The sequence below is a fragment of the Nitratidesulfovibrio sp. genome (genome assembly GCF_040373385.1).
Lineage (GTDB): Bacteria > Desulfobacterota > Desulfovibrionia > Desulfovibrionales > Desulfovibrionaceae > Cupidesulfovibrio.
Map to the genome: position 1 here is coordinate 113386 of NZ_JBDXXH010000008.1, position 57671 is coordinate 171056.

The 57671-nt window shown below is 68.1% G+C and carries 44 protein-coding genes (2 of these 44 only partly in view); 15 read left to right on the forward strand and 29 right to left on the reverse strand.

Going from position 1 to position 57671, the window contains the following annotated elements; translation table 11 throughout:
* Both ABWO17_RS13630 and ABWO17_RS13635 read left to right on the forward strand, forming a co-directional pair.
* Positions 1 to 677, forward strand: partial view of an efflux transporter outer membrane subunit gene (locus ABWO17_RS13630; protein ID WP_353119422.1) — the end only. 907 nt of this gene lie to the left of the window's left edge; 677 of the gene's 1584 nt are visible here — the last part of the coding sequence; its start codon lies off the left edge, out of view; it ends in the stop codon at positions 675 to 677.
* A gap of 269 nt (positions 678 to 946) precedes the next feature.
* Positions 947 to 1123, forward strand: a complete 177-nt coding sequence (locus tag ABWO17_RS13635) for a hypothetical protein (RefSeq protein ID WP_353119424.1) — start codon at positions 947 to 949, stop codon at positions 1121 to 1123.
* Between the two features lie 159 nt (positions 1124 to 1282).
* Here the strand turns inward: ABWO17_RS13635 and ABWO17_RS13640 are convergent, their stop codons facing one another.
* From ABWO17_RS13640 to ABWO17_RS13675, 8 genes are all read right to left on the reverse strand, one after another.
* Positions 1283 to 1807, reverse strand: coding sequence for a MarR family winged helix-turn-helix transcriptional regulator (locus tag ABWO17_RS13640; protein ID WP_353119426.1), 525 nt, complete (start codon positions 1805 to 1807; stop codon positions 1283 to 1285).
* A complete protein-coding gene (locus ABWO17_RS13645; RefSeq protein WP_353119428.1) occupies positions 1804 to 3381 on the reverse strand; it encodes an efflux transporter outer membrane subunit in 1578 nt (525 codons plus the stop codon). Before ABWO17_RS13645 ends, ABWO17_RS13640 begins: the two co-directional genes overlap by 4 nt.
* Positions 3365 to 6610, reverse strand: coding sequence for an efflux RND transporter permease subunit (locus ABWO17_RS13650; RefSeq protein ID WP_353119430.1), 3246 nt, complete (start codon positions 6608 to 6610; stop codon positions 3365 to 3367). The genes ABWO17_RS13645 and ABWO17_RS13650 overlap by 17 nt, the downstream gene beginning before the upstream one ends.
* Before the next feature lie 25 nt (positions 6611 to 6635).
* Entirely contained in the window at positions 6636 to 7919 is a 1284-nt protein-coding gene (locus ABWO17_RS13655) for an efflux RND transporter periplasmic adaptor subunit (protein WP_353119432.1), read from the reverse strand.
* 281 nt (positions 7920 to 8200) lie between these two features.
* Positions 8201 to 8971, reverse strand: coding sequence for a TetR/AcrR family transcriptional regulator (locus tag ABWO17_RS13660; protein ID WP_353119434.1), 771 nt, complete (start codon positions 8969 to 8971; stop codon positions 8201 to 8203).
* A 439-nt stretch (positions 8972 to 9410) separates the two neighbouring features.
* Positions 9411 to 10256, reverse strand: a complete 846-nt coding sequence (locus ABWO17_RS13665) for a DUF169 domain-containing protein (protein ID WP_353119436.1) — start codon at positions 10254 to 10256, stop codon at positions 9411 to 9413.
* A gap of 96 nt (positions 10257 to 10352) precedes the next feature.
* Entirely contained in the window at positions 10353 to 10805 is a 453-nt protein-coding gene (locus tag ABWO17_RS13670) for a MarR family winged helix-turn-helix transcriptional regulator (protein ID WP_353119438.1), read from the reverse strand.
* Between the two features lie 289 nt (positions 10806 to 11094).
* A complete protein-coding gene (locus ABWO17_RS13675; RefSeq protein ID WP_353119440.1) occupies positions 11095 to 11466 on the reverse strand; it encodes a TraR/DksA family transcriptional regulator in 372 nt (123 codons plus the stop codon).
* A gap of 425 nt (positions 11467 to 11891) precedes the next feature.
* Between ABWO17_RS13675 and ABWO17_RS13680 the strand changes: the two genes are divergently transcribed.
* The 3 genes from ABWO17_RS13680 to ABWO17_RS13690 all read left to right on the forward strand — a co-directional run bounded on the left by ABWO17_RS13680 (position 11892) and on the right by ABWO17_RS13690 (position 16175).
* Positions 11892 to 13910, forward strand: a complete 2019-nt coding sequence (locus tag ABWO17_RS13680; RefSeq protein WP_353119442.1) for a bifunctional lysophospholipid acyltransferase family protein/GNAT family N-acetyltransferase — start codon at positions 11892 to 11894, stop codon at positions 13908 to 13910.
* 315 nt (positions 13911 to 14225) lie between these two features.
* Positions 14226 to 14648 carry a 2-thiouracil desulfurase family protein gene (locus ABWO17_RS13685; protein WP_353119444.1) on the forward strand — a complete coding sequence of 141 codons (423 nt, stop codon included), beginning with the start codon at positions 14226 to 14228 and terminating at the stop codon, positions 14646 to 14648.
* A 1368-nt stretch (positions 14649 to 16016) separates the two neighbouring features.
* The gene (locus tag ABWO17_RS13690; RefSeq protein WP_007525600.1) at positions 16017 to 16175 is read left to right on the forward strand and encodes a hypothetical protein; all 159 of its coding nucleotides are present in this window, start codon (positions 16017 to 16019) and stop codon (positions 16173 to 16175) included.
* A 139-nt stretch (positions 16176 to 16314) separates the two neighbouring features.
* On the opposite strand, the gene ABWO17_RS13695 is transcribed toward ABWO17_RS13690, so the two are convergent.
* From ABWO17_RS13695 to ABWO17_RS13705, 3 genes are all read right to left on the reverse strand, one after another.
* The gene (locus ABWO17_RS13695) at positions 16315 to 17118 is read right to left on the reverse strand and encodes a DsbA family protein (RefSeq protein ID WP_353119447.1); all 804 of its coding nucleotides are present in this window, start codon (positions 17116 to 17118) and stop codon (positions 16315 to 16317) included.
* Positions 17119 to 17539: 421 nt separating this feature from the next.
* Positions 17540 to 17866, reverse strand: coding sequence for an AzlD domain-containing protein (locus ABWO17_RS13700; protein WP_353119449.1), 327 nt, complete (start codon positions 17864 to 17866; stop codon positions 17540 to 17542).
* A 24-nt stretch (positions 17867 to 17890) separates the two neighbouring features.
* Complete coding sequence (locus ABWO17_RS13705; protein WP_353119451.1) at positions 17891 to 18844, reverse strand: AzlC family ABC transporter permease; 954 nt, start codon at positions 18842 to 18844, stop codon at positions 17891 to 17893.
* Between the two features lie 161 nt (positions 18845 to 19005).
* On the opposite strand from ABWO17_RS13705, the gene ABWO17_RS13710 reads away from it, so the two are divergent.
* The 3 genes from ABWO17_RS13710 (at position 19006) to ABWO17_RS13720 (ending at position 23537) form a co-directional block, all read left to right on the forward strand.
* Positions 19006 to 20586, forward strand: coding sequence for an aminotransferase-like domain-containing protein (locus tag ABWO17_RS13710; RefSeq protein ID WP_353119453.1), 1581 nt, complete (start codon positions 19006 to 19008; stop codon positions 20584 to 20586).
* A gap of 656 nt (positions 20587 to 21242) precedes the next feature.
* Positions 21243 to 22748, forward strand: coding sequence for a VgrG-related protein (locus ABWO17_RS13715; RefSeq protein WP_353119455.1), 1506 nt, complete (start codon positions 21243 to 21245; stop codon positions 22746 to 22748).
* A gap of 432 nt (positions 22749 to 23180) precedes the next feature.
* Positions 23181 to 23537, forward strand: a complete 357-nt coding sequence (locus ABWO17_RS13720; protein ID WP_353119457.1) for a hypothetical protein — start codon at positions 23181 to 23183, stop codon at positions 23535 to 23537.
* 192 nt (positions 23538 to 23729) lie between these two features.
* On the opposite strand, the gene ABWO17_RS13725 is transcribed toward ABWO17_RS13720, so the two are convergent.
* The 6 genes from ABWO17_RS13725 to ABWO17_RS13750 form a co-directional block, all read right to left on the reverse strand.
* Positions 23730 to 24149: a hypothetical protein gene (locus ABWO17_RS13725; RefSeq protein ID WP_035067756.1), complete on the reverse strand. Its 420-nt coding sequence runs from the start codon at positions 24147 to 24149 to the stop codon at positions 23730 to 23732.
* Between the two features lie 453 nt (positions 24150 to 24602).
* A complete protein-coding gene (locus ABWO17_RS13730; protein ID WP_353119459.1) occupies positions 24603 to 26831 on the reverse strand; it encodes a hydantoinase/oxoprolinase N-terminal domain-containing protein in 2229 nt (742 codons plus the stop codon).
* 114 nt (positions 26832 to 26945) lie between these two features.
* Positions 26946 to 27311 (reverse strand): tRNA-binding protein, encoded by a 366-nt coding sequence (locus ABWO17_RS13735; RefSeq protein WP_353119461.1) that lies wholly within the window; start codon positions 27309 to 27311, stop codon positions 26946 to 26948.
* A 290-nt stretch (positions 27312 to 27601) separates the two neighbouring features.
* A complete protein-coding gene (locus tag ABWO17_RS13740; RefSeq protein WP_353119463.1) occupies positions 27602 to 28465 on the reverse strand; it encodes a methyltransferase domain-containing protein in 864 nt (287 codons plus the stop codon).
* 455 nt (positions 28466 to 28920) lie between these two features.
* Positions 28921 to 30114: an anaerobic nitric oxide reductase flavorubredoxin gene (locus tag ABWO17_RS13745; protein WP_353119465.1), complete on the reverse strand. Its 1194-nt coding sequence runs from the start codon at positions 30112 to 30114 to the stop codon at positions 28921 to 28923.
* Positions 30115 to 30667: 553 nt separating this feature from the next.
* Positions 30668 to 31279: an Hsp20/alpha crystallin family protein gene (locus ABWO17_RS13750; protein ID WP_353119467.1), complete on the reverse strand. Its 612-nt coding sequence runs from the start codon at positions 31277 to 31279 to the stop codon at positions 30668 to 30670.
* Between the two features lie 477 nt (positions 31280 to 31756).
* On the opposite strand from ABWO17_RS13750, the gene ABWO17_RS13755 reads away from it, so the two are divergent.
* The 3 genes from ABWO17_RS13755 to ABWO17_RS13765 all read left to right on the forward strand — a co-directional run bounded on the left by ABWO17_RS13755 (position 31757) and on the right by ABWO17_RS13765 (position 36533).
* The gene (locus ABWO17_RS13755) at positions 31757 to 33952 is read left to right on the forward strand and encodes a malate synthase G (protein WP_353119469.1); all 2196 of its coding nucleotides are present in this window, start codon (positions 31757 to 31759) and stop codon (positions 33950 to 33952) included.
* A gap of 209 nt (positions 33953 to 34161) precedes the next feature.
* Positions 34162 to 35460: a hypothetical protein gene (locus ABWO17_RS13760; RefSeq protein ID WP_353119471.1), complete on the forward strand. Its 1299-nt coding sequence runs from the start codon at positions 34162 to 34164 to the stop codon at positions 35458 to 35460.
* A 323-nt stretch (positions 35461 to 35783) separates the two neighbouring features.
* Positions 35784 to 36533: a type 1 glutamine amidotransferase domain-containing protein gene (locus ABWO17_RS13765; protein WP_353119473.1), complete on the forward strand. Its 750-nt coding sequence runs from the start codon at positions 35784 to 35786 to the stop codon at positions 36531 to 36533.
* Between the two features lie 258 nt (positions 36534 to 36791).
* Here the strand turns inward: ABWO17_RS13765 and ABWO17_RS13770 are convergent, their stop codons facing one another.
* The 8 genes from ABWO17_RS13770 to ABWO17_RS13805 all read right to left on the reverse strand — a co-directional run bounded on the left by ABWO17_RS13770 (position 36792) and on the right by ABWO17_RS13805 (position 47646).
* The gene (locus ABWO17_RS13770; RefSeq protein WP_353119475.1) at positions 36792 to 38345 is read right to left on the reverse strand and encodes a protein-tyrosine phosphatase family protein; all 1554 of its coding nucleotides are present in this window, start codon (positions 38343 to 38345) and stop codon (positions 36792 to 36794) included.
* On the reverse strand, positions 38342 to 40996 hold the full coding sequence (locus tag ABWO17_RS13775) for a PEP/pyruvate-binding domain-containing protein (RefSeq protein WP_353119477.1): 2655 nt from the start codon (positions 40994 to 40996) through the stop codon (positions 38342 to 38344). Before ABWO17_RS13775 ends, ABWO17_RS13770 begins: the two co-directional genes overlap by 4 nt.
* 138 nt (positions 40997 to 41134) lie before the next feature.
* Positions 41135 to 41494 carry a response regulator gene (locus ABWO17_RS13780; RefSeq protein ID WP_353119480.1) on the reverse strand — a complete coding sequence of 120 codons (360 nt, stop codon included), beginning with the start codon at positions 41492 to 41494 and terminating at the stop codon, positions 41135 to 41137.
* Between the two features lie 244 nt (positions 41495 to 41738).
* Positions 41739 to 43901, reverse strand: a complete 2163-nt coding sequence (locus ABWO17_RS13785) for an ATP-binding protein (protein ID WP_353119482.1) — start codon at positions 43899 to 43901, stop codon at positions 41739 to 41741.
* Positions 43898 to 44842 carry a phosphate/phosphite/phosphonate ABC transporter substrate-binding protein gene (locus tag ABWO17_RS13790; RefSeq protein ID WP_353119484.1) on the reverse strand — a complete coding sequence of 315 codons (945 nt, stop codon included), beginning with the start codon at positions 44840 to 44842 and terminating at the stop codon, positions 43898 to 43900. Before ABWO17_RS13790 ends, ABWO17_RS13785 begins: the two co-directional genes overlap by 4 nt.
* Positions 44843 to 44868: 26 nt before the next feature.
* The gene (locus tag ABWO17_RS13795) at positions 44869 to 45543 is read right to left on the reverse strand and encodes a hypothetical protein (protein WP_353119486.1); all 675 of its coding nucleotides are present in this window, start codon (positions 45541 to 45543) and stop codon (positions 44869 to 44871) included.
* A gap of 87 nt (positions 45544 to 45630) precedes the next feature.
* Positions 45631 to 46773: a sulfite exporter TauE/SafE family protein gene (locus ABWO17_RS13800; RefSeq protein WP_353119488.1), complete on the reverse strand. Its 1143-nt coding sequence runs from the start codon at positions 46771 to 46773 to the stop codon at positions 45631 to 45633.
* A gap of 96 nt (positions 46774 to 46869) precedes the next feature.
* A complete protein-coding gene (locus tag ABWO17_RS13805; protein ID WP_035067782.1) occupies positions 46870 to 47646 on the reverse strand; it encodes a DUF169 domain-containing protein in 777 nt (258 codons plus the stop codon).
* Between the two features lie 823 nt (positions 47647 to 48469).
* Between ABWO17_RS13805 and ABWO17_RS13810 the strand changes: the two genes are divergently transcribed.
* Both ABWO17_RS13810 and ABWO17_RS13815 read left to right on the forward strand, forming a co-directional pair.
* Positions 48470 to 49564: a permease gene (locus ABWO17_RS13810; protein WP_353119490.1), complete on the forward strand. Its 1095-nt coding sequence runs from the start codon at positions 48470 to 48472 to the stop codon at positions 49562 to 49564.
* Positions 49561 to 50796 (forward strand): hypothetical protein, encoded by a 1236-nt coding sequence (locus ABWO17_RS13815; protein ID WP_353119492.1) that lies wholly within the window; start codon positions 49561 to 49563, stop codon positions 50794 to 50796. The genes ABWO17_RS13810 and ABWO17_RS13815 overlap by 4 nt, the downstream gene beginning before the upstream one ends.
* Before the next feature lie 184 nt (positions 50797 to 50980).
* Here ABWO17_RS13815 and ABWO17_RS13820 read toward each other — a convergent pair whose 3' ends face one another.
* Positions 50981 to 53809, reverse strand: a complete 2829-nt coding sequence (locus ABWO17_RS13820) for an FAD-binding and (Fe-S)-binding domain-containing protein (protein WP_353119494.1) — start codon at positions 53807 to 53809, stop codon at positions 50981 to 50983.
* A 394-nt stretch (positions 53810 to 54203) separates the two neighbouring features.
* Between ABWO17_RS13820 and ABWO17_RS13825 the strand changes: the two genes are divergently transcribed.
* Positions 54204 to 54875 (forward strand): nucleotidyl transferase AbiEii/AbiGii toxin family protein, encoded by a 672-nt coding sequence (locus ABWO17_RS13825; protein WP_353119496.1) that lies wholly within the window; start codon positions 54204 to 54206, stop codon positions 54873 to 54875.
* Positions 54872 to 55180 carry a hypothetical protein gene (locus ABWO17_RS13830; protein ID WP_353119498.1) on the forward strand — a complete coding sequence of 103 codons (309 nt, stop codon included), beginning with the start codon at positions 54872 to 54874 and terminating at the stop codon, positions 55178 to 55180. The genes ABWO17_RS13825 and ABWO17_RS13830 overlap by 4 nt, the downstream gene beginning before the upstream one ends.
* Positions 55181 to 55274: 94 nt before the next feature.
* Here the strand turns inward: ABWO17_RS13830 and ABWO17_RS13835 are convergent, their stop codons facing one another.
* The 3 genes from ABWO17_RS13835 to ABWO17_RS13845 all read right to left on the reverse strand — a co-directional run.
* On the reverse strand, positions 55275 to 55568 hold the full coding sequence (locus tag ABWO17_RS13835; protein ID WP_353119500.1) for a type II toxin-antitoxin system RelE/ParE family toxin: 294 nt from the start codon (positions 55566 to 55568) through the stop codon (positions 55275 to 55277).
* Positions 55556 to 55837: a CopG family ribbon-helix-helix protein gene (locus ABWO17_RS13840; RefSeq protein WP_353119502.1), complete on the reverse strand. Its 282-nt coding sequence runs from the start codon at positions 55835 to 55837 to the stop codon at positions 55556 to 55558. The genes ABWO17_RS13835 and ABWO17_RS13840 overlap by 13 nt, the downstream gene beginning before the upstream one ends.
* Positions 55838 to 55933: 96 nt before the next feature.
* Positions 55934 to 57671, reverse strand: the final stretch of a protein-coding gene (locus ABWO17_RS13845) for a DEAD/DEAH box helicase (RefSeq protein WP_353119504.1). The gene runs 2036 nt beyond the window's last position; 1738 of the gene's 3774 nt are visible here — the last part of the coding sequence; the start codon falls outside the window, past its right edge — the gene reads right to left on this strand; its stop codon occupies positions 55934 to 55936.

Genomic DNA, 57671 nt, shown 5'->3' on the forward strand with positions numbered 1-57671 from the left:
TGGGCCTGCCCTCGGACCTCTTGCTGCGCCGTCCGGACATCCGCCGGGTAGAGCATGAACTGCATGCGGCCACGGCGGACATCGGCCAGCGCGAGGCGGACCTGTTCCCCAAGTTTTCGCTTACCGGCTCGTACGGGCTGAACAGCATCCATTTTTCGGACCTGTTCCGCGACGACAGCCGCGCCTGGACCATCATGCCCGGCGTGCGCTGGGCCATCTTCGAGGGTGGACGCACCCGAGCCGCCGTGGCCGCGCTGGAGGCCCGGCGCGAGGCCACCCTGGAGAGCTGGCGCAAGACCGTGCTGGTGGCCTTCGAAGAGGTGGAAACCTCGCTGGCCCGCTACGCCGAATCGTTCGTGGAGCGTGAACGGCTGTCCCGCTCGCTGGCTGCGCAGGCAGAGGCCACCCGGCTGGCCAAGGTGCGTTACGCGGAAGGCGTGGACGACCTGCTGACCGTGCTGGACGCCGAGCGTCGCCAACTGGAGGTGGAAGAGGCCCTGGCCCGCAGCCGCTCCGGCGTGCTGCTGCACCTGGTGTCGCTGTACAAGGCCCTGGGAGGCGGCTGGCCTGAAGGAAGCGCGGGGGGCGGTGCGGATGCGGCAATCGTTCCGGTTGTGGCCCCGGCGTCCGCCTCGTCGTCGACCCCGGCGGGAAGTGCGGCGTCCGGCGGGAAGTAAGGTGCCCGGCGGGAAGTAAGGCGTCCGGCGGGAAGTAAGGCGTCCGGTGGGAAGGGGGTACGCCGAAGGCGACACCCGCGCGTCAGACCTTGCGGCAGTAGCGCAGCCCACGGCGGCACGGACGCGACCATGCCCCAGGGGGCTTGCGCACCGGCACGCTCCGTGCCATGAGGGCGCACCGTCCGGTGCCGCAAGCTTCGGGTGCCCTGCCTTCGGCGCGCACCGGATTTTGGCAGCATCGGACATACGACCTTTCCAAAGGAGGCCCCATGCCCGTCATTCCCATGATTCTGACCGTGCTCGGCGCGTGGCTGTGGTATCAGGCGTTCGTGGCGTGGAAGCGCCACAAGGCCGGAGACCCCAAGGCCAAAACCGTGGCCATCGTCTGTGTGGTGGGCGCGGCGGTCGCCATGGTCGGCGGCGTGCTGGGCGGCCTGCCCAGGTAGGTACTGCCGTTCTCTCCCCCTGCCCCGCACGATGAAAAACGCGGCGTCTTCCTGCGAAGACGCCGCGTTGTCGTTGGTCTGCCGTTGCCTGGCCGGATTGGGGGCGGCCTAGACTGGACTAGACTGGATTGGACGGGTGCGGGGTGCCCCGCGTGTCCGTCAGTCCGTGGTATCGGGTCGGCAGGGTTCGCACCCCGCCGGATCGCCCCCGTTCTGGGTAGCCAGCCCGTTCAGTTTGTCCAGCAGGCGCAGCATCACCGCGTGGGCGATGACCACGTGCTCTTCGGGTATGCCGTCCATCAGTTCGTCCCGCAGGGCAAAGCCGATGTCCAGCATGGCGTCGTATACCGGGCGGGCCTGGTCGGTCAGGGCCACCAGTTTTACCCGGCGGTCGGTTTCCGACGGCTGGCGGCGCACCCAACCTTCCTTTTCCATGCGGTCCAGCAGCCGCACCAGGGTGGGGCCTTCCACGCCCAGCAGTTCGGCCACGCGGCCCTGCGGCAGCGTGCCGTGCTCGGACAGCAGCCAGATGACCACCCAGCTGGTGTCGGACAGCCCCATGGGGCGGAAGCGCCGGTCGAACTCTGCCCGCCAGGCGCGGGCCAGTTCTTTCACGGTGTGGCCGAAGCCGTGCGCGCCATGGCGCTCGGCGCGGTCCACACGGCAGCGGCGGCAGTCGCTCATTGCGCGGCCGCCACGGGCTTGTCGGCCCGGGGCGTGGCTTCGGGGGCCGCAGGGGCGTTTTCGGCCTGCGGCGCAATGCCCGCCCAGCCGCCGCCCAGGGCGCGGTACACATCCACCACCGCCGTCAGTTGGTCGCGCTGGGCGGATGCCAGCGAGACCTCTGCCTGGAACAGGCTGCGCTCGGCGTCCAGCACTTCAAGGTAGCTGGAATAGCCGTTGTCGTAGCGCAACCGGGCCAGGTGCAGCGAACGGCGCAACGCCTCCACCTGGGTGGTCTGGGCCTCCACCACGCCGCGCGCCTTGCGGTTGGCCACCAGGGCGTTCTGCGCTTCGCGGAAGGCGTCCTGCACGGCCTTTTCATACCCGGCCAGGGCGGCACGCTGGCGCGCTTCCGCAGCTTCCACCCCGGCCTTGACCCGGCCGAAGTCGAAGATGGGCATGGTCACGCTGCCCGCATAGTTCCAGGTACCCGACGGGCCGGTGAACAACCGGGTCAGGTCGCTGCTTTCGTAGCCCAAGAGGCCGGTAAGCGAGATGGACGGAAAGTACGCCGCCTTGGCTACGCCGATGCGCGCGCTGGCCGCCGCAAGCTGCTGCTCGGCCTGCACAAGGTCCGGCCGGCGTTCCAGCAGGGTCGAGGGCAGCCCGGCGGGTACGCTGGGCGGTACGGGCACGGCGTCCACGGCAAGGCCGCGTTCGGTGGTTCCGGTTACGATGTCACGCGGGCTTCTGCCGGTCAGCACGGCCAGTGCCGTTTCGGTGGCGGACACGCTGTTTTCCAGCGTGTGCACGCTGGACCGGGCGGACGCGGCTTCCGCTTCGGCCTGCCGGTAGTCCAGTTCGCTGGTCAGGCCCAATTGATGGCGCACCTTGCGCAGTTCCTGCGTGGATTCGCGCGAGGCCAGCGTGTTGCGGGCGATCTGGAGCTGCTGGTCGTAGGCGCGCAGGTCGAAGTAGGTGCGGGCCACTTCAGAGACCAGGGTCAGGCGCACGGTATCGCGCGCGGCCATGGTGGACAGCAGGTCGGCGCGCGCCGCCTCGCTGGCGCGGCGGTAGCGGCCCCACAGGTCCACCTCGTAGGACAGCGTGCCGCCCACGTTGTGCAGGTCCTGCACGCGGGTGGATTCATCGAACGAATTGAAGCTGTTCAGCGAATAGCGCTCGCGCTGCGATGCGCCCTGCGCGTCCAGCCGGGGCATCTGGTTGGCCCGGGCAAGGCCCAGTTGGGCGCGGGCCTCGTCCACGTTGGCGATGGCCTTGGCCAGGTCGCGGTTGTGGTCCAGCGCGGCGGCCACCATGGCATCCAGCGCCGGGTCGCCGAAGCCCTTCCACCAGCCGTCCTGCGTGGCGCCCGCATCAGCCGTGCCCGCGCGCCAGGCGTCGGGCAGGTCCATGGCGGGCCGGGCATGGTCGGGGCCAAGCGCGCAGCCAGTCAGCATGGCCGCCAGAAGTCCCGCCGCCAGCAGCAGCGGCAGTTTCCGCATTCCCTGCACCGGGCGGGCCGGGGCGGCCAACTGCCGCCCCTTGCCGTATGTGAAGCCCTGCAGGCCAGTCAGGCTATTCATGCTTGTCATGGCGCGTCTCCTTGTTGCAGGCGTCGTCACCCGCTCCAGCCTCGCCGTCCGGCGGCAGATCTTCGAAGGCCGAGTGGCGTTCTTCTTCGCAGTACTTGCCCACGGCCATGGTGCGCATGGCTTCCGTGCCGCGCATGCGTTCGCTTACGCCCATGATCAGCCGGTAGAACATGGGGATGAAGAAGGTGGCGATGAAGGTCGCCGCCAGCATCCCGCCGATGACGCCGGTGCCGATGGAATGGCGGCTGGCCGCGCCCGCGCCGGTGCTGATGGCCAACGGCACGCAGCCCAGCACGAAGGCCAGCGAGGTCATGATGATGGGGCGAAAGCGCAGGCGGGCGGCCTCGATGGCCGATTCCACCAGCGAAAGCCCCTCGTGCCGCTTGATCACCGCGAATTCCACGATGAGGATGGCGTTCTTGGCCGCAAGGCCGATGAGCGTGACCAGCGAGATCTGCAGGTACACGTCGTTGGCAAGGCCCCGCAGCCACACCGCGCAGATGGCCCCGAACAGGGCGAACGGCACGGCCATGATGACTGCCAGCGGCAGCGACCACTTTTCGTACTGCGCCGCCAGGATCAGGAAGACCATGACCAGGCCCAGCACGAACACCAGCGACGACGAGCCGCCGGTCTGCTTTTCCTGGTAGGCGGAACCGGACCAGGCCAGGGTGTATTCCGGCGACATGACCTCGGCCGCCACCTCTTCGATGGCCGCGATGGCCTGGCCGGAACTGTATCCGGCGGCGGGGCCGCCCACCACCTTGGCAGCGGGGAACACGTTGAAGCGTTCCACCACCTCGGGGCCGGTCACTTCCTGTACGTCCACCAGCGAGGTGAGGGGAATCATCTCGCCGGAGTTCGCACGCACGAACACGTTGGCCACGTCCGCAGGGCGGGCGCGGAAGTCGGCCTCGGACTGCATCTGCACCTTGAAGGTGCGGCCGAACTTGTTGAAGTCGTTGATGTAGCTGGCGCCAAAGGTGGCCTGCATGGTGTCGAAGATGGTGTTCACCGGCACGCCCAGGGCCTTCGCCTTGTTGCGGTCCAGGCTGATGAACAGCTGCGGCGCGTTGGCGCTGAAGGTGGTCTGCACGCCAACAAGTTCCGGGCGCTTGGCGGCGGCGGCGATGAGCTTGCCAACCACGCCTGCCAGGGCCTTGCTGTCCCCTTCGCCGCGGTTCTGCACGTAGAGTTCGAAACCGCCGGTGTTGCTCATGCCCGAGATGGGCGGCGGGTTGAAGGCCAGCACGATGCCTTCGGGCACGCCCATGCCCACGCCGAACACCTTGCGGGCGTAGTCGAACGACGACTGGCCTTCGCCCTTGCGCTCGTCCCACGGCTTCAGCGGCACGAACGACGTGACGAAGTTGGGCTTGGGCACCCCGGACAGCAGGTCGTAGCCGGTCAGGGTGATCAGGTTGGCCACGCGGGGGTCTTCCATGTGGCTCTTGTCCATCAGGTTGGCCACCACGCGGGTGCGTTGCAGGCTGGCGCCGTCGGGCAGGATGGACAGGCCGATGATGTAGCCCTGGTCTTCGTCCGGGGCAAGGCCGCTGGGAACCACCTGGAAGAAATGCCAGGTGGCGCCGCCAAGGCAGGCGAACAGCACCAGCGCGAGGCCCGTGCGGCGGATGAGGAAGGTCACCCCGCCGGTATAGCGGTGGGTGACGCGTTCGAACCAGGCGTTGAACCAGCGGAAGAACGCGGGCGGCTCATGATGGCCGGGCTTCAGCATCAGTGCGCACAGGGCCGGGGTCAGCGTCAGGGCCACAAGGCCGGAAATGACCACCGACACCGCGATGGTGATGGCGAACTGCTTGTACATCTGCCCGGCAAGGCCGCCCATGAAGGCCACGGGAACGAACACCGAGCACAGCACCAGCACGATGGCGATGACCGGTCCGGTCACTTCCTCCATGGCCTTGAGGGTGGCCTTGCGCGGCGTCAGCCGCTCGGAGGTCATGATGCGTTCCACGTTTTCCAGCACCACGATGGCGTCGTCCACCACGATGCCGATGGCCAGCACCAAGCCGAACAACGTCAGCGTGTTGATGGAGAAGCCCAGTGCGTACATGCCCGCGAAGGTGCCCACGATGGACACCGGCACCGCAAGGCAGGGAATGAGCGTGGCCCGCCAGTTCTGCAGGAACAGGAACACCACCAGGAACACCAGCACCATGGCTTCCACCAGGGTGTGCACCACCTCGTTGATGGAGATGCGCACGAACTTGGTGGTGTCGTAGGGGATGGAGTGGCTGATGCCGTCGGGGAAGCGCTGCGACAGCTCCTGCATCTTGGCGGCCACGCGGTCGGCCGTTTCCAGCGCGTTGGCGCCAGGCGTCAGGAACACGCCCACGGCAACGGAGGGCTTGCCGTTGAGCTGGGTGCTCATGTCGTAGTCCTTGGCACCCAGTTCCACGCGGGCCACATGCTTGAGCAGCAGGGTGGAGCCGTCCGGCTCTGCCCGCAGGATGATGTTCTCGAATTCCTCGGGGGTGGTCAGGCGCCCCTTGGTGGTGACCAGATAGTTCAGCTCCAGGGGACTGCTGGACGGTTCCTGGCCAATGCGCCCGGCGGCGAACTGGGCGTTCTGCTCGCGGATGGCCTGCGCCACGTCGCCGGGGGTCAGCTTGAGCTGGGCCAGCTTGTCCGGGTGCAGCCAGATGCGCATGGAATAGTCCTTGGCGCCGAAGATGGTGGCATCGCCAACGCCCGGAAGGCGCTTCAGCTCGTCCACCACGTTCACCAGGACGTAGTTGCTGATGTAGACCGAGTCGTACCGCCCGTCGGGCGAGAAGGTGTTCACCACCTGCAGGATGGAGGGCGACCGTTTGGTCACGGTGACGCCCTGGCGGCGCACTTCCTCGGGCAGGGAGGCAGTGGCGGCCTGCACGCGGTTGTTGACGTTGATGGTGGCCTGGTCGGGGTCGGTGCCCACGGCGAAGGACACGGAAATGGTCATCTGGCCGTTACCGGCACTGACCGAGTTCATGTACAGCATGCCGTCAACGCCGTTGATCTGCTGCTCCAGCGGCGAGGCCACCGTGGCCGCGATGACCTCGGGGCTGGCGCCGGGGTAGGTGGCGGAGACGATGACCTGCGGCGGCACGATTTCCGGGTACTGCGCGATGGGCAGCGTGCGCATGGCCATGAATCCCGCCAGCATGATCACGATGGAGATCACGCACGCGAAGATGGGGCGATGGATGAAGAAACGCGATATCATTGCGGAGTCCTGCTAAGGGCGCGGACTAGGAGCCCTGGTTTGCGGCCTTGGTCGCGTTTCCGGTGGGGGCCTGGCCTGACTGTCCCGACTGGCCCGATTGGCCGGATTGGGCTTCGCGGGGCTGGCCGATGGTCACGGGCTGGCCGGGGCGCACCTTCAGCAGGCCTTCGACCACGTAGCGTTCACCGGCGGCAAGGCCCTTTTCCACGATGTATTCGTTGCCGATGGGCAGACTGATTTCCACGGGGCGCGGCTGGGCGATGTCGCCTTCGCCGATCACCCACACCATGGGGCCCTGCTGGGTTTGCAGCACGGCGCGCTGGGGAATGGCCAGGGCGTTGTTGTACACGGCGCCGCTCATGATCACGCGCACGAACTGGCCGGGCAGCACTTCCGCCTCGGGGTTGGGGAATTCGGCGCGCACGCGGATGGTGCCGGTCAGCGGGTCCACCAGCGGGTCGATGAAGTTCACGGTGCCGGTGCGCTTGTAGGTGGAGCCGTCGATGAGGCGCACGATGACGGCGTACCCCTTCTTGGGCAAGGTGATCCTGCCTTCCTCGCGCATGCGGCGCAGGCGGAACAGATCCACGCTGGGGGTGGAAAAGTTCACGTACACCGGGTCCACCTTCGAGATGGTGGTCAGCAGGCTGCCATCGGCGGTGGTGGTGACCAGACTGCCTTCGGAGCGGGTTTCCTTGCTGGTCATGCCGGAGATGGGGGCCTCGACGCGGGTGTAGCCAAGGTTGATGCGCGCGGTTTTCACGCGGGCGCGCGCTTCTTCAAGCGCGGCCCTGGCCGAATCGAACTCGGCCACGGCGTCGTCGCGGTCCTTCTGGCTGACGGCGTTCTCGCGGTACAGGGGCAGCACGCGGTCGCGGTTGCTCTGCGCGCTTTGCAGGCGTGCGTCTGCCTGGGCCTGCTGTCCCAGGGCCTGATCCAGGTCGGCCTTGAACGGTTCGGGATCGATCTCGAACATCAGGTCGCCCTTCTTCACCGGGCGGCCTTCGGTGTAGGCGCGGCGCATCAGGATGCCGCCCACGCGGGCGCGCACCTCGACCTCGCGCGAGCCGGCCGTCTGCCCCACGTATTCGTAGGTCAGGGGCAGGTCGCGCGGCTGCACCTGCTGCACCACCACAAGGGGAGCGGGCATGGCCTTGGGCGCGGCGGATTCGTCCTTGCACCCGGCCAGCACGGTCGAAAGGGCCAGGACCAGGGCGAACAGCCCCACGTGCAGGGCGGGCAGGGGCCGTGCCACGGCGGTTGCTCCGGCGCGGGCGCGGCGGGAAGGAATGGGGAAGCGATACTGCATGGGGTGGTTCCTCCTCGGCGCGGCGCGGGGTGCGCGGGTGCGCCGACATGCGGGGCGGTTGGGTGTGTCTTTCGGAGTTCCGGCGGGCCGTACCCTTTTGCGTTGCGACGGTGCGGGCAGGGGGCGGGGGAAATCCGGTAGGGTGCTATTCTGTAGCGTGCTATCGAAGTGTCGCGTTCTACATGGGGCGACAGTGGCCGTCAACCCCACCTTTGGAGCTGTGCCGTGGCAGGTCTGCCGGGCGGCATGGGGTGTCTTTGCAGAAAACCGTGCGAACCGCGTCAGCCGTTGGGCGGACCGGTTGCCGTACATGTTGCCGGGCAGGCCGAACTGCCGGACATGGCCATGATGCCGCCCAGGGTGAAGCGGGTAACCCCTTCGGCGATGCGGTGCAGCACCTCGGGGGTCAGTTCCTCGTGCCCGTAGAAATGGACGATGGCGGCGCGCCCGCTGTAGTGGAACGAAATGTGTCCGAAAATGGCCAGCAGGCAGGTGCGCAGCACGTCCGGGTCGTCCGCCGCCGGGCCCAGCAGCCCGCGCAGGATGTCGGCCAGCAGGTCGTTGACCGGGGCGATGTGCTCGCGCAGCAGCCCGTCGCAGGCCGGGGTGGGGTCGATGAGTTCCAGGGACACCAGCTTGCCGTGCGCCTGGCTGGCCGGGTCGTCGCCGCCGCCAAGGATGCGTTGCACCAGCCCATGCACGAAGGCGCGCAGGCGTTCCTTTGGCGGGGAGCCGGGCGTTACCCCCACGTCCAGCGGAAAGGCTGCCTGGCAGGTGCGCATGTAGTGGTCAAGCATGGCGGCGTACAGCTTGTCCTTGCCGCCGAAATGGTAGTTCACGGCGGCCACGTTGGCTCCGGCCCGGCGGCAGATTTCGCGCACCGTGGCCGACATGTAGCCGTGCTCGGCAAAGACCTCCGCTGCGGCGGCCAGCAGCCGTTCGCGCGTGCACTGGTCCTGCCTGCCGGATTCGCCTGGCCTGTCCGGTTTGCCGGGCAGGCAGGAGCACTGGCGGGGAGCCTGCCGTTCGTTCATGCGGCCATGGTCGCTCATTGCTTGCTCCCTGTCGTTTCACTGCTTGCCAACATAGTTTCAAATTCAAAATTCAATCAATGTTTGAAGCGTGAATATGCCTCCGGTTTCTCCCTGTCAACCCTTGGCCTCCATGACTGGCCGAACGGACGGGATATGGCGGGTAGGGCCGGATTGGGGCAGGCGGGACGTGGAACGAGATGCCATAATGCCACGTTGCGGGCGGCGGTGCATGATTTTCCGGCCAGCATGATTGACCGGCTCAGCCGGGAGGGCGGTCGTGCGGCCTGTCTGGGCAATCCGTCTGGGCAACCCGTCAGTACGAGCCATTCGGGCAATGCCGTCCGTACCCAGCCGTGCGTGCCCGGCCGTGCGTGCGAACGATGCGGGCGGGATGCAGCGGCATTGCCGCATCCCTCCTCACCCGGGATCACCGGCGCCTCGCGCCAACATCGGCGAATCAGTCCGCCTCCCCCTCTCCCCAGGCGCGTCTGCTCTTGGCCACCTTCTTGCGCACCCCCTGCCACGTATGACGGGTGAGCGCGGAATGCTCCATGGCGTCCAGCATCTTGCGGTACATGGGCAGGGGCGCCGCAAAGCTCATCTCGTCGGGCTTCATGAACTTGCGGGCCGAAAGGTCGAACCCGCCAATCACCGCCCGTTCCTCGCCGCGCTGCCGGTAGGCCAGCGGCCATGCGACAAGGGCGCCGCACCCCGCGCTGAAGGGCGAGGCCACGGCGTTGTGGTTGCCCGTGGCGTAGCAGGCCAGCGAGAACAGGCCGTTGAGCACTTCAGGCCGGGCGAAGAAGGCCACCACCAGCGGCTCTTCGCCGTTGTCGAACTGGTGCAGCGGCTTGAGCACGCAGTATTTGGCCGAAGCCTCGGGGGGCATGGTGTCGTCCATGAAGGCGCGCATGGACGGGTGGTCGGGCAGGTAGTGCTCGCCTTCCATGGGGGTGCCGGGAATGCCCGTGGTCACGTAACAGATGTTGGTTTCCAGATACGGCCGGTACATGCCGGAGTAGAAGCCGCCGCCCATGCAGCCGCACGCCTCGTGGCTGATCCACGCCGCCTGTTTCTTCTTGCGGGCCAGCCACACGTTGCCCATGAGGCAGGAAAATTCATGGGCGAAGGCCTTGTGCCAGTCGATCTGCCCGGCGGCCTCGCGGTCGCGGGTAAATATTTCGCCGGGTTTGGGGCCAAAGCCGTTCGCGGGCTTTTCGTCGGCGTAGTGCACGCCGAAGGGTTCCTCGTCGTGTCCCAGCAGTTCCAGCAGGCGCCGGGTGCGGTCGATGACGGTCTGCATGGCGTCCTCCATGTTGTCGGGGAATGGTGAGGTCGTGCGGGGGGCGGGCGTGTCCCGTGGTGCCCCCGTTGCCGCGCGCTGGCCTGATGGACCGGCTCAGCGCTCGGTGGTGCGCAGGGTATCCTTTACCGTGGCCAGCACCCGCATGCAGGTGGCGTGGTCTTGCGGGCTGACGTCTTGCAACAGCAGGGCAAGGGCTTCTTCGGCCACGGCCCGGCTGCGCTCCTTCAGGTCGTTGCCAGCTTTCGTGGCAGTGACGACCCTGCGCCGGGCATCGTCCCGGTCAGGGCTGCGGGTGACAAGCCCCTTGTCTTCCATGGTGGCCAGCAGGCGGCTCATGCCCGTCTTGTCCATGCACAGTGAGTGGGCCAGTTCGTCCTGCCCGATGGTTTCCCGGTTCCAGACAAAGACCATGCCCCCCCACTGCTCGGCGGTCAGGTCGATGCCTGCCTGGGCCATGCGGCGGCGCAGGAAGGACGCCATGAGGCGGTTCGCCGTGAAGGTCATGAACCCGAGGGAGCCTTCCGGGTCGAAAAAAAAGTTGTTCATGTCAACCATCATGGAGAATATGGTTGTCCGTGTCAACTGTTTTCGCGGTTGCCAAGGCCGAGGTGGCGGGGGGCTGGAACGGTCGGGGCGTGCGTGATGACCCGCGCCGGAAGGCGCACGGGTGCCTGCCCCGCAGATGGGGGCAAGGGGGAGGGGCGGCGGCGTGGCCGCAGGCAACGGCAGACCCGCCGCGATGCAGGATCGGGCGTGCCCGTTGTCCGTGGGATGGCGGCGCGCGCCGTCCGGCTTGTCCGGCATCGGTCCGCCTGGGGTGGCGGCCCGACGGCGTCTAGTACGCCCCGGCGTGGGTGGTGGCGGCCACGGGGCGACCTGCCTGCGTTTCAAGCTCCGTCTGGCAGTGCACGCACAGGCGGGTGGTGGGGCGGGCCAGCAGGCGGGGCAGCGGGATGTCGTCGCCGCAGGCGTCGCACACGCCGTAGTCCTGGCTGTCCATGGCGCGCAGCACCCCTTCGATCTCGCGGATGCGCCGCCCGGCGCGGTCCAGAAGGGTCATGCTGAGGGCTAGTTCGCTGATGCGCGAGGCGAATTCGTTCTCGTCGGCGCAGGCTTCCACGCCGCCCTCCACCAGCATCTGGCGGCGCAGGTGGGTGAGCTCGGATTCAAGGCGGCGGCGGATTTCGACGTGTTGACGGTCGGTCATGGCGTGTTCCTTCCGTGCGCGGCGCCGGGCGTGCGGCCCGCGCGGTCTGCGGGGTGGCCCATGCGGTTCGGCCGACCCCGGTTTCCGGACACTGCCCCTTCTGCCCCAGGGACGGGATTGCTGGGCGACGGCGCGGCGACGGGCCATCGACAATCGGGTGACACCCGCGCCATCCATTCCCCGCCCTGTCCCCCTTCACACAATGTTCACCGACCGGTCATGGCTTCTCCACGTGGCGCGCCTATCCATGCATGCAACAGGACTCCATTTCGCGGAACAGGCACGCAGTCGCCACGGGACGGAAACCGCTCGCCACGCCACCCCCCGGTCGTCCGTCGTCAGCAGGCCTTCGGGCCGACATGCAGGCGGCGCCCGCTGCCCTCCGCGCCACCAGTCTCCGGCCAGCAGGCCGCCCAGGAGGACGCATGGACATGCTCCGCCCCCGCACCCCCGCAAACGCCGTCCCGCCCCCCCATATAATGGATACGCCGCCGGTCTCCTCGCTGGTGGCCGCCCCGGCCCGTACGGGGCTGGCCCCTGCGGACGCGGTCCTGGCGCATCCCGCGCATTCCCGCTCGCTGGTGCCCGCCGCCGCCCGCCGCATTCCCGCGCCGTTGCGCATTCCGCTGCTGCACCTTCTGGGCGTGGGGCGCATCGATTCGCTGTACCGGGCCATGCCGCAGGGCGGAACGCCGCTGGACTTCGCCCACCTGGCCCTGGACGTGCTGGGCGTGTCCGTGCGGGCAGAGGGCGAGGGCTTCGAGGGCGTGCCCGCCACCGGTCCCCTGATCATGGTGGCCAACCACCCCTTCGGCGCGCTGGAAGGGCTGGTGCTGGCGAAAGCCCTGCTGCCGGTGCGGCCCGACCTGCGCTTTCTGGCCAACTACATGCTGGCGGCGGTGCCGGAACTGCGCGAACTGATCTTTTCCGTGGATCCGTTCGGCGGGGACGGCGCACAGCGCCGCAACATGGCGGGCCTGCGCCAGGCCATCCGCCACGTGACCGAGGGCGGCGCGCTGGTGGTGTTCCCCTCGGGCACGGTGTCGCACCTGCAACCCTCGCGGCGCGAGATCACCGACCCCACGTGGCAGTCCACGGTGGGGCGGCTGGTGCGCCGTACCGGGGCCGATGCCCTGCCCCTGTACTTTCACGGGCGCAATTCCATGCTTTTCAACCTGATGGGCCTGCTGCATCCCGTGGCGCGCACGGCCATGCTGCCCAAGGAACTTTTGCGCAAGCGCAACACCATGGTCACCCTCAGCGTGGGGCGCCCCGTGGCCGCCGCCACCCTGAGCGAGCTGCCCGACGACGAGGCGCGCACCGGCTACCTGCGCATGCGCTGCTATGCCCTGAAGCCCAAGCCGCGCCGGGTGCTGTCCCTGCCCCTGCTGCGGGCGCGGGCCGTGCCCGACCACCCCGACACCTCCGGTTCCACCGGTGCCGTTGCCGCTTCCGGCGGGCAGTCCGCGCGGCGCATGCGGCCCATCGCCGCCGCCCGTCCGCTGGAATTGCTGGAGGCTGAACTGGCGGCCATTCCGCAGGAGGATGTGCTGCTGCGCGAGGGGCCGTGGACCATCGTGGAGACGACGGCCCACCGCTCGCCCGAGCTGATTCGTGAAATAGGTCGCCTGCGCGAGGTGACCTTTCGTGCCGTGGGCGAGGGCAGCGGCGCGCCGCTGGACCTCGACGCCTTTGACGCCAGCTACCGCCATCTCGTCCTGTGGCACGAAGGCGACCACGCCATGGCCGGTGCCTACCGGCTGGGCGAGGTGGACGCCATCCTCACCGCGCAGGGGCAGCGGGGGTTGTATTCCTCGTCCCTGTTCCGGTTCCGCCCGGAATTCTTCGACGGCGCGCCCGCGCTGGAACTGGGCCGGGCCTTCGTGGCGGCGGACTACCAGCGCGACTATGCCCCCCTGCTGCTGCTGTGGAAGGGCATCGGCCAGTTCATCCTCAAGCGCCCCGGCGTACGCCGCCTGTTCGGCCCGGTAAGCGTGAGCCTGGACTATACCCCGTATTCGCTGAACGCCATCATGGACTACCTGACCCGCCACCACGGGTGCGCGGCCACGGCCCGGCTGGTGCGGGGCCGCGCGGCACCGTCGCTGCGCCAGCCGGGCTGCCTGCGGCGCATCGAGCCTGCCGGGCTGGACTGGAACGCGCTGTGCGCACTGGTGCGCGACATGGAAGGCGGGCGTACCATTCCCATCCTGTTCAAGCACTACCTGAAGCTGGGCGGGCGCATCGCCACCTTCCACGTGGACCGCGCCTTCGGCTCGCTGGACGCCTTCCTGATCATCGACCTGCTGGAATCGCCGCCCCGCATGCTGCAACGGTTCATGGGCGTAGACGGGCTGGAACGCTATTACGCCCAGACTCCGGGCGGCACCGGCGAGGACGCGGGCCGCGACACCGGGTTGGCCGCCGTGGCCGGGGGGGCGTAGATGCCCGCCCAAATGCTCTCCCGGTTGACAGATGCCGCCATGCGGGTACCCTTGCCCGCATATACCGGCGAAATGCCGCATGCGCCGCATGGTGGCGGCGCGGGGCAGAGGGCATTGCGGGCCGCCCTGCATCTGGGTTTGGGCATGCGGCGCGCGGCGGGGTACGCGGCAGACTGCGCGGCGGGCTGCATGATGCGCCTGCGCGCCCGGCGGGGGCCAACCTCCGTTCCGCTGCCTGCCGCGTCCGTCCCTGTCGCACCCATCCCCGTCGCGCTGGCGCGCGGGGCAAAGCGGCCGCCGGAAACGGAGGCATCCATGATTTACGTGGTCAGCGCCTGTCTGGCGGGCGTGGCCTGCCGCTTCGACGCAGAGGCCAACCCCCGCGAAGGGGTCATCGAACTGGTGCGGCAGGGGCTGGCCCTGCCGGTCTGTCCGGAGCAGTTGGGCGGATTGCCCACGCCGCGCCCGCCGTGCGAACTGCGCGAAGGGCGGGTGCTGTGCCGCGAGGCCGACGGTACCCTGTCCGACGCCACTGACGCCTTTGCCAAAGGGGCCGAGGAAGGCGTGCGTCTGGCCCTGCTGGCGGGCTGTACCGAGGCCATCCTGAAGGCGCGTTCGCCCTCGTGCGGGTGCGGGCGCATCTACGACGGCACCTTTTCCCGGACGCTGGTGGCTGGCGATGGCCTGTTCGCCGCCGCCCTGCGCAAGGCGGGCATCACGGTGCGTTGCGACGAATAGCCGAAAGCGCGGCACCAGCGGCGGGCGTGTTGCCTGGCGGGTGTGCCCCGTATGCGTCGTATGCGCCGGGCGACGGAATTTTCGGAGCCGGAAAGGGAGCATGTTCCCTTTCCGGCTCCGTTCGCGTTGGTGGGGAATCGGAAAGAAGCCCGAAGGGGGATGGGCGTGCCCCAGTTGTGCCTTCAGTGGCATGCCCCGTTGTGTGCCCTGCTGTGTGTCCTGCTGTAGCCTGACGGGGGCCAATGCCGGGGTGCCCAGCCGGGTGTTTGCGGTACAGCGGAAGCTGGGCAGGGCGGTGTGTCGGCATGCGCAAGGAGGGAGAGGGGAGGATGCATTTTGCACACGTGCAGGCAATTTGTGCAAAGGCAATGTGCATGGGGTTGCACAATAAAAGTCTGCACTTTTTCTTAAGAAACAGTAACATGCTGAAAAAACAAAATTTCAATGTTTGGCACGGCCTGTGCTAATTCCCTGTCAGCGCATGACAACGCTGCCCTTCGAAGAGTGCAAGCCCTAGCTGATCCCCCTGCTCTGACCGCCGCGACCCGCCGGTCGCGGCGGTCCCCCCTCCCCTCCGGCGCAACGGAGGAAGACGGGACGGAGCAGGAAAGGGACAAGGCGCCCGAAGGCAACCCCACGTGCGGCCCGGCACGTTCCGGGCGGCAGGGGAACTCCGCGAGACCTTCGCGGATACGGTGGACGTGTGGCGTCCCGTTCCCCACCGCTCCTGGCCCCTCTCCGGTTCCCCCTTGCGGAGAAGGGCACGGGCAATGAATTCGCGGCAACGGCCGCCGGGCCAAGGCGACGGCCCGGACGACCGAAGCGATACGGGAGCACCGGCTGCCCGCCGCAATGCACCCGCACTGTGCAGGACCGACCTCCTCCTGTCCGCACGGTATCTCCAGCCGGGGGCTTGGAGCCCCCGGAAGCGACCAGCGGTCGCCACGGCGACCGACGACATAGTGCCCAAAGCACACGAGACAGCGACCAGCCCATACTCCTCCTTCGTTGATGCAGTGACCGCAGGGGCGGCGGGACAGCCCACCCGCCGCCCCCCCCTTGGACCCCCTGATCCCCTGGTTCCCCTTGGTTTTCTGGACATCCGACCCCCTTGCAGGACCCCGGCCCCCGTGGCCGGGGTCTTGTTTCTGGCAGGGCGGACACGGGGGACCACGCGGCGGAGGGGCGGCGGAGGGGCGGCGGCGGGCAACCCGCTGCGCCCCGTGCCCTCACGCCTCCTGCGGCCCGCGCCCCTGCCCCGGTCACGTTGACACCGCTCGCCCCACGCGACTACCATCACACGGGATTCCGGGGCGTCCTCACGCGGCCGGAGTTCCCCCCGCAATCCCCACAGCCACAAGGACAGGCATGGACAGCTACATCGTTCGCGGCATCCTCATCGGCGGTTCCCTCGGCGTGTTCGCGGCGCTGCTGGGCCTTAGCGACAGCATTCCCCGCGCCTTCGGCGTGGGCATGATCGGCGGGTTTCTGGCGGGCATCACCCTGGAACGCCGCCGCCGGAAGTAGCCCGCGCCCTGCCGTTTCCTTCCGTTTTTCCGTACCGCCATTTCCGCGTCGTGCGCCGCATGGTGCGCCGCGCCAATGCAAACGGGCCGCCCCGGCAATGCCGGAGCGGCCCGTGTCGCGTCGTGCGCGGTGCGGCCAGCTACTTTTTGGTCTTGGCCGCCGCCTCCAGCGCCATGTCCACGGCGTCGGAGAAAAGGTCCAGCGGCAGCGAGCCGCGAATGACCAGGTCGTTGACCAGGAAATACGGGGTGCCCTGCACGTTCAGCGCGCGGGCCTCGGCCATGTCCTCTTCAATGGAATCCTTGACCTTCTTGCCCTTGATGTCCTGGGCCAGGCGCTTCATGTCCAGCCCGGCCTCGGCGGCGGCCTTCTTGAGGAAGGATTCGCCCTCGGCCACCAGCTTTTCGCGGTCGCGGAACACGGTTTCGTAAAAGGCCCAGGCCTTCTTGCCGTCCTGCATGCCAGCGGCCACGTGGTACTCGGCGGCCAGCCGCGCGTTGTCGTGGCTGTCCAGCGGCATGTGCTTGAAGACGTAGCGCACCTTGTCCTTGTAGTTGGCCAGCAAGAGTTCCATGGTGCCGGCGGCCTGCTGGCAGTAAGGGCAGGTGAAGTCGGAGTAGGCAATGATGGTCACCGGCGCGTTGGTCGGGCCACGCATGGGGCGGCCTTCCAGGTTGGCCTTCTTGGGCTGGGTCTGGTCCACCTGCCACTGGGAAATGAGCGCCTTCTTGCGGCGCACGTTGGACCCCTGCTGGGCGATTTCCAGCACGGTTTCGCTGTTGTCGCGCAGCACCTGCATGATCAGCTCGGGATTTTCCTTCAGCAGGTCGCGCAGGGCGGCCTTCAGCTCTTCGTTGGAGGCGGCCTGCGCGGGCGCGGGAATGGCCGAAGTGGCGGCAAGGGTGAGCGCCAGCAGCAGGGCAATGAACAGGGTACGGAGCATGCGTCTTCTCCCGGAATGGGGCGGATGTGGGCGGGGCAGGCGCGGCCGGAGGGGCATGTCCGGAACTGGCGGGAGGCCGGGCGGACAGGTCGGAGGCGGCGCGCGACGATACTCGCCCCTTCTACACGCCCGCGATTGCGGGGGCAAGTTCGCGGGTACTTGCCGACGAAGCACGGACAACGCCGGATACTGCGCGCGGACGACGCACGGACAACGCCGGGGCGGGGCGAATGGAACGGGATGGCGCGCTGTGGGGCGGCGAAGCGCGGATCCGGATGGCGGCGGCGCGGCGAGGAGGGTGCCGCACCGCCGCGTGTCCGGTCCGTCCACGCAGGGAGAAGGGAGAAAGGCTACACAGAGCCTGTCGACGGCCACGAGCCGGTACATTGACGGGGGTGGCCGTTGCCGCCATCGGCCCGAATCAGGCCATGCCGAAAAACCGTGCACACGCCACGGCCGCCATGCCCACGGCAATGGTGCCGAAGAAGCTGCCCGTGCGCCACGCCACCAGCGTGGCGGGCACGGCGGCCAGCAGGTACAGGTTGTCGGCGGCCATGTGCAGCGCGCCCTGTTTCATGATCAGGTCCGGGGCCAGCAGGGCGGCCAGCACCGCGGGCGGCACGAAGGACAGCCAGCGGGTGATGACGGGGTTCAGTTCGCGCTGCGACAGTAGTTGCAGGGGCACGGCGCGGGGTATGTAGGTGACGGCAAGCATGCCGCACAGCATCAGGAAGAAGGTGGTGGTCATGTCCGGTCTCCTCGTGGCGCGCGGCTACAGGGTGGGGGCGCGGCCCGCCCCGTTCGGTTGCGCCAGATCAGGCAGACCGGCCAGATCATCCGGCCCGTTCAGGCCGTTCAGGCCGTCCGGTCCATCCGCGTCATTGGTGTTGTCGGCGGCGTGCTGCGCGGCACCAGCCCGTGCGGGCAGCAGGGTGCACAGGGTGGCCGAGCACACCGTGGCGATGATCACGTTCCACTGTCCGGCCCCGGCCAGCGCCAGCAGCACGGACAGCACACCGGCCAGCACGGCGGCCAGCGCAAAGCGCCGGGCCTTGCGACAGTAGGGCAGCATCAGGGCGATGAACATGGCGGGCAGGGCGTAGTCCAGCCCCAGCGGGCGCACGTCGGCCACCAGTTCGCTGCCGAACACGCCGATGATGGTGCCGATGACCCACGCAGACTGCGCGGTCATGTTCAGGGCCAGGGTTTCGGCGCGGGGCGGCTCGGGCCGCGCATCGCCGGGGGCGGAGGGCAGGCGGCTGACGTGCAGGGCAAAGGTTTCGTCCGTCAACTGGAAGGCGAACAGCGCTTGCAGCGCACGCGGCCAGCGGCGCAGGGCCGGGGCCAGCGCGGCGGACATCAGCAGGTGGCGCAGGTTGACCACGAAGGTGGTCAGCACCACCGTGGCCGGGGATGCCCCGCCCGCCAGCAGGCTGACCGAAATGAGCTGGGCGGACCCGGCGAAGACCATCAGCGACATGCACACCGCGCCGGATGCGGGCATGCCGGTCTTGCGGGCCAGCACCCCGAAGGCAAAGGCCACCGGCACGTAGCCGAGCACGATGGGCAGGGCCTGGCGCATGCCGGACAGCACGGCGGCCAGACGGGACGCGGATGCGCCAGCCGTGCGGCGAGACTGGCCGTACGGGTGGGCCTCGGGCAGGCCGGGCGCGGATTGGCGCGACGGGGACGAATGGCCCTTGTCGGGCGATGAAACGGTAGCCATGGTGCAACCTCCGGGTTGCACATGACCATGAAATCTGTCACCTGAACAGATACAGTCAAACAGAAAAACAGGCATAACAGATGGCGTGAGTGCTGGGTTTGACCGGAACAGCCCCGCCCGCCTCGCGCATCCACCCTTCCCCGCCCTTGCAAGGAGGCCCCATGCCCGCCCGCCCCTTTGCCGCTCCGGCCCCCGGTGTCGATGCGGACGTCGATCAGCCCGTCGGCACCGCAGACGATTTTGCCGAACCCCGCGCCGCCGCATCCCGCGTCACCGCCGCTTCCGCCCCTTCGCAGGGGGGCACGCCCGCCGCCGACACCGCCGCCTTCCACTACCACCGGGTGGAGCGCCACGTGGCGGACATGATCCAGTCCGGCAGGTTCCGCCCCGGCGACCGGCTGCCCTCGCTGCGCGGGCTGGCCACCTCCATGGGGTTGTCCATCGCCACCGTGGGGCACGCCTATCTGGAACTGGAGCGCAAGGGCATCATCGAGGCGCGGCCCCGCTCCGGGTATTTCGTGCGCCGGGGCATGCGCGGGCTGCCCGTGCCGCAGGCCCGCCCGGCCCCACCCACCGGCCCGCGCGAGGTGAACCGCGCCCGGCTCATTTCCACCGTGCTCGAAGCCGTGGGCAACCGCGACCTGGTGCCCTTCGGGGTGCTCTGCCCGGACGAAACGCTGCTGCCGGGCCGGGCGCTGGGGCGCATCCTGTCCGAGGTGATGCGCTCGCGCGCGGGCGAGGCCGCCGCCTACGCAACCATTTCCGGTGATCTGGAATTGCGCCGCCAGATTGCCTGGCGGCATCGCGAGTGCGGCGTGGGCGTGGGGCCGGACGACATCCTGGTCACCAACGGCGCGGTGGAGGCGCTGTACATTGCCCTGCGCTGCCTGACCCGGCCCGGCGACATCGTGATGATCCAGTCGCCCACCTACTACTGTTTCCTGCAACTCATCGAATCGCTGGGGCTGCGGGCCATCGAGGTGCCCAGCACGCCGGAGGCGGGGGTGGACCCGCGCGACGTGCGGCACATCCTGAATCGGCACCAGGTGGCGGCGTGCGCCTTTTCGCCCAACTTCAACAATCCGGACGGCAGCCTGACCCCCGACGACGCCAAGCGCGAAATCCTGGACATGCTGGCCGAGCGGGGCATCCATCTCATAGAAGACGACGTGTCCACGGACCTGCACTACGGCCCTTCGCGCCCGTCCACCTTTCTGCAATGGGACGTGCACGGTCTGGTTACGCTGTGTTCGTCGTTCTCCAAGACCGTGGCGCCGGGCTTTCGCATGGGCTGGATGGTCACCGGGCGCATTGGCGAGCGCGCGCGGGAGATAAAGGCCACCACCAACGTCTGCGGGGCCACCCTGACCCAGTTCGCCATGGCCGAATACCTGCGGCAGGGGCTGTTCGAGCGGCAGCTGCGCCGCTTGCGCACGGCCTTTTCGCGCCAGATGCAGGCCATGCGCATGCACCTGGCCGACTGCTTTCCGCCCGGCACCGGGGTGACCCGGCCCGAGGGCGGCGGCGTGCTGTGGGTGGAACTGCCGCCCGGCACCGACGGTGTGGAACTGTTCTTTCGCGCGCGGCAGGCGGGCATATCCGTTGCGCCGGGGGCCGTGTTCAGCACGCAGGAAAAGTTCGCCAACTACCTGCGCCTTGGCTGCAACGGCCTGTGGAACGAGCGCATGGCCGAAGGGCTGCGCACCTTGGGGCGGCTGGCCGGGGAGTGTCGGACCGGGTAGGGGGCGGGCCAGGGCCGGGCGTGACCGGACTGGACCGGACTGGACCGGACTGGACCGGACTGGACCGGACTGGACCGGGCAGGCTGGGCAGGGCTGGGGCAGGCAGCTACCGCAAAGGATATGACAGGCATGACACGGGCCGGAGGAGTGATCCTCCGGCCCGTTGCTTTGTTATTGCGAGTGGGGCCGGGGGCTGATGGGGGGCAGGGCGGCGCAAAGAGCGGAATCGGCGTCCGGGCGACATGGTCGTGCTCCCGGAGGTTCTCCGGTTTTTTGCGTCATGGCGGGGCACCCTTGGGACCGCTCCGCAACCCCCTTCCGATCCCCCTGTGGCCGGAGGTGCCCGCAAGGCATGGGATACGCTGGCTCCGCGCCATCGGGGCGTGCATTTCCTCTGGTGGCGGGGCGCTGCAACCCGCCCCGCCGCTTTGCCTGCGCCATATCGGCATGCCGCATGGCGTCCGAAGCTTCACACCCATCTATACATGGAGGCGCGTATGGCCTAGGGGCAGTTTCTAAATTGTCCTTTCGCCCGTTGGCTTCGTCAAACGTCACCTGCCATGTCGGTCAAATACAATAAGAGTATACTCCCTCATGGCAGGCTCGTTTTCCTTGCCAACGGACGAAAATCCTAATTTGGAAACAGCCCCTAAGGCTTGTTCACGTCCGGACTGAAGAACGCCGACGACCCTCGCCGCCGCAAGCTGGCGGGTTCGCTGGAAGGCGTTGTGGGCCGCGCCCGTTCGGCGCGCACCATGCAGGATTGGTATGGAGAACTGGTGCAGGGCATCCGCACCATCGACGCCTTTGGCCACGACGGGCAGGGCATGTTGCCCGACGACGAGGACAAGGACTGGCGGCAGCGCTTCCAGCGCACCATGTTCGACGACACCGGCGTTCACGAACTGCAAGATTATGCCGGGTTCCGGCAGCCCCGCGACCGGGGGTACGACGTGTTGCAGGAAGAACGCATGCGCGACATTTTCGAACGCAGGAACGTCACGCGCCCCGAACGACAGCCCTCGCAGGGTGCCGAGAGGAAGGACCTCCCCACCCCTCTTTCCGAGGAGGTCGGAGTGTGGAGGGGGCTGGCCCCTGCCGCAGGCAAGGCCGAGTTGGTGGAATTTTCGGATGCCGCCGGAAGCGGCTCCGTCCCCGAACGTAACAACGCGCCGGGCACGCGCTGGTGGGAACGCGCCATGGAGGCGGCCTTTCCGCAGGACGTGCATCCCTGGCAGCGGCGTTCGCCTTCTGTCGGGCAGGAGCGTTCGCCCCGCGTTGACGCAATGTTGCGGCAATGGCCCGGCGCACCGGATGCGACGAGCGACGACGATCTGGCGCTGCGCGACGGCACGGCTCCGGCGCGGGAAACGCAGGACGACCCCTTTGCAGGCACTCTGCTGGCCGCCAACCGCAATGGCAGCGTTTGGCAGAACGGCAGCGCCACGGATGCGGGGGGCGGCGCAGCAAGCACCGCAACGGGCGGCAAGATCACACCGGGTCGCCGTACGCCGCCTCTGGGCGATTTTGCCGATCCCAAACGCAACATCCTTCGGCAGGACAAGATACTGGACTACTACCGCAAGCCCGGCGACATCACCGCCTTGCACGAAACCACGGCCAAGGGGTTGGAAACCGTATCAAAATCAGGGTCGTGCGGGCCGTACCAGTTGACCGGGGATACGTTGAAGGATTTCATGAAAAGCCGTGAAGCGGCGAACCTGCCGGAAGAATACCGAGCACTGAAGGACGACCCTAAGGCGATTGCCGCCGCATGGCCGGAAATGGCTCGCAAGCACCCTGACGCGTTGGCCAACGCCAACGAGGCATATATCCAGAGGACGCATTACCAGCCGACACTGGACGCCTTTGAAAGGGTTGGCCTTGATACGGGGTCGGAAGCCATTAAAAGCGCGGCGTTTTCCATGGGGGTGCATACAGGAGGTGGGGGATTTGCAAAGCACTTCGAAAAGTTGATGCCAAGCAAGGGAGAGTTGGAGAAGATGGATGTCAAAGGTCAACTGGATGCTCTTTCAAATGCTGTGCATCAACGATTTGGCGAGGAAAGCGAAATTGGAAGACGCGTTTCTTCAGAGTACGTTAATTTAAAGAACTTGCATGACGCACTGGTTTCTCAGGGAGAGCCAAATGGCGAGAAATAAGTGGCCGTTAATCATTTTAATGTTGGTCTTTGTTGCTTGGGCAATGCCTGGCACGGCGCACGCGGAAGCGGTCGAAGGCATTGTGGGGGCCTCTTATTCCGCACCAGTCAGGGAGACGTTGCGTACCGCGACGAGGGTGATCCGTTCCCTGCAAGGATACACGAGGTGTGCGCGTTCGGTGACTTGTGCCGGATAACCGGAACAGTGGGACCCACGTTGCGCATCGGCCCCGCGTTCATGCGCATCGAAGGCGTACGGCGGTTGTCCGCAGCGCCCCGCGTGCCCTTCGACGTCACGGGCAGGGTACGCAAGACGAGCAAGGGATACTGGACCGTTTGGGCATCGGGGGGCACTCCGGCACTTTATTTCATGGGGACGTCGCAGGCTGCCCGGCGGATTGCGGCGACATGCGCCGACGGGGATATCTGCCGGGTGCGCGGCTTGGGGACCTCGGACGAGGAAGACAGGCGCAGGGTCATGCCCGCCGTGGTGCAGGGCGTTGAGCTGGTTCGGCGCGCACGGCTGTTGACCGTGGAGATTGTCGGCACAAGGGGGTGCGGCAGCCTGCCCGTATGCTATGTGATGGGTGATGGGGACGAATACCTGGAAGGGCTTGAGAATTTCTGGGGTACGCCCGTGGACAGGAAAGCCCCCACATGCGAGCGGAACCGGGTTATTGCTCTGGTACACGATACCGACCCGGAGCAGGCCGTTGACCTGCTGGCCGTGGGCTGCGCCCGTCCGTACCCGGATGACATTCCGGCGGCGGTGGAGGGTGGGCCGCAGTGAGTCGGGTGTGCTAGGGGCGGGTGGACGGACGCGGGAAAGGATGCCGCCGGGCAACCGGCACAGGTCGCGTGCGGCTGGGGGAGGGACTGAAAACAGAGGGCAAAACCACGCAACCGGGCCGAAGGAGTGATCCTTCGGCCCGTGGTGTTTGCAGGAGATGGGGTGACGTGGACGCGCAGGCCGGGGCGCGGGCTACCGCGCCAGCGGGTCGGTGTCGCTTTCCGGCGCGAAGAAGAAGGCAGTGTCGAAGGGGCCGAAGCTGCCGGTGTCGGCCATGATGGTGAAGAATTCCACCCTTCCGTAGCGGCGCAGGCGTTCTTCGGTCACGCCGTTGCGGGCGTAGTAGTCCGCGCGGGGCTGCGGATTGCGGGTTTCCGTCAGGTCGTACACGGCCTCGTCGGTTTCGCCCCAGGCGTGCAGCACCCATTTGCCGTGCAGGTGCAGCCAGGCGTGCACCACGCGGCAGTCCTCGCATTCGCTGGCAACTTCCAGCGCGGCGTCGAAGCAGGACGGGCGGTGCGCCCCGGCGGCGCACTGGCAGTCGTGGTCATGGTCGTGGCCGCAGCCGCAGGCGTCGGCTTTGGGGGGCTGGAAAGGATCGTGGCTGTGCATGGGGTATCCTTGCGTGCCGCGTGGCGGCGGTGGTGCGTGACGATGATTGCGCGCGGCCAGCGGGGGAGCAGCCCAGCGTTGCTGGGGCGCGCGGTGGCGCGGATGTCTGCAACGCCCGAACCCGCCCCCGCCCAAACTCGCCGCGCCCGGCCCCAGTCGGGTCCGGCCCGGTGACGGTGCGCTGAAAGGGGGGCGCGCGTCAAGATGGGGGCCTGCGCATGACGCACGAACCGGGGGGATGGGGCGGCGACGCGCGCGGCAGGGACGTCTGTTGCCGTTCGTTGCGGCCCGTTGCTCCCGGCATTGACGCTCCCATTGCCGTCGGATTCGGGGCACGCCTTTTTCGGTGCCCCGTGGGGGTCCGCTCGGATTTCGTGTTTCTTGTCGGCGTGCGTGCCCCCGTCACCCTGTCATCCTGCCACTCGTGGCGTTCGTGCCTCTGGGGCCGCCGCGTCACTCCCCTGCGGCAGTCCCTTCGCCCAGCGCCAGCAGGGCCGCGCCCAAGGCGTTGCCCACGTCGTAGCGGGCCGGAAAGGTCACTGATGTGCCCAGCGCCTGGGCCACGGCGGGCAGCAAATGGCGCGACGCCGCGCCAATGCCCACCATGGGCACCCCCAGCGACACGTTGATCCGCAGCAACGCATGGCGGTGCCGCTGGGCCAGATAGGCCGCGAAGTTGCCGCCCACCTCGCGCCGGGCCACGTGCTGGACCACGGCATCCTCGATACGCTGGCTGGCGGCGGCCAGCACGGCGCGGGCCGCGTCCTGTGGGGTATTGGGCGGGGTGCCGGAGAAGCCGGATGTGATGTCGTCGGATGCTGCGCTACCCGGTACGGTATCGAAAGGCTCGCCGGCAGCGGCTTGCGATGCGGCGGCATTCCCCGCTCCCCTCTCGGCGCTTCCCTGCGCGCCTTCGTCCCCCGCTACCGGCGGCAGCAGTGCGGCCAGTGCCCGCGCCCCGGCCAGCGCAGCGGCGGTGTTGCCCGCTCCGGGCGGCAGGCCGCCCATATCGGACAATCCGGAAAGGTCCAGCAGGCCCAGCACGTGCAGGGCATCGGTGGGGGTGAACCCGGCCACCTGCACGGCACGCTGGCGCACCAGCCTGTCGATGGCCCGCTCCAGCGTACTTTCCGGCAGGCGCAGCGCGCGCAGCAGGTCGCCCGCCGGGGTGGGCCCGTGGGCGTTCAGGTGGTCCAGCACCGCGCGTTCGGCGGCGTCACCGGACGGGGCGGTCAACGGTGTGGTCGATGCAGCGGCCTGTTCGGTCCCCAGTTCGCCCCCCAGTTCGGCCCCCTGTCCGGCGCTTCCCGCCGTTGCATCGCCTGCGCCCTCACGGCGCACGGGACAGATGCACCGCGCCCGGCCCCCGGCGCGCAGCCACTGTGCCGGGTCGGGCAGGGGACCGGCCATGCACAGGGGCACTACCCGCAGCGGCCCCACGGACAGCGTGCCGTCCGCCTCGGGCCGTACCAGGCTGTCGCCGCCCACGCCCACGGTGAACATTTCCACGGCTTCCACGTGGGTTTCCCAGTCGCCCACCACCATGCCGTCGGCCTGGATGACCGGGCGGCCCCGGCGCAGCAGGGTGACGTCGGTGGTGGTGCCGCCCACGTCCACGATGAGGGCGTCCGGCGGTGGCGGGGTATCGGCGCCCGTTGCTGTGGACGGCGACGCTTCCGGCGCTGTGTCCGCAGCCGTGGCGTGCGCTGCCATATCGCCCGCATGCCCGGCGTCTCCATCTCCGTCCGGCAGCCTACCGGCATCCGCATTCCCATTCGGCAGCCTGCCCGCTGCATGCGCCGCGCCGTACCCGGCCATGGCGGCGGGGCCGCTGGCCACGGTGGCCGATGCGTTGCGCAGGGCCGCGTCCATGGGCATGGCCGTGGCGTCGCCGCGCACCACCACCACCGGGGCGGCAATGCCCAGCCCCGCGAGCGCGGTGCGCACGCCATCCAGAAAGCGGCGCATCACCGGCAGCAGCCGCGCGTTGAGCACCGCCGTGGCCGCGCGCTCCTTCATGCCCGCGCGCGAACTGGCCAGGTGCGAGCAGAACACCGGCTTGGGGTCAACCATGCCGATGGCCCGTTCCGCCACCAGTTCGTGGGCTGGATTCACGAAGCTCATCATGCCGCACACGGCGTAGGCGTCCACCCGGTTCTGCATCAGGCGGATGGCGTCCACCAGCCGGTGCAGCGCCAGCGGCTCCTCTTCCGACCCGTCCAGTTTGTGTCCGCCGGGGATGGCGTCCATGGAGGCGCAGGGCACGGTGATGCGCCCGGCGTAGCCGATGATGAACAGCCCAACCTCTGCCCCCTGCCCTTCCACCACGGCGTTGGTGGCCAGCGTGGTGGACACGGAGACCAGGTCCACGGCGCTGGCGGGCAGGCCGGACGCGGCCAGCGCGGCGGCCATGGCCCCGGCCATGCCCCGGCCAAGGTCGTGGTGGGTGGTGGGCCGCTTGGCCGATGCCACTACCCGGCGGGTGGCGGCGTCCACCAGGACGGCGTCGGTGCAGGTGCCGCCAGTGTCCACGCCCATGACGTAGCGCACGGGACGAGTCGGCTGGCCGGACTGGTCGGGCCGGTCGGTGTGGTCGGGGAAGAATGATTGGTCGGCCCCGGCGGCGTGGTCAGGCTGATCGGCTGCGCTGCTGGCGGCGGGAGTTTTGGCGTGACTGGTCATGGAAAAACCTTGGAATGCATGAGGATGATGTCGAAAATCCGTTGGTCTGGAAGGCAGTTTGTTCAACAGCGTCAACGGGTGAAAAGAGAAATCGGATGCCCGGTCAGGCGCGCCTCAGGCCAGTTTCAGGCCATTGTCCACGGGCCGCTCCGGCACGGCCAGCACCACGCTGCCGTCCGCCTGCGCAAAGCCGGTGACCAGGAATTCCGAGCGAAACGGCCCGATCTGCCGGGGCGGAAAGTTCACCACGCCGATGATCTGGCGGCCCAGCAGGTCGTCCGCCCCATACAGGTGGGTGATGCGCGCGCTGGACTTCAGCACGCCGATGCCCGGCCCGAAGTCGGCCCATACCTTCCACGCGGGGCTGCGGGCCTCGGGAAACGGTTCCACCTGCACGATGGTGCCGGTGCGCAGTTCCACCTTTTCGAAGTCGTCCCAGGTGATGGCGGGCAGGCCGGAAGCGGCGGCGGGGGTGGTCATGTGCGGTTCTCCCATCATGCGTGGTGGTGCGTGGTGATGCGTCGCGTGTCCGGCATGCTGGCGGCATGCGGGCCAACTGTTGCCCGTGTGCGGCTGCGCGTGCCGACGGTGTGCTGCCCGTGTGCCGACCAGACGCGCGGGTCGGATCATTCCGCCCGGGTGGCGGCGAACAGCATCCCTTCGGTGACGGACGAGCTGCGGTAGCCGGTGCGTCCCAGGCAGGCCGCATCGTGAAATCCCGCCTCGCGGAGCATGGCCAGGAACTCCGTTCCCGGTACGGCGCCGCCTTGTCAGCGGAACCAGTTGGACATCACGTCCGCCCCCTGCGGGGCAGGGCCGTCCAGCATCTGGTCGGCCAGGCGCAGGCGGCCACCGGGCCGCAGCACCCTGTGGATTTCGCGCAATGCGGCGGGCTTGTCCACTATCAGGCTGAACACCCCGTTGGAAATGACCACGTCGAAACTGCCGGGGGCAAAGGGCAGGCACTCCGCGCCGGTTTCCACCAAGCGAATCCGGGCGGACGGGCGGTCTGGCCCGAACAGGTCTGGTCCGGACAGGTAAGGGACGCGCTCCATCGGGGGCGCGGCTGCGTCCGTGGCGGCATCCATGGCAGCCAGATTGGCGCGGGCGCGGTCCAGCATGTGCGGGCTGGCATCCGCCCCGGTCACCGCGCCGCATGGCCCGGCCAGCAGGGCGGCGCACAGGGTGTCCACCCCCGCGCCGCAGCCCACGTCCAGCACGGCATCGCCGGGGCGCACCGGGCAGGCGGCCAATTCCGGCGGCAGGCAGCGGTCGCGGGGGGCGGCGGGGCTGTCGCCGATCTCGTCACCAAAGCGTACCGGGGCATCCAGTTCCGCGTCCGGCATGTCGCAAAAGATGTCTCCGGGCACGCCGCTGCCGGAAGAGGATGGATATCCGGCAGGGGGCGGTGGCGGCAGCAGGCATGCCGGTGGCCACACGCAGGCGTCCACCGTGGCGAAGGGGTTGCCCACCCCGCAGAAATGGGCGCGCACGGCGGCGGGCAGGCGACCGGTAAGCGCTGCGTCATAGCCAAGGCCAGCCAGCCCGGCGTCGCCCACCGGGTAGCGGAACTTGCCTTCCGGCCCCTGGGCCACGGCGATGAAGCGGTCGCGCACGGCACGGGCCACAAGCACCCGTTCCGCCGGGTTCAGCGCGGCAGGGGCGTGCCCGCCGGGTGCGCACCCGGACGCGGACAGGAAGGCGGAAGCGGATGCGGATGCGGCGGGGAATGACGCGGCGGCCCCGCCCGGGGCCTGCGGCGGCGCTCAGGCCCCGGTGGCGCAGGATTCGCCCGTGAAGGGCGGCGTGCGGCGGTGCATGGGTTCCTCGTGGTGGAGGTTGCGATGGGGGCGCGGGCCGGTTTGCCCTGCTTACCCGATGTGCCCGCTGTGCGCGGTGCGTCCGGTGTGGGGTGGGCCGCGTGGTATGCGCCCTGCCTGCCGCCGTCATAGGGGCGGCGCGGTGTGCCGTCAACGGGAGCGGGATGGCGGCGAGTGCGGCTGGTCAGATGCGCCGGTGCGCGTGGCACGAAAACGGGGCGCGGGTATCCCCGCGCCCCGTGGCGTTTGCATTCTGCCGTGGCGTCCGGCTATTCCCCGGCGGCCTCGGCCAACTGACGGCCCAGGGCGCGGCAGCGTTCCAGCCCTTCGTCGTCGGGGTTCCAGGCCTCGCGGGTCGGGTCGCCCACCTGCGAAAAGCCGCACTTGGCCAGCCGCTCGGCCAGCACCTTGGGCGATTCGCCGCTCCAGCCGTACGAGCCGAAGGCCGCGGCCTTCTTGCCCCGGAACTTCAGCCCCTCCACTTCTTCCAGCAGGCCCGCGACGGAGGTCAGCACGCCCCGGTTCACCGTGGGCGAACCCACGGCCAGCACCTTGGACCGGAAGATCTGGGTAATGATGTCGTTCTTGTCCACCAGCCCGGAGTTGAACAGCTTCACCGTCAGCGTGGGGTCGGCCTGCACGGCCCCGGCGGCAATGGCCTCGGCCATGCGCCGGGTGGAATGCCACATGGTGTCGTAGACCACGGTAAGCTGGTGTTCTGCGTAGTTGGCAGCCCACTGCTGGTAGCGCTGCACGATCTGCAGCGGGTCCTTGCGCCAGATCACCCCGTGGCTGGGGCAGATCATGTCCACGGCAAGGCCAAGGGCCAGCACTTCGTCGATCTTTTTGGTCACCAGCGGGCTGAACGGGGTAAGGATGTTGGCGTAGTACTTGATGGCTTCCGCCCACAGTTCGCACTCGTCCACCAGATCCGCGAACATCAGTTCCGAGGCGTAGTGCTGGCCGAAGGCGTCGTTGCTGAACAGCACGTTTTCGCCGGTCAGGTAGCACATCATGGAATCGGGCCAGTGGAGCATGGGCATTTCCACGAACACCAGTTCGCAGTTGCCCAGCGGCAGCCTGTCGCCGGTGCGCATCACCCGGAAGTCCCAGTCCGCGTGGTACTGGCCCTTCAGCGACTTGATCCCGTTGGCAGAGCAGTACACCGGTGTTTTGGGGATGTGGCGCATCAGTTCCGGCAGGGCGCCGCTGTGGTCCGGCTCGCCGTGGTTGGCCACCACGTAGTCGATGGATGAAAGGTCCACCACCTTCGCCAGGTTGTCCACGAACTCGCGGGCATACGGCCCCCACACCGTTTCGATGAGCGCGGTGCGGCCACCGGGGTCGCGCACCAGGTAGGCGTTGTAGCTGGACCCCTTGTGGGTGGAATATTCCTGCCCGTGAAAGGTGCGCAGTTCCCAGTCGATCTTGCCCACCCAGTGGACGCGGTTGGTCAGTTGCATGGCCTGCCCTCCGTGCGGCGCGCGTGCGCACCCTTCCGGTCGCGCCGCGTGGCCGAAAGGGTGAAAGGGACGAGTGAAAAAAGAGGAGTGTCTACTGTGACAGGCTGGCAGGTTGCGCGACAGGTGTCAACGTGGCCGGAATGGCGCGACGGGCGCGGGATGGCGGTGGGGAAGGAACTGTCCGGTCGGGTGGCCGGGCGCGATGCGGCCCACGCCCCGGTCCGGACGAAGGGCCACACGAAAAACGGCGGAGGGGGTTTACCCTCCGCCGTCGGCGTGGCGAGTGCCCAATGTCCCGAAGCACTGAACGGACCGCCCGGCTGTCGGTTGCCACCGGTTGCCGTGCGGACTCCATGAGTGCGGGGCATGGGGGCCGGAATGCCCGCCGGGTGCCAGTGCGGCCCGGCGGACGGTGTGCGGCATGCCGCGTGTGGGAGGGGGCTGCGGGTTTGGCTCGTGCCTGTCCCGTGTGCTCGTGGCCCCGTTTGTCCTTGGTCCCGTCTGTTCGTGGTCCCGTCCGTTCGTGGGGCGGCCTGCCCGGGCGTGGTCCCGGTCAGGCGTGGCACCCGGCGCGCGGGGCGTCCTCACCGGGCACCCACACGCATTCCTCCGACGAGGCACGGGGGATGCTGACGGTCAGCACGCCGTCATTGACCGAGGCGGAAAGCCCCTCGGCCACCGCGTCGTCCGGCAGCACCAGAATGCGCCGGAAGCTGCCGGGCTGGCGTTCCATGCGGTGCCAGCCCCGGCCCTTGTCGCGCGAGGACGACCGCGTGCGGCCCGTGATGGACAGCCGGTTGCCCTCGGCCTTCACATGCAGGTCGGCGGCATCGCCGTCGCCCATGCCGTTGTCTTCGATGCGGGACAGGCCGGGCACATCGGCCACGACCATGTAGGTGTCGTTTTCCACCGCAATGTCCACGTCCAGGCGGCGGGCGTCCTTGAAGCCGCATTCGGCGGGTTGTTCCGGCAGGGCCTCGTACAGCAGGTCCATGGTGCCCGCGAATTCCAGGGCTTCACGCAGTGCGTCCGCCTCGCGCGAGCATTCCACGTCGAAGGGAATGGGCGCCACGAGGCTGCCATCGTCATGCCGGTCGGAACCGGCGTCATCGCGTTCGGCACCCTTGTGGAACCAGTTCCGGGGGTGCAGTGCGTCCAGTTTCATGGCGGTTCCTCCGTTGTCGTTACCGGCGCGCCATGCGCCCCGGACGGGAACCCGGATGCCGACCACCGTGCGCGCGACAGTGCCGGAAACGGCATGTCGGGCCTTTCGGCCAGTGCCGACCGACGGGGATCGGCTTCGAAGGGGCGGGCACGGCGGTGGCCGCGCAGGTTCCGGGGCGGACGGCGTGCGCCGGTCCATGTTTGAAAATAGTTATCATCGCCCGAAAGGCAACCGCCTCGGGAATGATTCCGGGGGTCACCTGCGGTGCGGAACCCGGCGGAAGCGCGGGGGCGTTGCAATGGGGGGGCAGGCCGGGTATGCCATTGAAATGGGGCCGGAGTCCGCGTTGCCGCGCGCGGCTCCCGCCCGTGGGCATCGGTGGGTGGCGGGGCGCGTTCCGGCGTCCGCCCGCCTTCGACGATGCAGCCCGTTTTTTGCCGCTTCCGGCCCGTTCCGCCAACGTACAGGAGCACAAACATGACGCAGCGCGTTCAGGTGGGTGGCCTGCAGATCGCAGCGCCGCTGTATGACGTCATCGTCCGCGACATCGCGCCGGGCACCGGCGTGGACCCCGACAGGTTCTGGACGGCCCTTGAGAACATGGTGGAAACCATGGCCGACAGGAACCGTTCCCTGCTGGCGAAGCGGGCCGAATTGCAGGACGCCATCGACGCATGGCACCGCGAGCGGCGGGGCGCGCCGCACGATGGTGCCGCCTACGAGGCCTTCCTGCGCTCCATCGGCTATCTGGTGCCCGAAGGGCCGGACTTTGCCGTGACCACCGAAGGGGTGGACCCGGAAATCGCCCTGGTGGCCGGGCCGCAACTGGTGGTGCCCATCACCAATGCCCGCTACGCCCTGAATGCCGCCAATGCCCGCTGGGGCAGCCTGTACGATGCCCTGTACGGCACCGACGTGATTTCCGAAGACCCGGCCCAGGGCGGCGCGCCGCGCGGTGGCGCCTACAACCCCGCGCGCGGGGCGCTGGTGGTGGCGCGGGCTGCCGCCTTCCTGGACGAGGCCTTTCCGCTGGCCACCGGCAGCCATGCCGACGCAGTGCGCTACGACGTGCGCGGCGGCAAACTGGTGGTCACCCTGAAGGGCGGCGCGGAAACGGGCCTTGCCGACCCCGCCCGTTTCGCCGGGCATGCGGGCGCGCCCGCCGAAGGCAACGGCGCGGTGCTGCTGCGCAACCACGGCCTGCATGCGGAAATCCGCATTGACCGCGAGCATTCCATCGGTCGCGAGCACGCCGCCGAGGTGCGCGACGTGGTGATGGAGGCAGCCATGACCACCATCCTCGACTGCGAGGATTCGGTGGCCGTGGTGGACGGCGCGGACAAGGCCCTGGCCTACCGCAACATGCTGGGCCTGTTCCGGGGCGACCTGTCGGCGGAATTTCCCAAGGGCGGGCGCAGCGTGCTGCGTACCCTGAACCCCGACCGCGAGTACATCGGGCCGGACGGGGCCGCGTTCTTGCTGCCGGGCCGCAGCCTGCTGCTGGTGCGCACCGTGGGCCACCTGATGACCACCGACGCGGTGCTCAACCGGTCCGGCGAAGAGATTCCCGAAGGCATGCTGGACACCATGGCCACGGCCTACATCGCCCTGCACGACCTGCGCGGCACGTCCAGCTTCCGCAACAGCCGCACCGGCGGGGTGTACATCGTCAAGCCCAAGCAGCACGGGCCGGAAGAGGTGGCCTTTACCGCAGAGCTGTTCCGCATGGCGGAAGACGCCCTGGGCATGCCGCGCAACACGTTGAAGATCGGCATCATGGACGAGGAGCGCCGCACCACGGTGAACCTGAAGGAATGCATCCGCGCGGCGGCGGAGCGGGTCATCTTCATCAACACCGGCTTCCTGGACCGCACCGGCGACGAAATCCACACCTGCATGGAAGCAGGGCCGGTGGTGCGCAAGAACGCCATGCGCGGCGAACGCTGGATCATCGCCTACGAGGACTGGAACGTGGACGTGGGCCTGGCCTGCGGCCTTGCCGGGCGCGCCCAGGTGGGCAAGGGCATGTGGGCCAAGCCCGACATGATGCGCGAGATGGTGGAAACCAAGATCGGCCACCCCAGGGCGGGCGCCAACTGCGCGTGGGTGCCCTCGCCCACCGCCGCCACCCTGCACGCCATGCACTACCACGCCGTGGACGTGGCCGCCGTGCAGAAGACCCTGGCGGGCCAGCGCCGCGCCAGCCTGGCCGACCTGCTGACCCTGCCCCTGATGGAGCCCGCATCCCGCCCCACCCCGCAAGAGGTGGAAGAGGAACTGGCCAACAACGCCCAGTCCATCCTCGGCTACGTGGTGCGCTGGGTGGAGCAGGGCATCGGCTGTTCCAAGGTGCCGGACATCACCGACGTGGGGCTGATGGAAGACCGCGCCACCCTGCGCATTTCCAGCCAGCACATCGCCAACTGGCTGCACCACGGCATCTGCACCCGCGACCAGGTGGTGGCGGTGCTCAAACGCATGGCCGCCGTGGTGGACCGCCAGAACGAAGGTGACCCGGCCTACCGGCCCATGAGCGCCGACTTTGATGCCAGCGTGGCCTTTCAGGCCGCCTGCGACCTTGTCCTGCTGGGGCGAGAGCAGCCCTCCGGCTATACGGAACCCATCCTGCATGCCCGCAGGCAGGAGGCCAAGGCCAGGTTCGGCATCAGCTAGGGCGCGCATCGTCTGCCGCCGCAAGCGTACGCCCGATACGAGTATCCCCGCCGGAAGACACTTCCGGCGGGGTTTTTCGTCTGGCGGCTGCGGGGCGTTCGTCGGGTTGGCCGGAAAATAATGGCACTGTGCGGTCGCTGCGGTATGGCGCGAACAGGGAAGGACGTAACGCGCACAGGGGCCGGGCCGCGCCCGGCAAGGGGGCCGTCATGTCGGATGCCAACATTTGCGGCAAGGATACCAAGATACTGCAACAATTCCGCACCACCCTGTCGGCCCAGGCCGGGCTGCTGGCCCGTGGACCATTCAAGGGAACGGATGTGCACGCTGCCGTGACGGCCCGGCTGGAGAAACCGGATTTCTCGTGGGACGACGCCTACTTCGTGGAACAGAGCCTTGCCCCGTTTCATACCGACGAACGCGTGCTCATCGAGATAGAACGGCTGTTGTCACAGGCCCGCAGCATCATGGACCCGGACACGGCGGGCTTCTACGCCGAGGTGGACCCCAAGGCCATGTCGTCCCAGTGTCGGCGGGAACTGTTTGCGCGCATCCTTGTGGACCTGCAACTGGAATCGCAGAAGCGCGAACGGCGCAAGTGGCTGCTGGAACGCACCTGCAAGTCTCTGGTGTGGCTCATGCTGGGGACCTTTGCGGTCATGCTGTTCCATGCCGAACTGTCCGCACTGGCGGCCTCCGCGTTCTGGCTGGTGGCCGGGTGGCTGGTCAACTGGCTGCCGGGCGGCATGGGCTCTGCCGGGCTGCCGTGGAGGGGGCCGGGCATCGGCCAGGTGATGCTGCTGGCGCTGGCGGGTGGCTGCGCGGGCGCGCTGGTTACGGTGGCCCTGCGCATGAACAATTATTTCAAGACGTCGCGCCTGCGCGAGGTGGAGTCGTACGCGTCGGTCTGGTACATCGGCAACCGCATGCTCATCGGTGCGGTGGGGGCGCTGGCGGGGTGCTATCTGGTCAACGCCAAGATCATCTCGCTGTTCAACATCAACGACCTGTTTCTGCCTTTGGACGCGGGGGGCGGCATGCAGGGCGGGGCCGCCGTGTACAACATCGACGTGCTGAAGACGGTGGTGGTGAGCATTGCCTTCGGCTGTTCGGAATACTTCATTCCCGCCACGTTCGGAAAACTGCCCGGCCCGAAGGCCGACGCGGGCGGGGCCACGGCGACCACTGCCGGGGCCACCGTTGCGCAACCGCAAGTGGCCACTGCGCCGCACCCGTATCCTGCGCAGGGCGCCCGCCCCGGCAAGGCCGCCGGGGCGGACCGCGATACGGCATTGATGGAGCAGCCGCCAGCACCTTCGCCAGCCCCGCCAGAGCACTCGGACCCCCTGGACTTGCTGGACCGGCTGAATCTGGACGAACGGCTGGACGCGGAGACTGCGGAGCGGGCGGACGCGCCGGACAATACCCCGCCCGCCCCCCGTCCGGTCCCTGATGCGGGCAAGGGGGCGGCAGGCTCCGGCGGCGGCAGTGCCGGAACCGGCGCCTGACACCGGGCCGGGAGGCGTACGGCGGATCATCGGAGAATCATCGGACGGGCAATGTACGGAATGCGGAGAAAGCCGCCGCCACACCCCATGGCGGCGGCGTTCCTGCGTCCTGCTCCCGTCATGGCATCTCGCGCCCCGGCGGCCTGCCGCGCGTCTTTCCCCTTGCCCCCTCCCCCGGCCTTCATTATGTTGGGATAATGGACGATCCACCCCACTGTCCCTCCAGCCGTTTGGGGGTGCCGGTCAGCGGCGCGCGGATCGTCCCGGAATTATCCGCATTGGCCACGGCTGGCCGCTTGCCGCCGTCACATAGGGAGGTTGCCATGAAGGTGTTGATGATCGTCACGTCCAACGACAGGCTGGGCGATACCGGCCACAAGACCGGGCTGTGGCTGGAGGAACTGGCCGCACCCTATTACGTGTTCACCGATGCCGGGGCGCGGGTCACCCTGGCCTCGCCCAAGGGCGGCGCCGCACCCGTGGACCCGCGCAGCGAGGCGGATGAGGCCCAGAACAGGACCACCCGCCGCTTCACGGCGGACCCGGCGGCCATGGCCGCCCTGAAGGACACCGTGCCGCTGGCCGAAGTGCGGCCGGAGGACTACGACGTGCTGTTCTACCCCGGCGGGCACGGCCCGCTGTGGGATCTGGTGGACGACCCGCGCTCGCTGGCCATCATCGAGAACATGCACCGCGCGGGCAAGCCCGTGGCGGCGGTGTGCCACGGCCCCGCCGTGCTGGTGCGGGCCACCACGCCCGACGGCAAGCCGCTGGTGGCCCGGCGCAACATGACCGGGTTTTCCAACGCCGAAGAGGACGCGGTGAGCCTGTCACGGGTGGTGCCCTTCCTGTTGCAGGACGAATTGACCCGCCTTGGCGCCAGGTACGAGCGCGGCCCGCTGTGGGAACCGCACGTGGTGGCGGACGGGCTGCTGGTCACCGGGCAGAACCCGGCCTCGTCCGAGCGCACCGCCAAGGCCGTGCTGGAAGTGCTGGCCCGCTCGTGCGGCTGCGCGCCGTATTTGGGCGAACCCATCAGGGAACCGGGAGAGCCGGGCGCGCCGGGAGCGTAGCGTAAAGGCGAAAGCGGGTGTGCCGGGCGCTTTCTGACGGGGTGACGGGATGGCAACATGTCGCCCCGCAAACGGGAAAATGACAAGGGCAGGCGGGTCGATACGACCGTCTGCCCTTTGTCGTCGCATGTCGCGCGGATGGGGGGCGGGAAGCGGCGAGCGCCTGTGGGCCTGCCCTGTCAGTCGGCGGGCCGAGGCTGTTGTCAGGCGGCCTTGTCCGGGATGGCCTGCCGTCGCCGTCGTAACCTGTTGTCTCCGTTATCTGTCGCCGCCACCGTTGCCGTTCGTCGTGGGCCGCAGCAGGCAGGCGATGGCGTGGAACACGGTCTGCACGTAGCGGCCGGACAGCACTTCCGGCAGGGGGAAGCAGGGGGGATCTTCGGAGGGTTCGCACCCGGCCAGCGCGGTGAAGGTGCGGCGCGACAGCTCTTCCAGCGGTTGTTCCAGCATCTCCACCCACAGCCGCTCGCCCTCGCCGGGGCCGTCGCCGGACAGGTCGGAACCGGACAGGTCGGAGCCGGGCGGGCCGGAGCCGGGCGTCGCATGGGCGGTCGGCGGGATGTCCGACAGGCGGCAGCGCAGCGGGCGGCGGGCGAAAAGCATGCACCGCCCTGCGGGTTCGCCGGGGGTGACGGATGGGGCGGTATTTTCCGGGGCGGGGTTTGCGGCGGTCTCACCGGCAGCCGCCGTTTCAACTGGCCCACCCACCTCGATCATCCCGTCTGCTCCGCCCGGCCCAACCGTTCCAACCGCTCCAACCGTTCGGGCCAGCAGCGGACAGGCGGTCCGGTTCGCCGGGACGTTGGCATCATCCGCCCCACGGAAGGGCACGCCCGCATCAGCGCCCATATCCCTGTTGGGAACGGGGACGGCTGCGGACTCCATGCGGGGGGCGCGGTACGCCCGGCAGGCCTCCTGCACGGCCCCGCGCTGGGCGGCGGTCAGCAGGGTGTCGGCGCTGCGGGCCAGGGCCGCCGCCTCCACCAGCGTCACCACCGGGGGCACGCGGCAGCAGCGGGCATGGTCGCGCCCGCACTGCGGCGCGTTGGCCATGTGGGGCATGGCGCGCAGGGCGGCATCCAGCCGGGCGGCCAGGGCCTCGTATTCGGCCAGCACGGGCAAAAGATCGTCATGGCGGGCGGGTTCCGGCGCGGGTTCGCGCAGGGTAAGGGCGCGGTTGCGGCGCCCATAACGGCGCAGGGCGCTCCACTGGCGGTAGTTGGCGGGCTTGGAACGCAGGCGGCGCATCAGGCGTTCGGTGCGGCGTTGGCCCAGCCCCCGGCGCAGCAGGTAGGCGTTCAGCACCGTGCCAGTGCGGCCTATGCCGTAGCGGCAGTGAATGTACACCCGGCGGCCCAGGTACACGGCCTCGTCCAGCCAGTCCAGGGCCTGCTCCAGTGCGGCCTCGTCCGGGGCGTGTTCGTCCTCTATGGGCAGGTAGAACACGTCGAAGCCCCGCTCCTGCTCCAGGTCGGCCAGCACGCACAGTTCTTCGCACAGGTTCAGGATGGCCTGGATGCCTTGCTCGCGCAGGGCATCGAGGTGTTCGCGCGTTACCGGCGCGGGCCCGGCGGCGATGTGCTGGGTGACCCAGGTGACCGGAAACGTGGGATGGCCCGACGGGGCCTGGGTGGTCAGGGCGTTGCGCAGGAAGGCCGCCACCCCCCGCGCGGCGCGTTGCAGCAGCCCCCCCTTGCGGGACGAGCCGCCGTCCTGTCCTTCGGGTGTCGGGGCCTGCGACGGCCCGCGCGCGGGGCCGCCCGGCGGCGGTGCGGCTGGCGGGGCGGATGGGGGCTGCGCGGGCGCGGTCATGGCGCGTTCCCGCTCGCGGTATCGAGCCGGGACAGGAAATCGTCGGCCATGGCCTCCGCCTCGTCCACATCGCCGATGCGCACGTCCAGCAGGCGCGTTTCCGCCAGCAGCATGCCCAGCATGGCAAGGCGTTTCTGGATCACGGCGTCGGCGTCCGGGCCGTGGCGGGCGTCCAGCAGGTCGCCGCGTGTCTTCACGGCAAAGCCCTGGCGGGCCAGCACCCGTTCCAGCACCCGGATGCGCAGTTCGCGCCCTTCCGCCGCCGCGCCGCCGCCCTTGAAGCGGAACTGGATGTAGTTGGTGCGGTCGTCGGGCGAGCACAGGGTGTCCACCAGCGCGAAATGGTAGCCGAAGCGCATCATCAGGTGCGCGTAGTGGGCGGAGATCACCGCATAGCTGGCCAGCTGGGGCGCATCCCGCCGGAAGATGCCCCCGCTGATGCGGTCCAGCTCGTTCCAGTCCGCCGCCGGGGGCATGTTGGCCCACAGCTCGCGCGCGGCGGACAGGCCGAACCACAACGCCCACATGGGTGTGGAGCGGAAGTCGTCGGGGCCGATCTCTTCCTTGCCCGCCGCCGTGGGAAACAGCCCGTCCTCGATGTTCAGCACGTACATGATCATGGGCACGTCGGTGCGCAGCTTCTTGGCGCCGCCAAGGCCGCGCCCGCCGCGCCCCACGAGGGAGAACATCTCGGCCACGCCGCGCTCGTGGGCAAAGCGCACCAGATCGTGCATGGACCGGCAGTTTTCGGGCGCGAAGTCGCTGGATGCCGGGTCCGTCAGGTTCAGCTTGGCGATGTGCTGCATGGCCCGGGCCAGACGGCGCATGCCGCCGCGCCGTTCGCGGGCCGCTGCCGCAGCCTTGCGCCGGGCTCGGGGCCGCGAACCGTCCCCCGTTTCGTGGGGGGGCTTGCCCGCATGCACCCGGCCCGTGGCCCCGTCCACGGTGACCACTGTTCCATCCGGAATGGCCGTGAACGGATCGGCGATGCCGGTGACCACGGGCAGCCCGAACTCGCGGGCCACCGAGGCGAAATGGCAGGCCCGGCTGCCGGTCTGGGCCACCACGGCCTCCAGCCGGTCGATGATCCGGGTCAGCGAAGGACCAAGGGTGGTGGTGACCAGCACGGTGCCCTGGGGCATGTCGCCGATTTCGCAGCAGATGGCCGCATGGCGGGCCGTGCCGCTGCCCACCCCGGCGGAGACCGGTTCGCTGCCTTCAGCCAGCAGGGGCAGGCTGTCATGAGCTGCGCCAAATGCAGCGGGTGCGGGGGGCGCGGCGGGCGCGGTGCCTTCTGCGCCGTCCATTCCGTTCGGGCCATCCTGCCCGGCATCCGGCCCCTTTTCCGCCCCGGCGGTCTGTTCCGGCACGATGCCGTGTTCCGTGCCGCCGGGCACCGGGCGCGACTGCACGATGAAGATGCGCCCCGCCGTATCCAGCACCCATTCCACGTCCTGCGGCTCGCCGAACAGGCTTTCCAACTCGCGGCCATAACGGGCCAGGCGCTTCATGTCTTCGGTCGTCAGCAGGGGCGTGGTCGGCACCGGCTGCGCAAGCGTGGCCCCCACGGCTTCGGGCCGTTCCAGAATGCGGCTGCGCGGGCGGCGCGACAGCCACGCCGATTGCGCGGGCGTGTCGCCGCTGACCAGCACGTCGCCGGTGCCCGCCACGGCGTGCACGGCGGTGACGCCCTCGGCCAGTTCCTCTGCGGGCAGGCGGCGCGGCGGGTCCGGGTCGCGGGTATAGATCACCCCGGCGCAGGCCGCGTCCAGCATGGGCATGAGCAGCGCGGCCATGGGGGTTTCCGCGTCGGCCAGGCCATGCAGGATGCGGTAGGACAGGGCGCGCGGCTGGTACTTGGAGGCCACCACCCGCTTCCAGGCCATGCCCGCGTGGCCCGGTTCCACCCCCAGCACGCTGGCGTACTGCCCGGCGAAGGACACCGGGCCGTCTTCCGCCACGGCGCTGCTGCGCACGGCAAGCGGGGCGCGCAGGGGACTCATGGCGTAGGCGGCGGTAAGGATGTCCTCTTCCAGCCGGGGCGGCAGTTCCGCCTTCATGATCATGGCCCGCAGTTCCTCGGAAATGGCGGCCAGTTCGTCGGGACGCGACAGGCGCAGGCTGCGCAGGCGCGCGTCGATGGGCTCGCGCAGTTCGTTGTGCTCGATGAAGTAATGGTAGGCGGCGGCGGTGACCACCGTGGCGTCGGGCACGGGCAGCATGGACTGGCTGCGCACGGTGGCCAGGCGCGCGGCCTTGCCGCCCGCGCGGTCCGGGTGCTGGTGCGCTTCCGCCAGGGGGATGACGTAGGGGGGGGCCAGGTCCGGCTCGGGCACGCTGACCGCCATGCGCATGTAGAAGGCGATCTTGTTGCAGTAGTCGGCAAGGCCCATGTACCGGGCGGGGTTCATCTCCATCAGCTGCCCCAGCATGGCGCGCACCGCGTCGTCCAGCTGGTCGGCCAGTTCGATCACGCGCGACCAGTCCACCTTCTCGTTGCCGTAGTGGATGTCCTCCAGTTCGGCGATGAGTTCGAGGCTGCGCGAATCGTGCCGCAACAGCTCGCGGAACGCGTTGTACTTGCGCCGCAGCAGGGTGCCGGGCGCGAAGACCTGGTAGGTCCAGTGACGGAACAGTTCGCCGATGGCCATTGCGCTCCCTTGCGAAAGTGGTGATGGCGGAGACAGGGCATCAGGCTCGGCAGGACAGCGTTGACGCGCCCGGCCCGGCCCTTGCCGGTCGCCGTTTCCGTGACCGCACGGGCGTTACCCGTCCCTAGCGCCCGGGCGCTACGCGCCCAGCACCTCTGCCACCTTGCTTTCCAGTTCGTCCTTGTCGATGGGCTTCACGCAGTACTCGTTGGCACCCAGGCGCAACGATTCGCGCGCCGTTTCCAGGGTGGGGTAGCCGGTCAGCATGATCACCCGGATGTCCGGGCGCAGCTTTTTCATTTCTTCCAGCACCTCCACCCCGGTCATGCGCCGCAGCTTCATGTCCAGGATGGCCAGGTCCGCGCCCCTGCCGCGCACGTGGGCAATGGCCTCTTCCTCGTCCGTGAACACCGAGACCGCGTGCCCCTTGCGCTCCAGGATGCGCTTGATCAGCACCCCCGCGTCGATGACGTCGTCCAGCACGATGATGTCCGCCATGGGCTTCCTTCTTTGTTTTCTGCCTCTTGTTCCGGGGCGTGTGTTGTTTTTGTTCGCCTCCGGCGGGCAGGGGGCATCCGCCCCCTGCACCCCCTTTTGGGAAAGATTACCCGACAAATAAACGGTTTAGGGGGGAGCCCCAGCCGTTGGTGAGCGCGCAGCGCGAACCTTACGGATGGGGACAGCAACGCGGGGTCCGGGGAGGGAGACCCTTTGCCTCAGCCGTTAGGCGAGCTTGCAAGCCTTACGGCTGAGGCAAAGGGTCTCCCTCCCCGGTTGTTTTCTCATTTTCGGAATTTTGTACCTTGGCCCTGGGGTCGGTATCGGGCAGGTCGGCGGCACCCAGCGGTTCCAGGGGCAGGACCACGCGGAACACGGTGCCGGGGCCGCGCGTAGCGCCCTGGGGCATGCTTTCGTCGATGAAGCCGGGCGGCAGGGGGCTGTGCGCCTCTATGAACCCTTCGTGGTCTTCGATGATGCCGAAGGACACGGACAGGCCGAGGCCGGTGCCCTTGCCCACGGGCTTGGTGGAAAAGAACGGGTCGAAGATCTTTTGCAGGTTGGGTTCGGGGATGCCGATGCCGGTATCGGCGAACCAGGCGGTGACGGTCATGTTCATGATGTCCAGCCGGGTGCGCACCTTGATCAGCCCGCCGCCCGGCATGGCGCCGGAGGCGTTGTGCAAGAGGTTCATCCACACCTGCTTCAGCTTTTCGGGCGCGCCGTAGATGACGGGCAGCCGGTCGTCGAGGTCGGCGAGGATGGTCACGTTCTCCAGCGAGAAGGTGTGGCGCACCAGCGAGACCACTTCCATGATGGAGTTGTTGAAGCACATCTCCTTCTTCTGGCTTTGGGTCTGGCGCGAAAAGCCCAGCAGGTCGGAGACGATCTTGCGGCAGAACTTGGCCTGCTTCTCGATGATTTGCAGGTCCTGGTGCATCTGGGCGTCCGGGGGCACGTCCTCTTGCAGCAGTTGGGCGTACCCCAGGATGATGCCGAGGGGGGTGTTGATCTCGTGCGCCACGCCTCCGGCCAGCTTGCCGACAGATTCCATCTTCTGCGACTGGATGAGCTGGTCCTGGTAACTGCGGATGGCGGTAATGTCGCGCGCGGTGGACAACACGCCGATGATGCGGCCGGTTTCGTCGGACACGGGCACCTTGACCAGATGGAACCATTCGTCGCGCCCGTGTCCGAAGTCGGAAGCGGTTTCGTTTCCGATGGTGTCGCGGCGGTCCTGCGATTCTCGGTACACGGGGTGGCCGCCGGTGAGGATGGCGCGGTTTTCGGCCACGCGCAACTCCGCCGTGTCGCGCGGAAAGATGTCGAAGTCGCTCTTGCCGATGATCTCGGACGGGGGCAGGCCCAGCGAATCGGCAAAGGCCTTGTTCACGGAAAGGTAGCGCAGGTGCTCGTCGAGCAGGGCCAGCCGGTCGGGGGTCACTTCCAGGATGGTGCGCATGATGCCCTGCTGGCGGGTCAGGTCGCGCTCGGTCTCGCGCAGTTCGGCGATGTGGGCGCGCAGGGCGTGGGCCATGACGTCGAAGGTGTCGGCCAGTTCCTCTATCTCGTCACCGGCAAAGGTTTCGTACACCTCGCACTGGCGGCACTGGGCGAGCTTTGCGGGGTAGGCCCTGCCGTCGCAGCCCGCGCAGGCGGTGCCCTTGATGTACCAGCAGCGGCGTTCGGTGTCGCCGTAGGCGGGGCAGTCGGTGCGGCCGCACAGCCGCTGTTCCCAGCAGTTGCGCCGGGCGGATGTGGTGGCGGGCAGGTGCAGGTTGCCGCGCACGATTTCTTCCGCGTGTTCCTTCAGCGCGCCGATGCGGGCGGTGATGCGTTTGGCGAAGTGGGCGCTGATGACCACGGCCACCAGCAGCGCCACCACCGAAAGCCCGCTGATGGCGAAGATCATGCCGTTGACCACGTCCAGCACCTTGGTGCGCGAAAGCCCGATGCGGATGGTGCCGAATTCGCGCCCGCCCACCATCACCGGCGCGGCAAAGTCGTAGATGCGCTCGCGCCCGGTATCCAGCAGGCGCACGGCAAGGTGGCCGTCTTCGGCCTCGTTGGCTTCCAGCAGGTCCAGCGGAAAGGTGCGGCCAAAGGTGTGGGCCAGCACCTGGCCGCGCTCGTCCGCGATGAAGGCGTAGACGATGTCGCTGTCCACGTTCAGCAGTTCGTCCACCAGGTTCTTCAGGCGCAGGAAGTCGGTGGACAGCATGGGGTCTGCCGCGCGCAGGGCCAGGTTGGTGGCCAGTACCGCACCGCGCCGCTTGCTTTCCTCTATGAGCGCGTTGGCCGCGATGCGGGTGACGAACAGGGCCAGCAGCGCGGCCACGAACAGCACGATGAGCGTGATGCCGAGGTTGAGCTTGCGGCGAAAGTTCAGGCGGCGCAGCAGGTTCATTCCAGCCCCACCTTGGACGGGTCGAGCCGCAGCTTGGAAAACAGTTCGCGGCAGGGGTCGTAGTCGCGGTCGGTGGTGGGAATGATGCCGCGCATGCCTGCGGCGGCCAGGATGCGTTCGTGCTCTGGGTCGTTTTCCGAAAGCGCGAACAGGGCGCTGGCGATGCGCTGCACGATGTCCGGGTCCAGCCCCTTGCGCGCGGCATAGACCCAACTGGGGTATTCGCGGGTGTTGGCCACCACCTTCAGGGCGGAAAGGTCCACCTTGCCTTCCAGGATGCCCAGGGTGCCCTCGCGGATCGAGGCGATATCGTAGCGGCCCGCGTACACGCCGAGCACGGCTTTTTCCTGCTTGCCGCCGGGGCCGGGGGCAAAGGCGATTTCGGCGAAGTCGCTTTCCGACAGGCCCTTGTCGCGAAAATGGCCCAGCACGAACAGGTAGCCCCCGGCGGAATAGGGGTCCACGGCGATCCAGCGCTTGCCCCGGCAGTCCTGTTCGTTCCTGATGGCGGAGTTGTCGGCGCGGGCGATGATCTGCCCCCGGAACGTGGCCCGGCCCGAAGGTTCGACGATGCCCGCGAAGGCCCGCGCGCCGCTTTGCGCCAGCAGCACGTAGGTCATGGGGTTGGAGAAGGAGATGTCGATCTCGCCGCGCTCCACCATGCGGCGGTGCGCCTCGAAGGTGTCGGGGAACACCTGGCGGATGGCGAGCCCCGTGGACTTTTGCAGGTATTCCACAAGGGCGCGGTGGCGCAGGTACGAGGTGGAGTGCGAATACTGGGGCAGGTAGGCGTAGGTGATGGCGGGTACCGCTTCGGGGGCCTTCACTTCTGCCCGGCGGGTCATGTCCACCAGGGTCGCGGGTTCGCTGTCCCACCATAACTGGATGGCGGCGGCGACGACCATGACAAGGGCGGCTATGGCGAGAAAGCGTGTGCGCACCGGCGGCTCCGGAAGTGAAAGGCGGGCTAGCCGCCGTCTCGACTGTTGTGCGGGGCGTGATGGGCGTGACTGATCGGACCTGGGCGGCTATCGGAACCGTCGGGGGCAAGGGCCGAGGATTCCGGTGCGTCGGGGGTTGCGTCGGGGATCACGCCGGGTGGCGGCGTGGCGGCCCAGGCCTGCAAGCGGGTGAACCACCCAATTCGGGACATGGCGCTGGCATAGGTGACGCGCAACGGAATGTACAGAAGCAGGAACCAGAACAGCGTGGAGGGCTGCTGGCCGATGAGCGGGGCGTCCCACGGCAGTTCCGGGGTAGCCCCGGCAAAGCGCATGTCCATCCAGGCCAGGGCGAAGGGCAGGGGAATGATGGACACGCAGAACATGGCCCCGCCCAGCGAGAAATAGTGGCCGAAGGCATCGTGGGCCTGGCTGTTGACGGCCTTGTAGCTTTCCTTGTCGCCCGCGCGCAGGGCCGCTTCCGATAACTTGTGATGATGCTCCATGCCATGGCGCAGTTCTGCCAGGCGGCGGCGGTTGAGGCGCGTGGCGCACAGCGAAAAACCGCTGCCGAGCACGATGCACCACAGGGCCAGCACTGCCGTGCCCAGCACGAAGCCTGCCAGGGCGTTGCCCGGCAGCCGGTAGGGCGCGATGAGGAGGGGGTCCAGCCAGGCAAGGGCGGCGTGCAGGGTGTCCATGATGCGTCAGGTTGCCTTCGTTTGCGGAAAAAGGAAAGGGGGCGGGACCGTGGCCCCGCCCCCCGGCGTATACGGCGGGATGCGCGGCTAGCCGCCGAACATCTTGATGTTGAAGAAGCCGCGCAGCACGTAGTCGATGCCGACGTACAGGGCCAGCACGATGAAGATGCGCTTCAGCAGGGTGTCGGAGAAGTACTTGGAGGTGCGGGGGCCGATGACCGAGCCGATGAAGATGCCCACCAGTTCGGTGCCGATCATGGTCCAGTCGAGCGGGGTGCCCTTGCTGACCAGGGTGGCGATGGAGGTGACCATGGAGATGAGCACGGCCAGGGCCGAGGTGCCGGCGGCCAGGTACATGGGCAGCTGCGAGATGCTGGTCAGGAACGGCACCAGCAGGAAGCCGCCGCCAACGCCGAGGAACGCGGCGATGGCGGAGATGACGATGCCGCCCACCACGGGCAGGATGGGGTTGAACTGGAACTCAACGCCCGAGAAGGTGAACACGCACTTGGTCAGGCTGGTGGAGAGGACGTGCACGCCGATGGCCTTTTCATCGACCTGTTCGCCGCTCTTGATCTTCTTCACCGTTTCTTCAAAGGCCTTGGCCGCTTCCTTGGCCTTCTTCTTGGAAGCCTGGCCAGCGGGAGAGGTTTCCCAGAACAGGTACAGGCCCAGCACCAGCACGAACAGGCCGAAGTAGCCCTGGTACTGCGAGAAGGACACCTTGCCCGCGAAGAAGTATGCCGAACCCCAGGCACCGGCCAGCGAACCCGCGCCAAGGGCCAGGGCCAGCGGCAGCACCAGGCGGCCCATCTTGTAGTAGTTGAACGAGGAGATAAGGGCCGAGAAGCCCACCAGCCACTGGTTCGACGCCTTGATGGAGTCGGTGGCCACCTTGTTCAGGGGCAGGTCCTTGCCCAGCGATTTTGCGTAGTTGCCAAGGCCGAACACCGACATGTGGCCGACACCGGCCATGACGCCGCCGAACGCGCCCACGGTGGAGAAGATCCAGCCTACCCACACCGCCCAGGCAAAGGACAGGATGGGGCTGACGTGGGGGGCGCCGGGAATGCCGAGGAAGCCGGCGGGGTCATCGGCCTTGACCTTGCCGGCCTGCACGGCGCCGTCAATGGCGTCGGACAGCTTGTCGGCCCAGGCGGGCTCGAACCACAGAAGGCTTACGGCAACGACGGCCGCGAGCAGCAGCAGGTGTTTGGTGTGCTTGGACACGGTCTCTCTCCTTGGGATGGTGTTTCGGTGCGCTTCCGAAATGGGAACGGGGGCCGCCGCCCACGGGGGGCGACATGGCGGCGGCCCCCGTCGTGCCTACTTTTCTTTCTTGAAGATGATCAGCGGACAGTTCTTGCAGATGTCCGCACCGGGGAAGTTGTCGCCGGGGCGGGTGATGGCGCCGCTGCCCAGGTTGCGCTTGCGTTCCAGCAGGCGCTCCACGGTAAGGCCCATGTGTTCGCCGGGGATCACGAAGTTGATTTCGCCGCGTTCGGTCTTGCCCGCGTTGTAGCTGCCGGAGCAGGCGGGCAGCATGTTGGCGGTCTTTTCCTGGTACGAGTACACGGTGCCGCCGCAGGCGGAGGAATTCATGGTCACGTTGGTCTTCAGCGGGTGCTGGTCGGTGGCGGCCATGTAGTCCACGGCCAGGTGGTAGGCCTGCATGTTGTCACAGTAGAAGTGAACAACGGAAGGATCGACCACGGCGTCGCCCAGCGGGCCCACGGCGATGGCCTTCAGCCCTTCGGGCAGGCGCGGCTTGGACCGCACGAACCGCTCGGCCTGGGCAAGGTCGCGCACGTACTTGGCGTGGCTCTTGATTTCGTTGTCGTCGATTTCCTTCCAGCCGAAGGAGACCAGGGCGTTGGAGCAGCCCAGGCCCTCGGGGCCGGACAGCACGGTCTGGCCCTTCATGCGCGCGGCGATTTCCCACTGGCAGAAGGTCATGGGCTTCACGGGCAGGTAGAACTCGGCCTTGTCCTTGAAGGTTTCCAGTTCCGCCTCGTCGAAGAAGAACTTGACGGCAATGGGGTAGTGGTACAGGCGCAGTTCGTCCATCAGGACCTGCTGCATTTCCTTGTAACTCAGCGACATGAGAGATCTCCTCGGGCGCGTGGCCCGTGTTGCGTGTAGTGCCTGCCTGGGCGCGGCGTGGCCGCGCGGCCTGTGGCGGGTACCGCCGCTCTTCAGGCTTCCCGGTCGCCTCCCCCGCATGTCCGCACGTGTGTGCGGGAGGGGGACGGCTTCAGGGGCTGGTGCCGACGAAGGCGGGTGCGTGCCTTTGCCGGGTGCCCGGTGTGGCGCATCCGGTCGTTCTGCCTGGGCCTGCCAGCCGGGGCAGCCGGATGCGCGATGGCGGCGTGTCGGTAGGCCGCCCCTACCAGCGGTAAAAAAACCGGGCAACGGAAAACGGGAATGCGAAAAAATGTACTTTTCGCACAAGCTAAGCATGGTTGTGGTGTGTATTCTTGAGAGGTTTATGTGAAATAAATAATGATGAATAATTCTAAAAAATTAAATTCATGCGAGGTGGGTTCAAAAGGCGACTAAGGAGAAGGAACGGGGCATTTGCCCGTCTGCATACCATATCCTGCCTGGAATGGACATGCGAATGTGACGCAAATCCGATGCGGTGATGGCGTGCGTCACACCGGGCGCAAGCGGTCGGTCAGGGGGGGGCATCAAGGGCGCGGAGCGCACGGTGCAACCCGGTTGCATTCGTGTCCGCTGCGGGGTATGCGGGCGTGGCGGTGCGCAGGTCATCGGCCCTGTCCCGGCCAGATGCGACGACCCGGCCCGGTGCGCCCGGATGCAGCCATTCCGGTCATTTTTCCGCCGTCTTTTCCCGCCCATCGTCCACAGTATCCATACCGGCACACCACTCCATACCAGCCTGCCATACCAGCCATACCATTCCATGGACGCACGCCTCATCCATCTCGCCCAGACAGCCCTTGCCGTGTTTCTCGAAGCCCTGCCCTTTTTGGTGCTGGGTTCGCTGGTGTCCGCCTGCATGGAGGTGTTCGTGCCGCGTGCGTGGGTGGAACGCCGGGTGCCCAAATCCCTGCCGGGGGCGCTGGCCTTTGGCGTGGCGCTGGGCACGGTGCTGCCCACCTGCGAATGCGGGGTGGTGCCCGTGGTGCGGCGCATGATGGGCAAGGGGGTGCCGGTGCCTGCGGCCATTGCCTACATGCTGGCCGCGCCGGTGGTGAACCCGGTGGTCATGGTCTCCACCTGGGTGGCCTTTCGCGGCGACGTGCTGATGACCGGCCTGCGCGCGGCGGTGGTGGCCGCCACGGCGGTGGCGGTGGGTATTTCGGTGCGCCGCATGGTCGTGGGTGACGCAATGCGTCCCAATGCGACCGGTGCCCGGGAAACCTGCGGTTGCGGCTGCGGGCATGACCATGACGAGTGCGGACATGACCATGTCCATGCCGGATTCGTTGTCGGTCAGGTAACCGGGCCTCACAACGGGCGACCGACGCTGCTGCCGCAGTTCGGCGAGGTGCAGGGGGCAATGGCGGCGGTGCCTGCCATGGCCGCTGCGGCGGGAGGTGCGGCGCCCCCCGCGTTCGTCCCGCCTGCCGCAGCCGTATCCCGCGCGGCACAACTGCACGGGGTGGCCCGGCACATGACCGCCGACCTGCTGGACGCCTGCGCCTGGTTGCTGCCCGGCGCGCTGGCCGCCGCCGCGTTCCGCACCTTTACCCCGCCCGAGGCGCTGTTTCTGTTCATGGATACCCCGGCTCTGGCCATTCCCGCCCTGATGGGGCTGGCCGTGCTGCTCAGCGTGTGTTCCGAGGCCGACGCCTTCGTGGCCGCCTCGTTCGTGGGCTTTCCCGCCTCGGCCCGGCTGGCCTTCGTGGCGCTGGGGCCCATGCTGGACCTGAAGCTGATGGCCATGTACGGCGCGGCCTTTCGTCGCGGGCTGGTGCTGCGGCTGGTGGTGCTGCCCACCGTCTGCGTGTGGGCGGCGTGCATGCTGCTGGCCGGGCTGGGGGTGCTGGAATGAGTGCCGCCTTGCCCATTCGGCCCATCCGCTTCGCGCTTCGCCTGCCGTCCGCTGCCGTGCTTGCCGACGTTGCCCTGCTGTGGGGCATGACGCTGGTCATTGCCTGGCTGGGGTGGTCGGGCACGTATTCCATGTTTCTGAACCCGCGTTTCCTGTGGCTGACCCTGCTGACCGGCGCGGCGCTGGCCGTGCTGGGTGCGGCGGTGCTGCTGCGCGGCATGGCGGGCGCGGCAACGACTCCGGGAGCAGGAGCCGTAGCGCGTCCCGTGCCGTTGCGCCGGGCGGTGCTGCTGGGTCTGTTGCTGGGGGTGAGCCTGACCGCCACGGTGGACTGGTGGGGTGTGGGGGCGGCCCTGTCTGGCGTCACGACGGCTTCGTCTGGCGTGACGACGGCTCCTTCTGGCGTGATGACGGCTCCGCCTGGCGCGGTGACGGGCAAGATTGGCGGGGGGACGGCAGATTCGCCGGTATCCGCCAGCCCGGCTGGCCCGGCCCGATCCCTGCCCCTTGGAACCGCCGTGGGTCCGGACATGCATTCCGGCGCCCGTTATGACGACCCGGACGCCTTTGCCGGGCCGTCCGATGGCTGGGAGGCTCCCGGCAAGTCTGACTCACGCCCCGGTCCGTTCGACGACGCGCCGGTTGAAGACGAGCTGGGGCCCCGCGCCATGTACGCGGACAAGGACTACGTGCGCATCAACCTGGCGGAGCTGTTCCTGCTGGAGCGGCGCAACAGGCCGGAGGAACTGGCCGGGCGCTATGTGTTTCGCGGCGCGGTGACCCGTCACCCCACGCTGGATGCCCAGGGCGCGGTGGCCGTGTTCCGGGTGAGCCTGTTCTGCTGCCTGGCCGATGCCACGGCGGGCGGCTTTGCGGTGCGGCCCGACGTGCAGGAAGATGACCGCCCGACCAGCGGCAAGACGCCTCGCGCGGCCTCGTCTACCCCGGCTCCCGTCACCTCGCCGCCTGCGCCTGGCGCGGCCTCCACGCTGCCGGTGCCTGCATCGCGCGGCGTGCTGGCTGGGCTGCGCGACGGCCAGTGGGTGGAGGTGTACGGTCGCCTGACCCGTGAAAAACTGCCCGTCAAGCTGGCCCGCCTTGCCCCGCGCGACGTGTTTGCGGGGTCGTTGAACCCCGACTGGGTGTTCACGGCGGACGCGGTCCGGCTCATCCCGCCGCCGAGCGATCCGTTCATCTTCCAGTGGCGCGAGACCGAACCCTATTTGTGGTAGGGGCACGCCGCTGGCGTATCCCCATCCTGCCTCATCCACATTCCTTTCTTTGCCGACGCGCACATGACAAGACCGGGAGCGGCCCTGCGGCCACTCCCGGTCGTTTTGTTCATGTGTCGGCGGGTGCGATATTGTCCTTTCCGGTCAGGCGGACGCCAACGGGCGAAAAGACAATTTGGAGCCCTTACGCGGGCTTCGGGGTCGTCACCTCATCCACCAGATACAGGATGTTGCGGTACGGAATCTTGCCGTGCAGCGACAGGCCGATTTCGCAGGTGCGGCTGGTGGAATAGCCTTCCTCGCAGATTTCCACCTGCCGCCGCAGTTCCTTCAGCGCGCCCGTGTTCAGTTCCGGGAAGCTGAATCCACGGTCGCCGGCGAAGCCGCAGCAGAACACGTCTTCCGGCACGATGACCTGTTCGGCGCACAGTTCGGCCAGTTGCTTGAACTTGCCGGGCAGGCCCAGCTTCACCGCCGTGCAGGTGGAATGGATGGCGATGGTGCGTTCCGCCTTGCGGAAGTCCAGCGCCTGCGTCAGGTGCTCCAGCGCGAACTCGATGGGTTCGTACAGTTTCAGGCGCTTATCCAGGGTTTCCTTCATGCGGTACAGGCAGGGGCTGGTGTCGCACAGCACGGGGATGGCCCCGTTGTCGCTGACCTTCAGCAGGGCCTCGGACAGCTCCTTGGCCTTCATGTCCGCCTGCGCCTTGAAGCCCTTGCTCTCGAAGGGCTGGCCGCAGCACAGCTCGCCCAGCTTTTCCGGGAACAGCACGTGGTAGCCCGCCTTCAGCAGCAGGCCGATGGTTTTGGCGGGCAGCGGGTCGCGCTGGTCGTCGTCGCGGGCCGGGCCCATGGAGCGGGCGATGCAACTGGGGAAGTAGACCACCTTGCGGTCGGACACCGGGCCGCGCGGGGCGTGGGCCGGGGCCGATGCGCCGGTGGGCATGGCCCGCGTCCACAGCGGGGCCTTTTTCAGCGAGACCACGCGCAGGAACTGCGCGCCCTTGTTCATGACGTCGGTGCCCAGCACCCGGTGCAGCAGGTCTGCCCCGGTCAGCGCCACGGACACGGTGCGGCACACCCCGCCGTAGTGGCGGGCCACCCAGTCCGCCGCCTTCTGCGCGCGCGGGCCCACCTTGTCGGCCCGCAGTTCCTTGATGAACGCGCCGGTGTTGATGCCCACCGGGCAGCGCGTGGCGCACAGGCCGTCGGTGGCGCAGGTGTTGTCGCCAAGGTAGTCGTAGCCCGAGAACAGCTGCTTGAGCAGGCCGGACTTTTCGTCGCCCGCCTTCATGCGCGATATTTCGCGCCAGCCCACGATGCGCTGGCGCGGGGTGAAGGTCACGTCCTTGGACGGGCAGATGGGTTCGCAGAAGCCGCATTCGATACACTTGTCGATGATGGAATGCGCGGCGGGCAGCGGCTTCAGGTTGCGGATGTGCGCTTCCGCGTCCGGGTTGATGATGACGCCGGGGTTCAGCAGTCCGTACGGGTCGAACAGGTTCTTCAGTTCGCGCATCAGCAGGAAGGCGTCGCGCCCCCATTCCAGTTCCACGAACGGGGCCATGTTGCGCCCTGTGCCGTGTTCCGCCTTGAGCGAGCCGGAGTAGGTGCCCACCACCATGGCCGCCACGTCGTCCATGAAGGCGCGGTAGCGGTCAACTTCCGACTGGGTGTTGAAGTCCTGCGTGAACACGAAGTGCAGGTTTCCTTCCAGGGCATGGCCGAAGATGATGGCCTCGCTGTAGCCGTGCTTGGCGAACAGGGTTTGCAGTTCCAGCGTTGCGTCGGCCAGCGAGGCGATGGGGAAGGCCACGTCCTCGATGATGACCGTGGTGCCCACCTTGCGCACCGCGCCCACGGCGGGGAACAGGCCCTTGCGCACGTTCCACAGGGTGCCGAACTCGGCGGGCACGTCGGTGAAGGCCACCGGGCGGATCTTGGGGATGGCGTCGATGGACGCGGTGATGCGGGAAATCTGGTCGTCCAGGGTGGCCTTGTCACCCGCGCGGGTTTCCACCAGCAGGGCGGCGGCGTCAGCAGGAAGGCCCTGCAATCCGTCGGGCATGCCGGGCTTGTCCTCGACGGAGCGCAGGGAGGCGCGGTCCATCATTTCCACGGCGGACACGGGCTGCTGGCGCAGGATGATGGTGGCCTCGCACGCGCCGCGGATGGTGGGAAAGATGACCAGCGCCGAGGCCTTGTGGGCGTGCTCTGTCACGGTGTGGTAGGTCACCTCGCTGATGAAGCCGAGGGTGCCTTCCGAACCCACCATGAGGTGCTGGATGATGTCGAACGGGTCGGCAAAGTCCACCAGCGCGTTCAGGCTGTAGCCGGTGGTGTTCTTGATCTTGAACTTGCGGCTGATCAGGTCGGCAAGGTCCGGCTTGTTCATGATCTGCGCCCGCAGGGCGGCCACGCCGTTGACTATTTCCGGGTGGGTGCGCTGGAAGGCGGCGCGGCTCTTGGTGTCGGACGTATCCAGCACGGTGCCGTCGTGGAACACGACGCGCATGTGGCTGAGCGTCTTGTAGCTGTTCTCGGCCACGCCGCAGCACATGCCGCTGGCGTTGTTGGCCACGATGCCACCGATTTTGCAGGTGTCGATGGAGGCCGGGTCCGGCCCTATCTTTTTCCCGAATTCGGCCAGCAGCCGGTTGGCGTGGCTGCCGATGATGCCGGGTTGCAGGCGGATCTTGGTGGCGTTGTCGAAGATGGCGTACTTGCGCCAGCCGTCGCCCAGACGCACCAGGATGGAATCGGTCACGGCCTGGCCGGAAAGGCTGGTGCCCGCCGCGCGAAAGGTCATGGGCAGGCGGTGTTTGTTGGCCAGCTTGATGACGCCTACCACCTCGTCCTCGTTGTGGGTGTCCACGACGATCTTGGGGATGAGCCGGTAGAAGCTGGCGTCGGTGCCGTAGGCCAGCGTGCGCAGGGGGTCGGTGAACACGTTGCGCCGGGGAATGAATTCCAGAAGTTCCTTCAGAAATGCCTGGTATGCTGCGGGGAGCATGCATGCCTCCTGTTGGGCGGTTGGCGGGCAGCCTTTGGGGCGGGAGTGTGCCTGCGGTCGTGGGTGCGGCCATGTCCGATGGCGCGCCACGCGGCCGTCATGCCGCGCGCCCGATGCGGGTGGGCGCGGCGCGGGCCGGTACGGGCCGTGCGTATGTCATGGGGCATCGGGGACATGGCGGACAAGTATAACGTTCCGCCATGCCCGGCGCTTGCCGGTGCACGGGACTCCGGGAATTTCCACCCTAGCACGGGGGCGCGGGCGTGGGAAGGGGTAGGGTGCGAAAGGGGTGGGCGCTCACGCGGCGGGGGGCGGGGCGTGTTAGCGGCCATGCGGCGCGGCACTGACAGCTATCCGTGAAACTGGTATATTGCGGCAGCCATAGGAGCCTGCCATGCCGGAACGTTTCACCCCGAATCTCGACATTCTGCCCGAAAGCCAGAAAGCCCTGTGGGCCGAACTGGACGCCACGCCGCGCGATTTCGTGCTGTACGGTGGCACGGCGCTGGCCCTGCGGCTGGGGCACCGAACCTCGGTGGATTTCGATTTTTTTTCCAACCAACCGTTCGACCCGGAGGCGCTGTATGCGGCGGTTCCGTACTTGCGCGATGCCGCAGTGCAGCAGATGGCACCCAATACGCTGACGTGCGGCGTGGACAGGGGTGGGCCGGTGCAGGTGTCGTTTTTCGGTGGGCTTGCCCTGAACCGGGTGGCCGACCCCGACGAAGCCGAAGGCGCGGGCATTGCCGTGGCCTCGCTGCTGGATGTGGGCGCGGCCAAGGCCAAGGTGGTTGTGGCGCGCCCGTCATGGAAGGACTACGTGGACATGGACGCCATCCTGCGGGCGGGCGAGCCGCTGGCGCGGGTGCTGTGCGCGGCCGTGGCCCTGTACGGTCCGCCTTACAGTCCGTTGCTGACGTTGAAGGCGCTGACGTTCTTTGACGATTTGGGCGACGAGGTTCGCGGGGATGTCCGCGCGCGGCTGCGCACTGCCGTTGCGGGCGTGCGGCCTGAAGATCTCGGCCCGCTGCCCGTGTCCGTCGGCGTGAAGGAGGCCACCGCATGAGCCGACCACAGGATTCGGGGAACGCCGACGAGCGCGCAACGTTGCTGGGCGTGGCCGCGCGGGTGGTGTGGTTTCAGCCGCCGGAAGCAACCCTGGCCGACCCCGTGCTGTTCCTGTGCCACGTCATGACCTATGGCACGCTGGAAGACGTGGTGGCGGTGCGCCGCAGCTTCGACGAGGCGGCCTTTCGCCATGCCCTGAAGCGCGCACCCGCAGGCGTGTTCGACCCGCGCTCGTGGACCTACTGGCACGTGGTATTGGGATACGCGGACATTCCGCCGCTGCCGGAGCGCTTTGCGGCGTAGGGGGGCGTTGAGGCGGCGAGCCGTCCCCACCCGCGTGCAGCCATCAACGGCAAAGGGGCGGGTCTGATGCGGCCCGGCCTTCGCGCGCCGCCGCCTAATATCCTGCCTCGCGCTGGTGTTTCAGCGCCAGAATATGCACGTCGTTGCCGATCACCGCGTACACGAAAACGTACCCCGCCCCTCCGAAGGGAATCAGCAGTTCCCGATATTCCGGGTCGAAGTCGTCCGCAGGGCGGCCCGCATCGGGGAACTGCTCCAGCAGCAGCGCCTTTTCCCGGATGGCCTTGATGGCGGCCACGGCGGCGTCTTCGCTGTGCCCGGAGAGAAAGCGGTACGCGCGCTCAAGGTCCGCCAGGGCGTTGGCCGTCCAGCGTACTAGATATGGCATTTGGGCAGGGGGGGCTTGTCGCCCTGAATGATCTTGTCCATCCATTCGACGACTTCGGCGTTGGTCAGGTGCAGACCCGTCTGCACGTAGTGCTCATGGGCAAGCCGTGCCTCCTGGCGCAGGGCCTCGCGCTTTTCCTCGCGGTCGAGGTAGCTCTCTATGGCCTGAAGCATCAGGGAATGGGGCGTGCGCCTGCGCGCCTGGGCGAGGGCTTGTATCCTGTCCCGCAAGGCCGGGGGCATCTTTACGCTGGCATTGACCTGTTGCATGGGGCACCTCTGGTCGTAAGTTTTACGACAATGGGCTTTTTCGTCAACCATAGAGACATGCCCGTGCCTGGTCGTGGTGCTTGGCTACACCTCAACCTACCACGCCACCGGCACCCGCACGGCCTGCCCGGCCTTGTTGGTGAACAGCAGGTAGCCCTTTTCGCGGCCATGCAGGAACAGGGCGCGGGTGATTTCCACGTCCTTGCGGCAGTATTCGGTGATGAGGTCGAGGCGCTGTTCCTTCCACCATTGCAGGGCTTGCAGGCCGTCCGCAGATTTGGGCGTGCCGAAGGTGGCTTGGGCCAGGTTGTCCAGCGAGATGCGGTAGGACAGGCGGTCCTTTACCTTGGTCAGCATGTCCAGGGTGGGCAGGGTGTGCAGGTCGTAGGGGGCGAAGGGCGAGAGCACCGCGTAGTCGAAGCGCGAGATGTTGAAGCCCACTACCAGGTCCGCCGCGCGCAGGCGGTCGAGCATTTCGGGCACGGCGTCCTGCTCGTAGGGGGTGTAGGAATCGTCGGCGGCGTCGTACAGCACGGCCACGCTCACGCCCATGCGGTCGGCCCGGTTCCAGCCGCCCACGTCCGCAGCCGCGCGGCGGGTTTCCACGTCCAGCACCATATAGCGGCCCACGGGGGCGATGATCCTGCCGTCCGTCTTGCCTTCCGCCGGTGACGCGAAAAGCGGCCCGGCGTCGCGGGGGGATGTGGTCATGGCGTGCTCCTTTGGGGCATGTCTCGTGGCGTGGCCTTGCATGGGGCGCTGGCCCGAATGCGGTCCATGGTCGGCAATTGTTCCTGTTCCGGTGCGTTCCGCAGACATCGGGTGACGAGGGGTTGCCCCTTCTTCCATATACTGAAAATCGTGCCGCGTTGTCTCGTCCGGGTGATGATGCCCGCTTCGGGCATCATCACCCGGACGCAGAAAGGGGGTTTGGGGGATATATAATCCCCCAACGGGGTCCGGGGCAGCGCCCCGGCTCTTATCACCCACCCCTTCTTCAAAAATATTCCTCTCTTCTCCCTGCTTCCCCCCCTGCTCCAGCCCCGGCTGCACCGGGTCGGATTCCGGCGTGCCGCTGGCCATGCGGTCCAGCAGAAACAGTGCGCCTGCCTTGTCGATGGGCCGGTTGCCGGAGCCGCACTTGGGCGAATGCACGCACGAGGGGCAGCCGGTTTCGCACGGGCATTCGGCAATGGCGGTGCGGGTGGCGCGGAACAGCCCGTCGGCGTCGGCAAAGGCGGCGCGGGTCAGCCCGGCCCCGCCCGGCAGGCCGTCGTAGATGAACACGGCGGGGCGGCCCACCTGCGCGTGCATGGGGGTGGAGATGCCGCCGAGGTCGTTGCGGTCGGTCATGACCAGCAGCGGCAGGATGCCGATGGCGGCGTGCTCCAGCGCGTGGATGGCGCCCATGAAGTGCAGCAGTTCGTTCTCGGTGGCGATGCGCGCGGCATCGGGAATCTCGAACCACAGCCCCTCGGTTTCGAAGACGAAGGGCGGCGCGTCCAGCGGCACCACGGACAACAACCGCTGGCCGGACACGCTGCGCTTCTCGTAGCCGGTGATGGTTTCGGTCACCCGCAGCTTGCCCAGAAACACGCGGGTGCCGCAGGCCACGCACTGGTCGTGGATGTCGAGGATCTCCGTGGTCTTGTTGGCGCGCACGCGGGTGAACCACGACACGCGGGCCTGTTCCGCCACCACCTTCTGCGCCCTGGGGTCCAGCCGGGTGATGACCCAGCTGCGCCCCCGGTGCAGGTATACCGCGCCGGGGTGGGTTTCGCGGTAGGCGCGGTGGCCGTCCACGCTGCCGATGATGGTGCCGTCGCCGTCCTCG

Bases quoted from the DNA above. Each gene is read 5' to 3' on its own strand.
- ABWO17_RS13840 (WP_353119502.1), bottom strand. From the start codon at position 55,837: ATGCAACAGGTCAATGCCAGCGTAAAGATGCCCCCGGCCTTGCGGGAC.
- ABWO17_RS13835 (WP_353119500.1), bottom strand. From the start codon at position 55,568: ATGCCATATCTAGTACGCTGGACGGCCAACGCCCTGGCGGACCTTGAG.
- ABWO17_RS13765 (WP_353119473.1), top strand. From the start codon at position 35,784: ATGAAGGTGTTGATGATCGTCACGTCCAACGACAGGCTGGGCGATACC.
- ABWO17_RS13830 (WP_353119498.1), top strand. From the start codon at position 54,872: ATGAGCCGACCACAGGATTCGGGGAACGCCGACGAGCGCGCAACGTTG.
- ABWO17_RS13640 (WP_353119426.1), bottom strand. From the start codon at position 1,807: ATGAGCGACTGCCGCCGCTGCCGTGTGGACCGCGCCGAGCGCCATGGC.
- ABWO17_RS13770 (WP_353119475.1), bottom strand. From the start codon at position 38,345: ATGACCGCGCCCGCGCAGCCCCCATCCGCCCCGCCAGCCGCACCGCCG.
- ABWO17_RS13695 (WP_353119447.1), bottom strand. From the start codon at position 17,118: ATGCTCCGTACCCTGTTCATTGCCCTGCTGCTGGCGCTCACCCTTGCC.
- ABWO17_RS13820 (WP_353119494.1), bottom strand. From the start codon at position 53,809: ATGCTCCCCGCAGCATACCAGGCATTTCTGAAGGAACTTCTGGAATTC.
- ABWO17_RS13785 (WP_353119482.1), bottom strand. From the start codon at position 43,901: ATGAACCTGCTGCGCCGCCTGAACTTTCGCCGCAAGCTCAACCTCGGC.
- ABWO17_RS13755 (WP_353119469.1), top strand. From the start codon at position 31,757: ATGACGCAGCGCGTTCAGGTGGGTGGCCTGCAGATCGCAGCGCCGCTG.
- ABWO17_RS13750 (WP_353119467.1), bottom strand. From the start codon at position 31,279: ATGAAACTGGACGCACTGCACCCCCGGAACTGGTTCCACAAGGGTGCC.
- ABWO17_RS13680 (WP_353119442.1), top strand. From the start codon at position 11,892: ATGGACATGCTCCGCCCCCGCACCCCCGCAAACGCCGTCCCGCCCCCC.
- ABWO17_RS13660 (WP_353119434.1), bottom strand. From the start codon at position 8,971: ATGAGCGACCATGGCCGCATGAACGAACGGCAGGCTCCCCGCCAGTGC.
- ABWO17_RS13710 (WP_353119453.1), top strand. From the start codon at position 19,006: ATGCCCGCCCGCCCCTTTGCCGCTCCGGCCCCCGGTGTCGATGCGGAC.
- ABWO17_RS13705 (WP_353119451.1), bottom strand. From the start codon at position 18,844: ATGGCTACCGTTTCATCGCCCGACAAGGGCCATTCGTCCCCGTCGCGC.
- ABWO17_RS13725 (WP_035067756.1), bottom strand. From the start codon at position 24,149: ATGCACAGCCACGATCCTTTCCAGCCCCCCAAAGCCGACGCCTGCGGC.
- ABWO17_RS13635 (WP_353119424.1), top strand. From the start codon at position 947: ATGCCCGTCATTCCCATGATTCTGACCGTGCTCGGCGCGTGGCTGTGG.
- ABWO17_RS13730 (WP_353119459.1), bottom strand. From the start codon at position 26,831: ATGACCAGTCACGCCAAAACTCCCGCCGCCAGCAGCGCAGCCGATCAG.
- ABWO17_RS13775 (WP_353119477.1), bottom strand. From the start codon at position 40,996: ATGGCCATCGGCGAACTGTTCCGTCACTGGACCTACCAGGTCTTCGCG.
- ABWO17_RS13655 (WP_353119432.1), bottom strand. From the start codon at position 7,919: ATGCAGTATCGCTTCCCCATTCCTTCCCGCCGCGCCCGCGCCGGAGCA.
- ABWO17_RS13650 (WP_353119430.1), bottom strand. From the start codon at position 6,610: ATGATATCGCGTTTCTTCATCCATCGCCCCATCTTCGCGTGCGTGATC.
- ABWO17_RS13690 (WP_007525600.1), top strand. From the start codon at position 16,017: ATGGACAGCTACATCGTTCGCGGCATCCTCATCGGCGGTTCCCTCGGC.
- ABWO17_RS13675 (WP_353119440.1), bottom strand. From the start codon at position 11,466: ATGACCGACCGTCAACACGTCGAAATCCGCCGCCGCCTTGAATCCGAG.
- ABWO17_RS13825 (WP_353119496.1), top strand. From the start codon at position 54,204: ATGCCGGAACGTTTCACCCCGAATCTCGACATTCTGCCCGAAAGCCAG.
- ABWO17_RS13780 (WP_353119480.1), bottom strand. From the start codon at position 41,494: ATGGCGGACATCATCGTGCTGGACGACGTCATCGACGCGGGGGTGCTG.
- ABWO17_RS13810 (WP_353119490.1), top strand. From the start codon at position 48,470: ATGGACGCACGCCTCATCCATCTCGCCCAGACAGCCCTTGCCGTGTTT.
- ABWO17_RS13805 (WP_035067782.1), bottom strand. From the start codon at position 47,646: ATGTCGCTGAGTTACAAGGAAATGCAGCAGGTCCTGATGGACGAACTG.
- ABWO17_RS13700 (WP_353119449.1), bottom strand. From the start codon at position 17,866: ATGACCACCACCTTCTTCCTGATGCTGTGCGGCATGCTTGCCGTCACC.
- ABWO17_RS13795 (WP_353119486.1), bottom strand. From the start codon at position 45,543: ATGGACACCCTGCACGCCGCCCTTGCCTGGCTGGACCCCCTCCTCATC.
- ABWO17_RS13645 (WP_353119428.1), bottom strand. From the start codon at position 3,381: ATGACAAGCATGAATAGCCTGACTGGCCTGCAGGGCTTCACATACGGC.
- ABWO17_RS13665 (WP_353119436.1), bottom strand. From the start codon at position 10,256: ATGCAGACCGTCATCGACCGCACCCGGCGCCTGCTGGAACTGCTGGGA.
- ABWO17_RS13735 (WP_353119461.1), bottom strand. From the start codon at position 27,311: ATGACCACCCCCGCCGCCGCTTCCGGCCTGCCCGCCATCACCTGGGAC.
- ABWO17_RS13670 (WP_353119438.1), bottom strand. From the start codon at position 10,805: ATGAACAACTTTTTTTTCGACCCGGAAGGCTCCCTCGGGTTCATGACC.
- ABWO17_RS13685 (WP_353119444.1), top strand. From the start codon at position 14,226: ATGATTTACGTGGTCAGCGCCTGTCTGGCGGGCGTGGCCTGCCGCTTC.
- ABWO17_RS13745 (WP_353119465.1), bottom strand. From the start codon at position 30,114: ATGCAACTGACCAACCGCGTCCACTGGGTGGGCAAGATCGACTGGGAA.
- ABWO17_RS13815 (WP_353119492.1), top strand. From the start codon at position 49,561: ATGAGTGCCGCCTTGCCCATTCGGCCCATCCGCTTCGCGCTTCGCCTG.
- ABWO17_RS13760 (WP_353119471.1), top strand. From the start codon at position 34,162: ATGTCGGATGCCAACATTTGCGGCAAGGATACCAAGATACTGCAACAA.